Source organism: Bordetella pertussis 18323, from assembly GCF_000306945.1.
GTDB classification, from domain to species: Bacteria; Pseudomonadota; Gammaproteobacteria; order Burkholderiales; family Burkholderiaceae_B; genus Bordetella; species Bordetella pertussis.
On the sequence record NC_018518.1, the window covers coordinates 391,685 to 449,355 of the forward strand.

Below are 57,671 nucleotides of genomic sequence, written 5' to 3' on the forward strand. Positions count from 1 at the left end.
CCCAGCCGCGCCTGTGCCTGGGCATACTCGGCGCGCAGCGACGCGACCAGCTCGCGCGCCGGCAGCACGCTGGCAATGCCGCCTACGCCCTGGCCGGCGCCCCAGATGTCCTTCCAGGGCTTGGCCCGCGTCGTGCCGAAGTTGGACGAGGCCGCCTCGGCAGCCGGCAGGTCGGCCGGGTCCAGGCCGGCGGCCACGATGCTGGCTTTCAGGTAGTTGCCGGGAATGCCGGTGAAAAAAGGCGTGTACAGCACGTCGGACGCGCTCGCGTCGACGATGGCCTGCTTGTAGGCCTCGGAGGCATTGGCCTCGGCGGTCGCGATGAAGCGCGTACCCATATAGGCGAAGTCGGCCCCCGTGGCGAGCGCCGCCAGGATGCCCTGGCCCGAGGTGATTGCGCCGGACAGTACCAGCGGCCCATCGTAGAAGCGCCGTACTTCGGAGACCAGCGCGAACGGGCTGAGCGTGCCGGCGTGGCCGCCCGCGCCGGCGCACACCAGGATCAGGCCGTCGACGCCGGCCTCCAGGGCCTTCTCGGCGTGGCGCACGGTCGTGACGTCGTGGAAGACCTTGCCGCCCCAGGCATGCACGCCGGCAACCAGGTCGCCGGGCGCGCGCAGGCTGGTGATGATGTAGGGCACCCGGTGGCGGGCGCACACGTCCAGGTCGTGTTCGAGCCGGTCGTTCGACTGGTGGATGATCTGGTTGACCGCGTAGGGCGCCACGATGCCGTCCGGATGCGCGCGGCGGTGTTCGGCCAGGCCGGCCTCGACTTCGTCGAGCCAGTCGCCCAGCAGCGATTGGGGGCGCGCATTGAGCGCGGGAAACGACCCCATGACGCCGCTGACGCATTGCGCGATCGCCAGCTTGGGGTTGGAGACGATAAACATGGGCGAGCAGACCACGGGCAGGGTCATGCTGGCGTACAGCTCGGCAACCACGGGATGGGGCATGGCGGTGTCTCGTGCGTTCATGTGGGGCGATTCCAGTTGTTGAGCGCGGGGGTAATCTGTGCCTATAATTACTTACCAGTCGTCCGGTAATTAATTGATGAACCCATTTAACGGCAAGCGGCCAGCCCCTGTCAATGCAGGCGGGGGCGCGCCTTGCCCGCCAGGATAACGCCATGGCCGATGCTCCTGCCCCTGCTCCGAAGCGCGCGCGCGCCGGCCGCCCGCCCACGCTGGCCGCGCCGCGCGAGCGCATTCTCGAGGAGGCCGCGCGCCTGTTCGCCCGCAGCGGCTACGAAAACAGCTCAGTCGCCGACCTGGCCGCGGCCATCGGGGTGTCCAAGGCCGCCCTCTATCACTATTTCCCGACCAAGCAGGACATCTACGACGCCATCATCCTGGAAACGCTGGCCGGCCTGCTGCAGGCCGTGACCCGCGAGGTGGAGCGCCAGCACGAGGCCTGCGAACGGCTGCGCGCCTTCATGGTGGGGCATGCCCGCTATTTCGCGCGCCATCACGAGCAATTCGTGACCATGCTGATCGGCTATTCCGGCATGGCGCTGCCCGAGCGCGCCGACGCCGCGCAATTGCGCGACCGCTACGAACAACTGCTGCGCGACCTGCTGGAGCAGGGCATGGCCGCGGGGACGCTGCGCCGGCTGGACGTGGCGGCCACCGGCCGCGCGGTGCTGTCGATGCTGAACTGGATGGTGCGCTGGTACAAGCCTGGCCAGGGCGACAGCGCCGAGCAGATCGCCGACGGCTACTACGACTTGCTTTTCAACGGCCTGCGCATCTGACGCCGCGCGGGCCCATCCCACTTTATATTCCCTCGAGGTGCATCATGGCGCTGGACAATGAAACCCTGAACCTGTTGCTGGACGCGGTACGCCGCTTCGTCAACGACCGGCTGGTCCCGGCCGAGAACGAGCTGGCCGAAACCGGCCGCATTCCCGACGAGATCGTCCAGGAAATGCGCGACCTGGGCCTGTTCGGCCTGTCGATCGCCGCGGATTATGGCGGGCTGGGCCTGACCATGGAAGAGGAAGTGCGCGTGGTGTTCGAGCTGGGGCAGACCTCGCCGGCTTTCCGGTCGCTGGCCGGCACCAATATCGGCATCGGTTCGCAATCCATCGTGCTGGCCGGCACCGACGACCAGCGCCAGCGCTTTCTGCCCAAGCTGGCCAGCGGCGAGCTGATCGGCTCGTTCGCCCTGACCGAGCCGGACGCCGGCTCGGATGCCATGGCGCTGCGCACCAGCGCGGTCCGCAACGGCGACCACTATGTCCTGAACGGCACCAAGCGCTTCATCACCAATGCGCCGGTCGCCGGGCTGTTCTCGGTCATGGCGCGCACCGCGCCCGAGCGCCGCGCCGATTCGATCTCGTGCTTCCTGGTCGAGGCCGGCACGCCGGGCGTGACGCTGGGCAAGCCGGACAAGAAAATGGGCCAGGCCGGCGCCTTGACCTGCGACGTGGTGTTCGACAATTGCCGGGTGCCGGCCGAGGCGCTGCTGGGCGGCAAGGAGGGCACGGGCTTTCGCACCTCGATGCGCGTGCTGGACAAGGGGCGGCTGCATATCGCGGCGCTGTGCGTGGGCATCGCCGAGCGGCTGGTGCGCGATGCGGTGCGCTACGCGCTCGAGCGCAAGCAGTTCGGCCAGCCGATCGCGGAGTTCCAGCTGGTGCAGGCGATGATCGCCGACAGCCAGACCGAGCTGTACGCGGCGCGTTCGATGGTGCTGGACGCCGCGCGCAAGCGCGACCTGGGCCAGAACGTGACGATGGAGGCGGCCTGCAGCAAGCTGTACGCCACCGAGATGGTCGGGCGCGTGGCCGACCGGGCGGTGCAGATCCACGGCGGCGCGGGCTATATCTCCGAGTACGCGGTCGAGCGTTTCTACCGCGATGTCCGCCTGTTCCGCATTTTCGAGGGCACCAGCCAGATCCAGCAATTGGTCATCGCGCGCGAAACCCTCAAGGCGTACGCGTAGCGCAGCCGCGTTGTTGTGCGCGCCGCGCACAACAACGTGCCGAAAACAAAACTTGCCGCCTGGCGCCAGGGGCTAATATGCCTGCTTCTCCTGGCTCTTTCTTTCTACCGACATGTCGCAACGTCCTGCTCCCCTGACCGGCATTCGCGTGCTGGATCTCACCCGCGTGCTGGCGGGCCCCTGGTGTACCCAGAACCTGGCCGACCTGGGTGCGGAAGTCATCAAGATCGAACGGCCCGGCGCGGGCGACGACACGCGCGCCTGGGGGCCGCCCTATCTGAAGGATGCGGCCGGCAACGACACCACCGAGGCGGCCTACTACCTCTCGGCCAACCGCAACAAGCTGTCGGTGGCGCTGGACATCGCCACGCCGCGCGGGGCGGAGCTGGTGCGCGAGCTGGCGCAGCAATGCGACATCCTGGTCGAGAACTTCAAGGTCGGCGGCCTGCGCAAGTACGGGCTGGACTACGAAAGCGTCAAGGCCATCAACCCGCGCCTGATCTATTGCTCGATCACGGGCTTCGGCCAGACCGGCCCGTATGCCAGCCGCCCCGGCTACGATTTCATGATCCAGGGCATGGGCGGCCTGATGAGCATCACCGGCGAGCGCGACGACCTGCCCGGCGGCGGCCCGCAGAAGGCGGGCGTGGCGGTGACCGACCTGATGACCGGCATGTATTCCACGGTCGGCATCCTGGCCGCGCTGCACGAGCGCAACCGCAGCGGGCTGGGCCAGCATATCGACATGGCCCTGCTCGATTGCCAGGTGGCCATGCTGGCCAACCAGAATCTCAATTACATGACTTCCGGCAAGGCGCCGCGCCGGCAACGCACACCAGAACCTGGTGCCCTACCAGGTGTTCGCGGTCAGCGACGGCCACCTGATCGTGGCGGTGGGCAACGACAGCCAGTTCCGCAATTATTGCCGCGTGATCGACCTGCCCGAACTGGCCGACGATCCGCGCTTTGCCACCAATCCGCAGCGGGTGCAGAACCGCGACGAGCTGGTGCCGCTGCTGGCCGAGCGCATGGCCACCGGCGAGCGCGATGTCTGGCTGGCCGCGCTGGAAAGCGCCGGCGTGCCGGCCGGGCCCATCAATACGCTGGACCAGGTCTTCGAAGACCCGCAGGTGGTGGCCCGCCAGATCAGGCGCGAGCTGCCGCACCCGAGCGCCGGCACCGTGCCGACCGCCAGCAGTCCGCTGCGGTTCTCCGACAGCCCGGTCGAGTACCGCCGCGCGCCGCCGCTGCTGGGCGAGCACACCCGCCAGGTGCTCAGCGAGCGCCTCGGGCTGTCCGAGACCGAAATCCAGGCCCTGGCCGCGGGACAGGGCTGACCGATACCTGGGCGCCGTTCGCCGCCGCGCGCAGGCGTGGCGGGCGCGGCGTCCACCATACTTGAACCAGGCAGGAGCAAAGAATGAGCGAGATCCAGACTATCGGCATCGTGGGCGCCGGCGCCATGGGGCGTGGCATTGCCCAGATCGCCGCGCAGGCCGGCGTGCTGGTGCGGCTGTACGACACCAACGCCGCCGCGGTGGAAGCGGCGCGCGACGCGTTGCGTCAAACCTGGGACAAGCTGGCCCAGAAGGGTAAGCTGAGCGAGGCCGACGCCCAGGCTGCGCTGGCGCGCATCGCGCCGGCGGCGGCGCTGGCCGATCTGGCCGATTGCCAGCTGGTCATCGAGGCGGTGATCGAGCGGCTGGACGTCAAGCGCGACCTGTTCGCGGCGCTGGAAGAAATCGTGGCGGCCGACTGCGTGCTGGCCTCGAACACGTCGTCGTTGTCGATCACCGCCATTGCGGCGGCGTGCAAGCGCCCGCAGCGCGTGGTCGGCTATCACTTCTTCAACCCGGTGCCGCTGATGAAGGTGGTCGAGGTGATCGACGGCCTGCGCAGCGATCCCGCCGTGGGCGATGCGCTGGCCGAGCTGGCGCGGCGCATGGGCCATACGCCGGTGCGGGCCAAGGACATGCCCGGTTTCATCGTCAACCACGCCGGCCGGGGCATGAACACCGAAGGCCTGCGGGTGGCGCAGGAGGCCGTGGCGCCGTTCGACCAGATCGACGCCATCATGCGCGAACAGGCCGGTTTCCGCATGGGCCCGTTCGAACTGCTGGACCTGACCGCGCTGGATGTCTCGCATCCGGTGATGGAATCGATCTACCGGCAGTTCTTCGACGAGCCGCGCTTCCGGCCGTCGCCCATCACGACCGTGCGGCTAGCTGTGAAGATTCAATAGGTTGTATGCATGGTTCATCCGAACCGGATTTGAGAAACTGGAAATCGCCACCCCCCCAGTTCACTCAAGGAGCCCGGCCGGATGAACACCCATAAGCATGCCCGATTGACCTTCCTACGTCGACTCGAAATGGTCCAGCAATTGATCGCCCATCAAGTTTGTGTGTCTGAAGCGGCCCGCGCCTATGGGGTCACCGCGCCGACTGTGCGCAAATGGCTGGGCCGCTTCCTGGCTCAGGGCCAGGCGGGCTTGGCCGATGCGTCCTCGCGCCCGACGGTCTCGCCCCGAGCGATTGCGCCGGCCAAGGCGCTGGCTATCGTGGAGCTGCGCCGCAAGCGGCTGACCCAAGCGCGCATCGCCCAGGCGCTGGGCGTGTCAGCCAGCACCGTCAGCCGCGTCCTGGCCCGCGCCGGTCTGTCGCACCTGGCCGACCTGGAGCCGGCCGAGCCGGTGGTGCGCTACGAGCATCAGGCCCCCGGCGATCTGCTGCACATCGACATCAAGAAGCTGGGACGTATCCAGCGCCCTGGCCACCGGGTCACGGGCAACCGACGCGATACCGTTGAGGGGGCCGGCTGGGACTTCGTCTTCGTGGCCATCGATGACCACGCCCGCGTGGCCTTCACCGACATCCACCCCGACGAGCGCTTCCCCAGCGCCGTCCAGTTCCTCAAGGACGCAGTGGCCTACTACCAGCGCCTGGGCGTGACCATCCAGCGCTTGCTCACCGACAATGGCTCGGCCTTTCGCAGCCGCGCCTTCGCCGCGCTGTGCCATGAGCTGGGCATCAAGCACCGCTTTACCCGACCTTACCGCCCACAGACCAATGGCAAGGCCGAACGCTTCATCCAGTCGGCCTTGCGTGAGTGGGCTTACGCTCACACCTACCAGAACTCCCAACACCGAGCCGATGCCATGAAATCCTGGCTACACCACTACAACTGGCATCGACCCCACCAAGGCATCGGGCGCGCTGTACCCATCTCCAGACTCAACCTGGACGAATACAACCTATTGACAGTTCACACCTAGGCCGTAAACATTGGTGGCCACTTGTGCCGCAATGCGCCAGCAGGGAACTTGCTACGCGCATCGGTTTGGCAGATCATTGGAAGCCGGCCGACGGGCGCCGGCGCATAGGGCCGCCGCGCAAGGCTGTGCGAGCCGGGCGGCTCCAGGGAGGAATCCATGATTTCCCGCGTGAGCAAGTTTGCTGCTTGTACTCTTGTGTCCCTGTTTTGTTCCACGGCCGCCTGGGCCCAGGCCTCGGCCAGCAAGGAACTGACGCCACAGCAAAAACGCATGGCCGAATGCAACAAGTCGGCAACCGGCAAGACCGGCGACGAGCGCAAGGCCTACATGAGCAGTTGCCTCAAGGGCGAAGAGCCCGCCAACAAACTGACCCCGCAGCAGCAGCGCATGAAAGACTGCAACTCGCGCGCCTCCGAACAGGCCCTGACCGGCAAGAAGCGCAAGGCCTACATGAGCACCTGCCTTTCGGGGAAAAGCTGAAGCCTCATCCCCGCGTGCCTGTCCCCGCACGGGGACAGGCACGCGCCGACTTCAGACAGACGCTGACTGCGGTGCCTGTCCCCACCGGGACAGGCACCCGATGGTCACACTGTCGCCACGGGCGTCACCGGCGAGCCGATGGCATGGGGCAGGCGCAGCGGCGGCGCGGTCAGCATGAAGCGGTGGCGGCCGTTGGCGTGCAGCCATTCGGCCAGGTCCTTGAGGTACCACAGTTCGGCCAGCGGCAGGCCCAGCTTGAACAGGCAGTGGTGGTGCAGCGGCAGCATGGCGCGCGGGCCCTGGCGTTCGCGCGCGGGGTAGGCCTCGACCGCGTAGTTGTCGGCGCAGATGGCGGCGATGCCGCTGTCGGTGATCCACTGCAGCAGTTCGGCGTCGGTGCCGTCCAGCGCGGCGCCATATTGATGCAGCACGTCGGCGTCGGGCTTGCCGTTCATGCCGACCACGGCTTTGGCGTAGCCGGTGCGCAGCACCAGCATGTCGCCGGACTCGATCTCGATGCCGTCTGCCGCCAGCGCCTGCGTCAGTTCCTTGTAGCCCACCAGGGTGCGTCCGGCGCCGTAGTGGCGCGCCAGGTCCAGCAGCACGCCGCGGCCCTGCACGCTGTGCTGGGCCAGGTTCTCGATGCCCAGCTTGAGCGCGGACGAGGGGCCGCCGGTATTGCAGCCGCAACCGGCGTGGTCGGCGTCGGCCGGCCCGACGATGTCGATGCCGGCGCGGTAGCCGTTGTAATAGCACAGCTCGGCGCGGCCGTCGCCGTCGGCGTCGAACAGCGCGCCGACGTGGGCCAGCGAATCCCATTGCGTGGAGTACTGCATCGATAGCAGCACCTGGTCGTCGCTGAGCACATCGACCGCGTCGGGGTTGATATTGCGCAGCGGGAAGTTCACGTATGGCGTGTCCTGCAGGCGCGTGGGGCTGAGCTGCGGCGGATGGCGCCGCGGGTTGAGCACGTTGCCGCCGGGCAGGTCCAGCGGCAGCGACAGGCAGAAGCTGCGGCCGGCGCGGATTTCCTGCGCCGCCTTGAGCACTTCGGCCGGCGTGATCAGATTCAGGCGGCCCAGTTGGTCGTCCGGGCCGAAGTCGCCCCAGTTCGAACCGGGCGGCCGTTGTTTCCAGCGTTGCATGCCGTTCACTCCGTGAGGAAGCCGGTCAGCGCGCGCGTGAAGGCTTCCGGTTGCTCCCAGTTGGAAATATGCGAGGTGTCGAGCTCGACATAGCGCGCGCCGGGGATGGCGGCGGCCAGCGCCTTGCCGTCCTGCGGCGTGGCGGCCAGGTCGTGGGTGCTGCTGATGACCAGCGTGCGGGCGCGGATGGCGGCGACGCGTTCGCGCAGGTCGGCGTCACGCAGCGCCGCGCAATTGGCCATGTAGCCGGCGTCGGGGATGCGGCGCAGCATGTCGACCAGGACCTGGACCAGGCCGGGTTCGGCGGCGCGGTATTGCGGCGTCAGCCAGCGTTCGACCAGCCCGGGCGCCATGGTTTCCAGCCCGTCCTGGCGCACTGCGGCGATGCGCGCGCTCCAGCCCTCGGCGCTGCCGATGCGCGCGGCGGTATTGCACAGGACCAGGCGGTCGATCAGCTCGGGGCGTTCCAGCGCCAGCCACATGCCGGTGGGGCCGCCCATCGACAGGCCGCAGAAGTGCGCGCGTTCGATCCGCAGGTGTTCCAGCAGTTCGGCGACGTCGCCGCCCAGCTGCGCGAAGCTGTACTCGCCATCGGGTACGGACGATTTGCCGTGGCCGCGCGTGTCGTAGCGCAGGACGCGGAAGCGGCGGCTCAGTTCGGGGATCTGGCGCGCCCACATATCGGCGCAGGTACCCAGCGAGTTGGACAGTACCAGCACGGGGGCGTCGGCGGGGCCGTCGATGACGTAATACAGGCGCGCCTGGCTGAGGTCGGCGTAAGACATGGTGATTCCTGAAGCGGGGCCTGCCCGCCCTGGGCAGGCAGACAATTACAGATAGGAGGTGCCGTCGACGTAGGCTTTGCGCCAGCGGGTGATCGCGACCCGCTCGAACAGCCCGGCCAGGTGGAACGGGTCGGCCTGGATGAACTGCTCGGCGGCGGCGCGCGTGTCGACATCCACTACGTACAGGCCGCCGCCGAGGTCCTTGCCGTCGTCGTCCAGCTTGGCGCCGCAGGCCAGCAGCAGGTGCTTGTGCTGGTCGAGGAACTGCAGGTGCGCATTGCGGTGCTGCTGGCGCACGGCCAGGCTGCCGGGCTTGTCGAAGGTCTCGATGATGTAGGGCATGGCGGTTTCCTGAGGGAGTGGGCGATCAGATCGCGGACGGGTGGCGCGCCAGCGCGGTAACCTGGATGTCCATGTACGGGAACAGCGGCAGCGCCGACAGCATCTGGTGCAGCTCGTCGTTGTCGGCGGCGTCGAAGATGCTGACGTTGGCGTAGCGGCCGGCCACGCGCCACAGGTGGCGCCACTTGCCATCGCGCTGCATCTGCTGGGCCAGGGCTTTTTCGTCGGCCTTCAGTTTGTCGGCGCGCTCGGCGGGCATGTCGGGCGGCAGGTTGACTTGCATTTGAACCATGAACAGCATGGGGAACTCCTTCGATCGGTAAAAGCCCCGGCCGCCGGCCGGGGCGCAATGGGCGTTCAGTCGGCGAACTTCAGCGGCAGGCCGGTCAGCGCCAGCAACTGCTCGCGCGTGGTGTCGCCGAACAGGTCGGTCACGGTGATCTGGCCGGCCCGCAGGTCGAACACCGCCATGTCGGTATAGACGCGCGAGACGCAGCGCACGCCGGTCAGCGGGTAGGTGCAGGCCTGCACCAGCTTGCTCTGGCCGTCGCGGGTCTGCAGTTCCATCATGACGAAGACATCCTTGGCGCCGATGGCCAGGTCCATAGCGCCGCCCACGGCGGGGATGGCGTCGGGCGCGCCGGTGTGCCAGTTGGCCAGGTCGCCCTGCTGCGACACCTGGAACGCGCCCAGCACGCAGATGTCGAGGTGGCCGCCGCGCATCATGGCGAACGAATCGGCATGGTGGAAGAACGAGCAGCCGGGCAGTTCGGTGACCGGCTGCTTGCCGGCGTTGATGAGGTCGTAGTCTTCCTGGCCCTTGGCCGGCGCCGGGCCCATGCCCAGCATGCCGTTCTCGGTGTGCAGGATGACTTCGCGGTCGGCGGGCAGGTGGTTGGCCACCAGCGTGGGCAGGCCGATGCCCAGGTTGACATAGGCCCCTTCGGGGATGTCCTGCGCGACGCGGGCGGCGATTTCGTCGCGGGTCAGCTTGCTGCTCATTACTGCTCCTTGGCGCCGCGCGGGGCGTCGATTTGCACCACTCGTTTGACGAAAATGCCGGGCGTGACGACGGCCTCGGGGTCGAGCTGTCCCAGCTCGACCACCTGCCGCACCTGCGCCACGGCCACGCGCGCCGCGCTGGCCATGATGGGGCCGAAGTTGCGCGCCGTCTTGCGGTACACCAGGTTGCCCCAGCGGTCGCCGCGTTCGGCCTGGATCAGGGCGTAGTCGGCGTGCAGCGGGTACTCCAGCACGTACTGGCGGCCGTTGATCTCGCGGGTTTCCTTGCCGTCGGCCAGCGGCGTGCCGTAGCCGGTGGGCGTGAAGAAGGCGCCGATGCCGGCGCCCGCGGCGCGGATGCGCTCGGCCAGGTTGCCCTGCGGCACCAGTTCGAGCTCCAGCTTGCCGGCGCGGTACAGGCCGTCGAAGATCTGCGAATCGACCTGGCGCGGAAACGAGCAGATGATCTTGCGCACCCGCCCGGCGCCCAGCAGCGCGGCCAGGCCGGTGGTGCCGTTGCCGGCGTTGTTGTTGATGATGACCAGGTCCTTGGCGCCCTGCTCGAGCAGGGCGTCGATCAGTTCCATGGGCTGGCCGGCGGTGCCGAAGCCGCCAATCATGACGGTGGCGCCGTCCGGGACGTCGGCCAGGGCGTCGGCCGCGGTAGCAACGAGCTTGGAAATCATGGGTATCGTCGGTAGAGGTGGCGTGTGATAATTTGTTCTATATCAGAACAACCGTTCTTCTGAAGAACATCGTTTCATGGTGGTCAGGGGGTGTCAAGGCGCCTGGCCGCGGCGCGGCCGGCCGGCGAAATGGCCTCGCGCCTCTACAATGGCGCGCGTTCCGAGCGGCTGCATTTCCACCTTCTGCATACAGGTTCCATGGTCGAGCAAGTACCCCAGCAACCCGGCGTCAGCTATGTGCAATCGTTTGCGCGCGGCCTGTCCGTGATCCGTGCCTTCGGTCCGCAGCGCCCGCAGATGACCCTGTCGGAGGTGGCCGCCGCCACGGGGCTGACGCGCGCCGGGGCGCGCCGCATCCTGCTGACGCTGGCAAGCCTGGGCTACGTCGCCCAGGAAGACCGGCGCTTCACCCTGACGCCGCGCATCCTGGAGCTGGGCTATGCCTACCTGTCGGCTACGCCGCTGTGGGACCTGGCCCTGCCCTATATGGAAGAGGTGGCCGAGACCACGCGCGAATCGTGCTCAGTCTCGGTGCTCGATGGGGTGGACATCGTCTACATCCTGCGGCTGTCGACGCACAAGGTCATGACCATCAACCTGGCGGTGGGCAGCCGGCTGCCGGCCTGGGTCACCTCGATGGGCCGCGTGCTGCTGGCCGGGCTGCCCGAGGCCGAGCAGGATCGCCTGCTGGACGAAAGCCAGATCCAACCCTACACGCCGGCCACCGTGGTCGACCGCGCCGAACTCAAGCGGATCCTGGCGGGCGTGCGCGCCGACGGCTACGCCTGCGTGGTGCAGGAGCTGGAGCCCGGCCTGCAATCGGTGGCGGTGCCCATCGTCGACCGGGGCGGGCGCGTCATCGGCGCGATGAACGTCAGCGGCCATGCCAACCGGTACTCGCGCGAAGAGATGCTGCAGGCTTTCCTGCCGCCGTTGCGCAGCGCGGCCGAGCACATCAACCAGGCGCTGCGGCGCCGCTGAGGCGGCGCGCGCGCGATGCGCGAGCAGGCGGGCAGGAGCCATGGCCGCGTTCAGACGGGCGCCACGCCCAGCGTGGTGCCGCCGCACACATAGAGCACCTGGCCGGTCACGAAGCCGTTGTCCGGCGACAGGAAGAACATCGCGGCGCGCGCCACGTCCTCGGGCGTGCCCAGCCGCTTGACCACGATGCTGTCGATGATGCGCTGCGTGCGCGGCGCGCCTTCGGGGTTGCTGTTGCGAAACAGCTCGGTGGCGATGGGGCCCGGGCCGATGGCGTTGACCGTGATGCCGTCGCCTCCCAGCTCCATGGCCAGGGTGCGCGTCAGGCCGATCAGCCCGGCTTTGGTCGCCGAATAAACCACCCGTTCGGGCTTGCCCAGCGCCGCGCGCGAGGACATGTTGACGATGCGGCCGTAGCCCGCCGCGCGCATGGCCGGCAGCGCCGCCTGGACCAGGATCATGGCCGTGCGCAGATGCAGCGCAACGACGTAGTCGAGATCGGCCAGGGTCGCGGTGTCGGCGGTGCCCGGGCGCGTGGCGCCAGCGTTGTTGACCAGCCCGACAATGTCGTAGGCCTCGGTCACTTCCCTGGCGACGGCCAGCGTCTGCGCTTCATCGGTCAGGTCGGCCTGGTACGACGCCAGGCCTTGCGGCGCATCGGCGGGCAGGCGGTAATCGATGTTGACGACACGGTGGCCGGCATCGAGCAGGGCGCGGGCGATGGCCGCGCTGATGCCGGACGAGGCGCCGGTGACCAGGTAGGCGGTGGGTTTCATGGCTGGGCTCCGTAAGGAAGGCGCGGCGGCGTCAGTGGGTCAGGTAACCCCAGGCAAGCACCGCGGCAATGTGGATGACGCCGACCCACAGCATCATGATGACGGTATAGCCCATCACGTCGCGCAGTTTCAGCTTCGACAGCGCCAGGGCGGGCAGGATCCAGAACGGCTGCACCAGGTCGTTCCAGGCGTTGCCCAGCATCACGGCCATGGTGGTCTGGTTGAGCGCGCTGCCGATCTCCTTGGCGGCGTCGATCATGAACGGGCCCTGGATCACCCAGTGGCCGCCGGCCGAGGGCGCGAAGAAGTTGATGACGAACGAGCTGATCAGGCCCCAGAACGGCAGGCTGCCCGGCGAGGCGACGTCGACGAACACCTTGGAAATGGTGGCCACCAGCCCGGAGCCGGCCATGATGGCCATGATGGCCATGATGCCCGCATAGAAGGGGTACTGCAGGATGATGCCGGAGATGGTCTTGATGCCTTCGTTCAGCTTGGCCACATAGGCCGCGGGGGTGCCCAGCAGGATGATGCCCAGGAACAGGATGATGAAGTTGATCAGGTTCAGGTCCAGCGACTTGCCGTCCATGAAGTAGAACACCACATAGGCGATGCCCAGCAGGCCGATCAGCAGGCTGAGGATGCGGCTGTTGTTCAGGCGGCTGGCCAGCGTATCCTCGGCGGTCAGCTCGTCGGCGGTCTTGGCCGGCGCGCTGCTCTGGTCGATGGCCGGGTCCACTTCGACGACCTGTTCGCCCTGCTTGGGGTGCAGCCAGGCGTTGAGCAGCGGCAAGGTGACGATGATCACCAGGCTGGTGATCAGCATGGGCAGCGAGAAAATGGTTTCCGACAGCGGAATCACGCCCATCTGGTCGGCCGTCGGATGGCCGGGCGTGGTGACCAGCACCGGGATGCTGGCCGACAGGCCCAGGCCGTACATCGTGAAGCCGCTGTAGGCGGCGGCGATGATCAGCGGGTAGTGCACGCCCTTGACCTTCAGCGCCAGTTTCTTGGCGACCACGCCGCCGATCACCAGGCCGAACCCCCAGTTCAGGTAGCTGCCGACGCCGCCGACCAGGGTCGCGACAATGATGGCGGTGCGCGGCTGGTGCACGTGGCTGACGATGCGGTCGAGCAGGCGGTCGGTCAGCGGCGCGGTGGCCAGCACATAGCCCATGGCCAGGATGACGGCCATCTGGGTGGTGAAGGCCAGCAGGCTCCAGAATCCCTTGCCCCATTCACGGGTGATCTGGTCCAGCGGCTGGCCTTCGATGCCGAAAGCCATCAGCACGGTCAACAGGGTCAGCGCGATCGCGAAAACGAATGGATCGGGCAGATACTTGCGCATCAGCTCCGTGAAAAAGGACGTGAGTTTATTCATGGTGCTTCCTACATATTCTTGGTAAGGCGTTGCGTTTGCGTGGTATGGGGGGCCTGTCCCCGCGGGGACAGGCCCCGGAATGCGGGCGGCAAGGCTGGGGGGATGCAGCGGTCAAACCGGCTTTCTGTTCTCGAGCCAGGCGGCCAGTTCGGCCAGCGCGGCGCTCTTGTCGCGCAGCACGCGCTCGCGGCGCTCGGGCGGCCAGGCATAGAAGCCCTGGCCGCTCTTGGCGCCCAGTTCGCCTGCCTGCACCTTGTTCTCGAGCAGTTCGGACGGCGTGGTGCGGTTTTCGAGATCCTGGTAGAGATAGCTGGCGATCGCGTAGTGCACGTCGATGCCATTCATGTCGCGCTGCTCCAGCGGGCCGGACAGCGCCAGGCGGATGCCCAGGCTCCACTTGACGACTTCGTCGATGTCCTCGGCGCTCGCCACGCCTTTTTCCAGCAGGGAGATGGCTTCGCGCGCCAGGGCGTGCTGGATGCGGTTGGCGATGAAGCCGGGAATATCCTTGCGTACCAGCACCGGCCGCTTGCCGCCGGCGCGCAGCATGTCCATGACCCGCGCCACGGTCTGCTCGGACGTATCGTCGTTGCGCACCACCTCCACCAGCGGGATCACATCGGCCGGCGTGAAGAAGTGGGTGCCGACGAAGCGGTCGCGGCGCGTGACGGCCTGGGCGATGTCGTTGATCGACAGGCCGGAAGTGTTGGTGGCGAAGATGGCCTGCGGATCGCACAGGGTGTCGAGCCGGGCGAAGATGTCGCGCTTGAGCGCCAGTTTTTCCGGCACCGCCTCGATCACCAGCTGCGCCGAACAGGCCGCTTTCAGGCCGGCGTCCATGCGGATGCGCTGCATGGCCGGCGCGATGGCGTCCGGCGCGTACACGCCCAGTTGCCGTTCGATGACCTGGGCGGCGCGCGTCAGTGCGCCTTCCATCGGGTCGATCAGCACCACGTCGAAGCCCTTGGAGGCGAACAGGGCAGCGATGCCGCTGCCCATGGCGCCCGCGCCGACGACCGCCAGATTCTGGATGGGGTTATCCATTGCATGCTCACTCGGATGAAGCCGCGGCGTGTCTCGGGCTGCCCGGCGGCGTCCGGCAGGCCGGGCGTCTCTTCCGTAGGGTGCCTTCCTGTGTCGCAGCCAGAAAAATCTTTGTGTTTTACATACGAACATTTGTGCGCATATAGAATTTATTTCGGGATAGTACTAAGAATCCAGATGGCGGACAAATCAGGCCAAGGGAGCGTCCATCAGGTGGGCGCGCCATCACGTGATCGCGAGCCTGTACCGGTGCGGGCGGTCAAGCGTCGATGGCGTGCGGCAGCGTGCCTGTCCCCGCGGGGACAGGCACCCGGAGCGCTGGGGTGTTCATGGCGCATGACAGAGCGCCTGTCCCCGTGGGGACAGGCGCTCTTGCCGCTGGTGTCGCTCTCCATGCGGGGACAGGCCCTTCGGAGAGTTGGCGGGTGTCAGCCCCTGTGCCGAGGCGGGCGCAGGGTCAGTAGCGGTAAGTGAGGCTGGCGCTGAGCTGGTGATCGACCCAGTGCGTGGCAAGCTGGCCCGTGTAGCCCAGCCCCAGCGCGAGGCCTGGCGCGAACTCGGCGCGCAGGCCGAGCGCGCCCTGTACGCGTGTGCGCGGCACGGGCCAGTAGCCGCTGGCGCCCTGGTCCTGCGCCAGGCCGGCGAAACCGCCGGAGGCGGCGTAGCGCCGCGCGCGCAGGTCATGCCAGACGCCCAGTTGCAGCTGCGCCGTCATGGGCGTGGCTCCCAGCATGAAGGCATGGCGGCTTTGCAGTTGCGCCCACAGCGTGGGCACGGTGCGCGTCAAGGCGTGGGCGCGCAGCCCCAGTCCTTGCGCGCCGCTCTCGCTGAAACCTTGCTGGCGCAGATGCGTGAGTTGCAGGCCCGCCCGAGGCGCCAGCGTGTGTCCGGGGGCGAGCGTCCACTGGCGTCCCAGGCCGGCGTCGGCCTGCCAGACGTGGCCCCGGGCGGTGGCGCCGACGGTGTGGCCGGCATCGCCGAGCGAGATGTGGCGCGTGGCCTGGTTGCGGTAGCGGCTATAGCCCAGTGCGCCCTGCACGAACCAGCCGTCCTCCCAGGCGCGGCGCGCGCCCAGCAGTACGCCCGGCGTGGTCATGGCGGCGTTGTCGCGGGCCGGCGCGCCGGACGACTCGTCCCAGTGCGTGCGGCTGTGGGTCAGCGCCGCGGCCAGGCTCAGGCCGGCCGAGACTTCGCGCGCCAGGCCCAGCATGATGCCGTTGCCGCGCTGGCGGCCTTGCAGGCCATCGGGGCGCCAGCGCAACTGGCCGTGGCGATACTCGGCGATGGCCGCCACGCGCTCGCCGCCGGCCTGGGCCAGGTGGTTCTCGAGGCGGTCCATCCAGCGGTTCTGCTCCAGCGTGTTGACCGCGGCGGCGTTGGCGTAGGTGGCGCCGGCCAGCGAATACAGGTTGTCCTGCAGCACCTTGCGGCTTTGCACGCGCTGGATGCGTCCGATGGCGGCCGCCGGCGCCGCGGCGTCGCGCTGCGACTCGGGCAGGGCATCGAGTTCGCGCATCGCGGCGTCGAGCCGCTCGGCCACGGCCAGCACCGACGCGCGACGCCCGTCGTCCGCGCCCCGCTGCGCCGCGGCATGGACGCGCTCGGCGCGCCGCATGGTCAGGTAGACGGCCTGGGGCCGGTAGTCCAGCCGGGCGTTGAGCAGCAGGCCCGGACTGCGCGTCAGCGTGGCGAAGACGCCGGACACCGCGCCGGCCTTGATGACCGGGACGCTTTTCCCGTCGCCGCCGACGTAGCCGGGGCGGATGTCGTCCACATGCAGCCGGCCGGCCAGGCTGGCCCTGCCGGATACGTCGAGCAGCGAGCCGATGTCGGTGACCAGCAGGCCCTGCGCGGTCTGTGAGTAATCTCCCTTGACGTGCAGGCCGGCCTCCTTGTTGACCACCGTGCCCTGGTTGGTCACCGTGCCGACGGTGCCGATGCCGGTCAGCGTGCCGCCAGGCTCGACGGTGACGGCGGACGTGACGCTGCCAAAGACGTCGAGGGTGCCGCGCTTGATGGTGGTGCGGCCGGCATAGGTATTGGAGCCGGCCAGGACCAGCGCGCCGGGGCCGTCGACGACCAGCCCGCCGGCGCCGGAGATGTCGTTGCCGAACGTGGAGGTATCCGTAACCCGGGCGACGAAGTCGCCGAAGGCGAACTGCGCCGGGCCCTGCACGGCGCGGCCCACGTCGAGCACGCCCCAGCCGTACTGCGGGTCGACGCCGTACGGGCCCTTGTCCTGCGCCGTGGTCAGCAAGGTGGTGCGCAGGTTGTCGTTGTCCATCCAGCGAAAGCGATCCTGCACCAGTACGGCGGCGCCGGTGACCAGCGGCGCGGATAGCGACGTGCCCTGTTCGACGTGGATGCTGTCGGGGTTGTCCTTGTCGAGGCCGGGCAGGTAGGCGGTGCTGGGCGCGGCCAGGCACCATTGCTGCGCTTGCCCGCAGCGGTTGGCCCATGTTTCGAGCCTGCCGTTTTCGTCCACCGCGGTGACCACGATCAGGCCGCGTTGCAGGTGCGGCTCGACGCGAGGGGTGCGTCCGACCGAGCCGACCTCACTGTAGGCGCGACCCGATGGCCTGCCGTTGCCGGCGGCGAAAATGAGGAGCGCGCCGTCGCGCACCAGGCGATCGAGCCGTCCGATGTAGGTGTTCTGCTTGTTGGCGGCGCTATGGTATTCGTTGCGGTCCTCCTTGACGCGCTGCTCGCCTTCCGGACCTTCGGTGGCGAAACTGTTGTTGAAGATCTTGATGCCGTGCCCGAGCAGGTCGTTCCAGGCGTGGAATGCGGCTTCGTCGGAGACGTGGCCGGCCCGCGTGCCGATGTTGGCCGAATAGAGGTCGGCATTGGGCGCAACGCCGCCGCGATACGTGTCGGTGTCCTGTCCGGCCAGTACCAGGGCGACCGAGGTTCCGTGCCTGCCCTGGCGCTTGGGGTCGGGGTAGGTGCGGGTGCCGTCGGCCATGTAATCGCCACCGTATTTCTTCTCGACGTTCAGGAGCGGATGGTCGCTGCGCACGCCTTCGTCGACGACCGCGACTTTGACGCGGTAGCCCCGCAGCTTCAGGTCGTGCGCCATCTTCAGGTCGATGGTGTTGAGGGCTTTGTCCTGCTTGGCGAAGAACGGCCCGCCGGTGGGCGTGACGAAGTCGGTGCGTTGCGGCCGCCGGTATGTCGACAGCGGCGCGCGCACGCGGGGCAGGTCTGCGGCCGGCACTTCGGGCAGCTGAGGCGGCACGGCCGGCGGCGGCATCACGGGCGGGGGAGCCTCCGGTGGCGGCGCGGGAGGACGGGGCGCTCCAGGCGCGGGCGCCGGCGGTTGCGGAGCAGGCCTGGGCGCAGGATTGGGTGCCGGCTCGGGTGCAGGTTCGGGGCGTGGCGAAGGGGCGGGTTGCGGCGCCGATGGCGCACGGCCGCCCGGGCTGCCGCCACCGCCTCCGCCGCCACCTCCGCCGCCACCGCCTCCGCATGCCGCCAGCAGCGCGCACAGCACGAATCCGGTGCAATGGATCCAACGTGGCGATGAACGGACGGTGGCCTCACAAACCGCGGTGCGAGGAGTGCGTTGAGCAGGCATGGTGCGAAACGGGGATGATCAAAAACAAATCATCCTGGGACGCAGCGCCTCAAAATGTTGGGAGGCTTCCGGGCTTGTAGGAAGCTATCGTCCGGGCGTCGGCGGATACGTAATGCACGGTGCCGTAGCGCGCCGAGGGCGATTGAGATGGTTTAGGAAAATTCCCTATAAAAAATCGCAGTAGCTTCAACGCTTCAGGGCAGCATCTCAGAGTTTTTCTGGAGAAATATGCTGCTATGAAGCGTTGTTTCCTACGCTGAGCGCACGGCTCAACCCGAGTTGCGCAGGCCGGCGGCAATGCCGTTGATGGTCAGGTGGATGGCGCGCGGCACGCGGATGTCGGCGTCATCGCCGGCGCGCCGCTGCGCGGCGCGGTGCCGCTTGATCAGCTCGATCTGCAGGTAGTTCAGCGGGTCGATATAGGCGAAGCGTTCGCGCAGCGAGGCCATCAGGCCGGGGTTGTCGGCCAGCAGGTCGCGCCGGGTCAGCAGGCGCAGCATGGCCAGCGTGCGGCCGTGCTCGGCCGTGATGGCGCCGAACACCCGCTCGCGCAGGCCGCGCCGCGGCACCAGTTGGGCATAGCCGGCGGCGATGGCGAGATCGGACTTGGCCAGCACCATCTCCATGTTCGACAGCAGGGTGCGGAAAGCCGGCCAGTCGCTGGCCATCTCGCGCAGCTGCGCCAGCCGGGCGCGGCGCGAGCGCGGCGCGCCTTGGGCGCCGGTTTCCAGATAGGCTTCGATGGCCGAGCCCATGCCGTACCACCCGGTAAGCATGAGGCGGCATTGCGCCCACGAGAATCCCCACGGAATGGCGCGCAGGTCTTCGATGTGCTGGCCCTTCTTGCGCGAGGCCGGGCGCGAGCCGATGTTCAGCCCGGCGATTTCGCTGATGGGCGTGGCGGCGAAGAAATAATCGGCAAAGCCCGGCGTGTCGTAGACCAGGCCGCGATAGGTGCGTTGCGCCAGTTCCGACATGAACGACATGGCCGGCGCGTGCTGCTGCATGTGGGCGTCTTCGGCCGAGGTGGCGGCGGCCTGCGGCGCGAGCGAGGACTCCAGCGTGGCGGCCACCAGCAGCTCCAGGTGCCAACGGCCGACTTCGGCATCCTTGTACTTGCTCTGGATGACCTCGCCCTGTTCGGTCAGGCGCAGCTGCCCGGCCACGGTGCCCGGCGGCTGCGCCAGGATGGCGTCGTAGCTGGAGCCGCCGCCGCGGCCGACCGAGCCGCCGCGTCCGTGGAACATGCGCAGGCGCACCGAGCGGGCGCTGAATACGTCGACCAGCGCGCGTTCGGCCTGGTAGAGGGACCAGTTCGAGGTCAGGAAGCCGCCGTCCTTGTTGCTGTCGGAGTAGCCCAGCATGACTTCCTGGGTATCGCCCTGCGCCAGCCGTACGCGCTGGCGGACTTCGGGCAGGTCCAGCCAGGCCGCCATGATCTCGGGGCCGCGCTGCAGGTCGGGAATGGTTTCGAACAGCGGCACCACCATCAGGCCGTCGCCGGGCGCGATGGTTTCGCCAGGCGGCGCGATCAGCCCGGCCTCTTTCTGCAGGACCAGTACTTCCAGCAGGTCGCTGAGGGTTTCGGTGTGCGACACAATGCTCTGCAGCACGGCCTGTCTGCCATAGCGGGCGCGCCCGGCGGCGGCGGCGCGCAGCACCGCCAGTTCGCTCGCGGTCTCTTCGCTGTAGGCGATCCACGGCGAGGCCAGCGGCCGCGCATGCGCCAGCTCGCGGCCGGCCACGCGGGCCGCCTCGTCCAGCGCCAGGTAGTCCACCGCCTGGCCGTCGATGCCGTCGCCGGCGCGCGCGAACAGCTCGGCCAGCACGCGTTCGTGCACATCCGAGCTTTGGCGCAGGTCCACGGTAGCCAGGTGAAAGCCGAATACGGTCACTGCCTGCTGCAGGCCGCTCAGGCGCAGGCGGGCGATGGGCGCGCCGTGGCGCGCCGATAGCGACGCGGCGATGACCGCCAGGTCGGCCGCCAGCGCGTCGGGCGTGTCGTAGGGCGCGGCGGGCACGGTGGCGCGGCGCGCCAGCTTCTGGCCGGTCAGGTGGCGGGCGGTGGCCGCCAGCCTGGCGTAGATGCCGATCAGCGCGCGCCGGTAGGGTTCGTCGCGCCGGTGGGGCGAGTCGTCGCCGCCCGCGTCGGCCAGCGCCAGCAGCGCCGGGTCGGCCTCGATCAGCAGTGTGCTGGCCGACAGTTCGGCGCCCAGCGCGTGGACTTCCTGCAGATAGTGCTCGAACAGCACCGTGGCCTGCCGCAGCAGCGCGCGTTCCAGCGTGGCGGCGTCGACATTGGGATTGCCGTCGCGATCGCCGCCGATCCAGCTGCCCATGCGCAGGAACGGTTCGAGCGGTGGGGGCGGCGGCGTGAACGGCTTGACGGGCTCAGCCGGGCCAGGTCGCCGTAGACGCGCGGGATGACATTGAGGAAGGTGCTGCGGTAATAGGACAGCGCGTTCTCGATCTCGTCGGCCACGGTCAGCCGCGTGTAGCGCAGCATGCGCGTCTGCCACAGCGTGGCGACCTGGCCGATCAGGGCCAGGTCCAGTTCGGACAGTTCGTCGGCGGTCAGTTCGCGCTCGCGCTGCACCAGCAGGGAAGAGATTTCGCGATGCACGTCCAGCGTGCTCTTGCGCTGCACTTCGGTGGGGTGGGCGGTCAGCACCGGCATCACGCAGGCCTCGCTCAGCAGGCGGCGGATCCGGGCATTGTTCACGCCCTGCGCCTTGAGCGATTCGATGGCCTGGCGCAGGCTGCCGCGCTCCGGACCGGCGCCGGCCAGGGCGCGCTCGCGCTGGCGCCGGTTCTGGTCGCGGTCCTCGGCGATGTTGGACAGGTGCAGGAAGTAGCTGAACGCGCGCGCCACCGAGTTGGGGTCGTTGCCTCGCAATTGCTTGACGCGGGCCTGCAGCAGCTTGTCGTCGGCCGGGTCGCCGGCACGACGAAACCGGACGGCGGTGCGGCGCAGGGTTTCGATCGTGTCGTACACCCGCTTGCCCTCGCAAGCCTGGATGACTTCGCCCAGGCACCGGCCCAACAGCCGGATATCGTGACGTAGGGGTTCTGCTGAGTCGGACTGCTGGCGGATTGCGTTCATCTGAAAGGGATCCGTCGGGGCGCCGTGGCGCTGGGGAATGGGAAGGATGTGGGTAAGGCGGAACTGGCAATTCGAGACCGGGGCATTGTACGCAGCCATCCTTACAAGCGCGGGCTGCGGTACAGTCAGGCCGTGGCGGCCGCGCCGCGCTTTATTTGTTCCGGTGTCTTATGCAAAACCATCAACGACGCGCCCTGGTGCTGTTCTCGGGCGGACAGGATTCCACCACTTGCCTGGCCTGGGCGCTGGAGCGCTATGCCCACGTCGAGACGCTGGGTTTCGACTACGGCCAGCGGCATCGCGTCGAGCTGGATGCCCGCCAGGTCGTGCTGCGCGAACTGCGCGCCAACTTTCCCGACTGGGCCCAGCGCCTGGGCGACGATCATCTGCTCGACCTGGGCATCCTGGCGCAGGTGGGCGACACCGCCATGACCAGCGACCGCGAGATCGAGATGCAGGCCAACGGCCTGCCCAATACCTTCGTGCCTGGCCGCAACCTGCTGTTCCTGACGCTGGCCGCGGCGCTCGGTTATCGCCGCCAGCTCGACGTGCTGGTGGGCGGCATGTGCGAAACCGATTTTTCCGGGTACCCGGACTGCCGCGACGACACCATCAAGTCGCAGCAGGTAACGCTGGGCCTGGGGCTGGGTACGCGGGTCACCATCGAGACGCCGCTGATGTGGCTGGACAAGGCCCAGACCTGGGAGCTGGCCGACCGGCTGGGCGGGCAGGCGCTGGTCGACATGGTGATCGAGCACAGCCATACCTGCTACCTGGGCGAGCGCGGCCAGCGCCACGACTGGGGCTACGGCTGTGGCCATTGCCCGGCCTGCGCCTTGCGCAAGAACGGTTGGGAGCGCTGGGTGGCCGGCGCGGCGCACGCGGATTGAGGACGGCGCGCCGCCCCTGGTGATCGCGCGGGCAGGGGTCACGGGCGGCTGGGCGGGGTGGCGTCGCCCTCGCCCAGCGCCCGCTGCATCAGGACGGTGTCGCGCCATTGGCCGTGCTTGTAGCCCACCGAGCGGAAGGTGCCGATCGTATCGAAGCCATGGCGCGCATGCAGGGCCACCGAGGCGGTGTTGGCGCTGTCGCCCACCACCGCCAGCATCTGGCGCCAGCCGCCGGCGGCGCAGCGGTCGATCAGCGCCGCCAGCAGCTTGCCGCCGATGCCCTGGCCGGCGTGTCCGGCGCGGACATAAACCGAGTCTTCCACCGTATGGCGGTAGGCCGGGCGCGGCCGGTATGGCGTGGCGTAGGCGTAGCCGACGATCTCGCCGCCGCATTCGGCCGCCAGGTAGGGCAGGCCATGCGCCAGCACCGCCGCGCGGCGTTCGCGCAAGGCTTCCAGACCGGGCGGCTCCAGCTCGAACGACGCGGTGCCGTGCAGGACATGGTGGGCGTAGATCGCGGCGATGGCCGGCAGGTCGGCGTCGCGGCTGTCACGGATCAGGATTGCGGTGGGCGTGGAGGCGGTCATGGCGCATGGTCGAAAGAGGCCGCCCTAGTGTGCGCCGCCGCGATCGATAAGGGAAGATGGTCGGTTTCATGGTTCGTACAAGAAAAAATTTGGTGCTCGGGCGCCTGTCCCCGCTGGGACAGGCACGCCGCGTGCAGTTCGATGAGGCCGCTTCATGAACCAAGTCGAGATGACGGAGTTTCCCGTAGGCAAGCCCGAGGAGGCGCTTTATGGCGTCGCTTCGACTCCCGACGGCGCGCTGTGGTTTACGCTGGCAAAGGGCAATGCCATAGGGCGGCTGTCGCCGGACGGAGAAGTGTCGCGCTTCCCATTGCCGCACGCCGATGGCCAGCCCACCACGATCACCTGCGGCCCGGACGGCCGGCCCTGGTTCACGCTCTCGTCGGCCAATGCCGTCGGCCGCCTGTCGCCCGACGGCGCCTTGCGGATGTTCGAGCTGCCCCGCCCGGCTTCTCGTCCCTTTGGCATTGCCGCCGGCCACGATGGCTGCCTTTGGTTCGCGGAGATGGCGGGGGATCGTATCGGCCGCATCACGATCGACGGCGATATCGAGGAATATGATCTGCCCGTGAAGGGCGGATATCCGTCCTGCATGGCCGCCGGGCGCGACGGGCTGATGTGGTTCACCTTGAATCAGGCGGGCGCCATAGGCAGCATATCGGCGACGGCGGCGCCGCGGATTTTCCCGCTTGGCGCGGCCGACGCGGCGCCGGTAGGCATCGCATCCGATGCCCAGGGCGCGCTCTGGATCGCGCAGGCTGGCAATGGGGCCATTGCCCGGTTCGACGCGGGCGGGCGCATTACCGAATTCCCGTTGCACAGCCGTGCAGCCAGGCCGCATGCGCTTGCGGCCGATGCCGCCGGCAACCTCTGGTTCACCGAGTGGGGCGCCAACCGTATCGGCCGCATTTCGGAAGCGGGCGATACGGCGGGCTATGAGCTTGCGGCTCCCGGGTCGGAGCCGCACGGTATCGCCATCGACCCGCATGGGTGCGTTTGGGCGGCGCTCGAAACGGGCAGCTTGGTCCGCCTCCAGGCATCGCCGCGCGACTGAGCCTGGCGCCCGGCCTGCGTTGCGCTAGTTGTGAACTGTCAATAGGTTGTATTCGTCCAGGTTGAGTCTGGAGATGGGTACAGCGCGCCCGATGCCTTGGTGGGGTCGATGCCAGTTGTAGTGGTGTAGCCAGGATTTCATGGCATCGGCTCGGTGTTGGGAGTTCTGGTAGGTGTGAGCGTAAGCCCACTCACGCAAGGCCGACTGGATGAAGCGTTCGGCCTTGCCATTGGTCTGTGGGCGGTAAGGTCGGGTAAAGCGGTGCTTGATGCCCAGCTCATGGCACAGCGCGGCGAAGGCGCGGCTGCGAAAGGCCGAGCCATTGTCGGTGAGCAAGCGCTGGATGGTCACGCCCAGGCGCTGGTAGTAGGCCACTGCGTCCTTGAGGAACTGGACGGCGCTGGGGAAGCGCTCGTCGGGGTGGATGTCGGTGAAGGCCACGCGGGCGTGGTCATCGATGGCCACGAAGACGAAGTCCCAGCCGGCCCCCTCAACGGTATCGCGTCGGTTGCCCGTGACCCGGTGGCCAGGGCGCTGGATACGTCCCAGCTTCTTGATGTCGATGTGCAGCAGATCGCCGGGGGCCTGATGCTCGTAGCGCACCACCGGCTCGGCCGGCTCCAGGTCGGCCAGGTGCGACAGACCGGCGCGGGCCAGGACGCGGCTGACGGTGCTGGCTGACACGCCCAGCGCCTGGGCGATGCGCGCTTGGGTCAGCCGCTTGCGGCGCAGCTCCACGATAGCCAGCGCCTTGGCCGGCGCAATCGCTCGGGGCGAGACCGTCGGGCGCGAGGACGCATCGGCCAAGCCCGCCTGGCCCTGAGCCAGGAAGCGGCCCAGCCATTTGCGCACAGTCGGCGCGGTGACCCCATAGGCGCGGGCCGCTTCAGGCACACAAACTTGATGGGCGATCAATTGCTGGACCATTTCGAGTCGACGTAGGAAGGTCAATCGGGCATGCTTATGGGTGTTCATCCGGCCGGGCTCCTTGAGTGAACTGGGGGGGTGGCGATTTCCAGTTTCTCAAATCCGGTTCGGATGAACCATGCATACAACCTATTGAATCTTCACAGCTAGGCCAGCAGCGCCTCGCGCATCATGCGCGCCACCCCGCGGCTGCCCGGGTCGCGGCGGTTCTCCAGCGCGGCCAGTACGCCGGCGCGGTCTTCCGGGGATTTGTCCTGGTTCAGTTTCACCTTGCCTTCGAGCCGGGCGATGGGGATCTCCAGCGCGATGATGGCCGACAGGCGCGGCACGATCAGGTCTTCCGGCATGGCCTCGAACGTCCACTCGCCGCCCAGCGGCGTGTCGTAGGTCTGTACGGTGCGGGTCAGGATGGCGCGGATGCGCTGCGCGTCTTCGATGGCGGCGGCCTGGCCATGGGCGTGGATGGCGGCGTAGTTCCAGGTGGGGAAGGTCTGCCGGTTGCGGTACCAGCTGGGCGAGATGAAGGCGTGCGGACCCTGGAATACCACCATCGCCTGGGCGCCGGCCTGGATGTCGGCGGCCTGCGGATTGCGCCGCGCCAGGTGGCTGATCAGGGTGCCGTGGGGCCCGCGCAGCGGGTCGAGCAGGAAGGGCAGGTGCGTGGCTTGCAGGCCCTGGTCGCCATGGGTGACCAGAGTGGCGAAGCTCCAGTCGCGCATCCAGGCGTGCAGCTTGTGGCGGTCCCGTTCTTCATAGGCGGGCGGGGTGTACATCCAGAATCTCCTTGCCGGCGGGTCAGTAGCCGCGTCGCGGGTCGATCAGGTTCATGAGCGCCTCGCCGGCGTTCAGGCGGCGCAGGTTTTCCAGTATCTGGCCGGCCACGCGCTCGAACGGCGCGACCGAGGCCATGTGCGGGGTGATGACGAGGCTGGGGCAGCGCCACAGCGGGTGCTGCGGCGGCAGCGGCTCCTGCGCGTAGACGTCGACCAGGGCGCCGCGCAGGCGGCCGTCGGCCAGCGCTGCCTGCAGGTCGGCTTCCACCAGGTGGGCGCCGCGGCCGCAGTGGATCAGCGCCGCGCCGGGCGGCAGGCCGGCGAAGGTGGCCGCGCACAGCAGGCCGCGGGTGGATTCGGTCAGCGGCAGCAGGTTGACCAGGATGTCGCTGGCGGCCAGGAATGGCGCCAGCCCGTCGGGTCCATGATGGGTGGCGACGCCGTCGATGCGCTTGGCGGTGCGCGACCAGCCCGTCACCGGCAGGCCGGCGGCGCGCAGCAGCGGCAGCGCCGCCATGCCGATCGCGCCCAGGCCCATCAGGCCCACGCGCAGCGGCGGCTGGCCGTAGCGGTCAGGACGGCGCCATTGGCCGGCGGCCTGGCTTGCGCGCGCCTGGTCGAAGCCGCGCGAGAAGTACAGCGCGCCCCACAGGATGTACTGCGCCATGCCGAGGTTCAATTCGGCATCGACCACCCGGCACAGCGGCACGTCCGGCAGGCCGGGCGCGGCCAGCACGTTGTCCACCCCGGCCGACACGGTATGCAGCAGCCGCAGCGCCGGCATCGCCGCCAGCGCGCCGGGCGGCGGCGCCCAGCACACCGCCACTTCGGCGGCGGCGCAGCGCGGGTCGGGCCAGACCACGACGTCGATCGACGGGTCCAGGGCGCGCAGGGCGGGCGGCAGGCGCAGCAGGTCGGGCGCCTGGCTGGCGATGGCAATCAAGGTCATGGGCGGAATCAGCGGGCGTCGAGGTAGACCGTGTCGAAACTCTCTTTGACGCCGATGGCGCTGGTGACGAGGTTGTGGACATTGCCACGGTACAGCGTCGGGTAGTCGATTTCCAGCAGCCAGCCCAGCGCGGCGTCGTCCACCAGGATGCGCTGCAGCTCGCTGTACAGCTTCTGGCGTTCGGCCGGGTCCACGCTGCGCGCGGCCTGCTGCCACAGCGCGTCGGCCTTGGGGTTGTGGTAGCCCTGGTTGTTGCCGAACGGCGTGCCCTTGACGCGGTTGCTCGACAGGTACAGGCGCTGCACGCCCAGCACCGGGTCGCCGTACTGGTAGGGGTGGTTGAAGGAGATGTCGAAGTCCCACTGGCTCATGCGGCTGGCCCAGCCGCCGGCGTCGGTAGCCTGGATGTCCACCTTGAAGCCGAGCTGCTCCAGCGTCTGCCGCGTGTATTCGCCCACGCGCTCCCAGTTGGCGCCGTACGGGAACGCCAGCAGCCGCAAGGTGCGCTGCCCGACGTCCACGCCGGACTCCTTGATCAGCGCGCGCGCCTTCTTGATGTTGTAGTCGTAGACCGGCAGGTCCTTGTCATGGAACAGCGTGGCCGAGCTGAACGGCCCGGTGGGGACGCGCCCCATGCCGAAGAAGATGTTCTTGACGATGAAGTCGCGGTTCAGGGCATGCATGACGGCCCGGCGCACCAGCACATTGTCGAACGGCGCCTCGCGCTGGTTGAGCACCATCAGCCCCATGGGGCCGAACATCTCCCAGCCCTTGGTGGTGTATTGCACGCCGGGCAGGGCGCGCAGGCGCTTGATGTCGACGCTGTCGACGTCGTCGCCGTAGACCAGGTCCACGTTGGCCTGCTCGAAGGCCACCGCGCGCGAGGCCGAATCGGGAATGACCTGGAAGCGGATGCCGTCCAGGTAGGGCAGGCCGGGTTTCCAGTATTCGTCGTTGCGCACCAGCGCGATGTGCGAGCCGCGCACCCATTCCTTGAACTTGAACGGGCCGGTGCCCACCGGGTGCTGGTTGGCGGGGTTGTTGCGGTAATCGGTGCCCTCGTAGAGATGCTTGGGCATCATGGGCATGGTGCCGGTCTCGAACATCGAGATGAAGGGAGCGAAGGGTTCCTTCAGGCGGATTTCTACGGTGGCCGGGTCTACCGCGCGCACGCTTTCCACATAGGCGTTGAGGATCAGCTTGGTGCGTGGATGCACCTCGCGCACCAGCTTGTCGATGGAAAACACCACGTCGTCGGCGCTAAACGGCTTGCCGTCGTGCCATTTCACGTCGGGCTGCAGCTCGAAGGTATAGACCAGGCCGTCGGGCGAGATGCGCCAGGCGCGCGCCAGACTGGGTTGCGGCTTGAGGTCCGCGTCGTAGGTCAACAGGCCCTGGAAGATCTTGCCGCCGACGAACTGGGTGGGCGATTGCGAATTGATGGCGGTGATCAGGATGGGCGGCTCGGGATGCACGATGGCGCGCAGCGTGCCGCCGCGGGTCTGGGCTTGCGCGGGCGCGCCGGCCAGGGTGGCGATGGCGGCGCTGGCCAGCAGGAGGGCGCGCAGCGTGCCCCGGATGTGTCGGTAGTTCATGGTTGGTGTTCCCCCGTATGGATCGCCGCCGCCGCCGCATCCGGCCGCAGCACCGCGCGCAACCAGGCCGCGGTATCGTCGAAGGCGGCCACGCTGACCTGCGCCAGCGATACCGCCTCCAGAAAACTGTGCACCGTGCCCGGATAGACCTTCGCCTGCACGTCCACGCCGGCTTCGCGCAGGCGCGCGGCCATGTCCTGGTTGGTGTCGTGCAGCAGGTCGAGTTCGGTGATGGCCATGAAGGCCGGCGGCAGGCCGCGCAGGTCCGCGTGCACCGGGCTGATGCGCGGATCCCGCGGATCGTCGCCGGCGCGCAGGTAGTTCCAGTAGAACCACACCATCTGCTGGGTCGACAGCAGGTATTCGCCGCCGCCGTACTTGACGGTCGAGTCGCGAAACAGATTGGCGTCGTACACGCCGTAGTTCAGGACCATGCCGGCCAGCGGCGCGGCGCCGCGCTCGCGCAGCGTCAGGCAGGCGGCCACCGACAGGTTGGCGCCGGCCGAGTCGCCGCCGATGCACAGCCGGGCGCGATCCACCTCCAGTTCGGCGCCGTGGGCGTCCAGCCAGTCGATCACGCCGACGATCTCCTCGATGGCCCGCGGGTAGCGCGCCTCGGGCGCGCGGGTGTAGTCGACGCCGATCACGGTCAGGCCGGCGCGTTCGGCGTACTCCCGCATCAGGCGGTCGTGCGTATCCAGGCTGAACAGCACCCAGCCGCCGCCATGTACATACAGCAGCGCCGGACCCGGCCGGGCCGCGCGCGGCGTGTACACCCGCAGGCGTACCGGCCCGTGCGGCGTGGGCACGTGGATTTCCCGGGTGCGGGCCATTTGCGGTCCGCCTTCGGCCCACGGGCGGCGCACCGCCTCGGAAATGGCGTGGGCCTGCTCCACCGGCACCAGGTCGCGGCGCGGGTGGGCGGCGGAATCGGCCTGCATGCGTTCGACGAAACGCTGGATCTGCGGGTCCAGGGGATATGGCAGCGCGGCGGTGGTCAACGTGGCGTCCTGTCGGCAGTGAGCGATGCCGACATCCTAGGGCGGCGGCGGGCGCCATACTGGCGCGGTCGGGCCAAGTAGTGGCGCGCGCAGGCCGAACCGGGGGCGCGCGGCGGGCCGCTATAGTCGTTTACCCGCTATGGCCGCCGGGGCGGGCTGTCATATCATTTTCCGGTCCAGCCCTGTACGCCGTCCGACCATGCCCGCGATCGCGAAAGACCCGTCGCCCCGCCGCGCGCCCGCGTTTCCCGCGCCGCGCCAGTTGTCGTACCTGGATCTGCTGACGCGGCAGGTGCAAAGCGCGCCCGGCGAAATGGCGGCGCTGGCCACCGATTACCCGGCCGGCACGGTCAGCTCCCTGCACCGGCACGATCGCGGCCAGCTGCTGTACGCCATGAGCGGGGTCGTGACGGTGATCACCGACCTGGGCAGCTGGGTCGTCGCGCCCGGCCAGGCGCTGTGGATCGCGCCCGGCGTGCTGCACCAGACACGCGGCTTCGAAAGCGTGGCGATCCGGTCGCTGTACATCGACCCGGCGCATGCCGACGGCTTGCCGGCGGCATGCCAGACGATCCAGGTATCGCCGTTGCTGCAGGCGCTCATCCTGGAGGCGGTCAAGCTGCCGCCGCAGGACGCCGGCAGCGAGCGCGCCGGCCATATCCGGGCCTTGATCCTCGACGAGATGCGCCATGTGTGCGCGGCTCCGCTGTATGTGCCCATGCCGCGCGATGCGCGCCTGGCGCGCATCTGCCAGGCCCTGCTGCGCGACCCGGCCAACGCCGGCAGCCTGGACGCCTGGGCCGCCTACGGGGGGCTGAGCCGGCGCAACCTGACCAGGCTGTTCCGCGCCCAGACCGGCGCCAGCTTCAATGCCTGGCGGCAGAAGGTGCTGCTGATGGAGGCGCTGGCGCGGCTGTCGCGCGGCGAGCAGATCACCGCCGTGGCGCTGGACCTGGGCTACGGCAGCCCGGGCGCCTTCACCGCCATGTTCCGGCGCGCCCTGGGGGTGTCGCCGCGCGAATACTTCCGCTGGACCGAGGCGCCGCAACGGGCGGATTGACCCCGGAATCGCCTGCGGATTCTCCTTAGCGTCAGTCCTGGTCGAGCCAGGCGTAGGGGTGGAAAACGTCGATGGGAAGTTGGTTGCACTCGCTCACGCAGGCCCGCAGGGCGGCCATGTCGCGGAAATCCAGGCCGCTGGCAATGCCCTGGCGCTCCAGATTGAGCGCCAGCGCCACCAGGTCCACGTTGCCGGTGCGCTCGCCGTTGCCGAACAGGCACCCCTCGATCCGTTCGGCCCCGGCCAGCACCGCCAGCTCGGCCGCGGCCACGGCGGTGCCGCGGTCATTGTGCGGGTGCACGCTGAGCACGATGCAGTCGCGCCGCGCCAGGCTGCGATGCATCCATTCGATCTGGTCGGCATAGACGTTCGCGGTGCTCGACTCCACGGTCGCCGGCAGGTTGATGATCATCTTGCGCTGCGGCGTGGGGCCCCAGATGGCGCTGACGGCATCGCAGACTTCCCTGGCGAAATCCAGCTCGGCCAGGCTGAACGTCTCCGGCGAATATTCATAGATCCATTGCGTGCCCGGGTTCGCGTCGGCCAGCGCGCGGATCTGGCGCGTGCCAGCCAGCGCGATTTCCTTGATCTCGGCGCGGCTCATGCCGAACACGATGCGACGCCACTGCGGCGCGATGGGGTTGTACAGGTGCACGATGGCGCGCGGCGAACCGGCCAGGGCCTCGAAGGTGCGCGCCATCAGGTCGGGGCGCGACTGCGTCAGCGCCTCGATGGTGACGTCGTCGGGGATGCGCCGCTCGTCGATCAGCTTGCGCACGAAGTCGAAGTCGGTCTGCGAGGCCGACGGGAACGCGACTTCGATTTCCTTCAGGCCGACGGCCACCAGCTGTTCGAACAGGCGCAGCTTGCGGGCGCCGTCCATGGGTTCTATCAGGGCCTGGTTGCCATCGCGCAGGTCGGTGCTCATCCAGATCGGGGCGGCGGCCGGCCTGCGGGCGGGCCAGGCGCGCTCGGCATGGTCGGCGGCGAACGGGGCGAAGGGGCGGTATTTGGTTGCGGGGTGGGCGAGCATGATGTCTCCGGCCTGTCAGGGAAGCCTCATGGTAGGTACACTGGGAATGTCCGTCTAACGCCAACAAGACATGAATCCGCTTGAAAAGGACATTGCCGAATCCAAGCCGCAATTGGCGCCGCACGAGCACGCCCGCGCGCCGGTGACGGCGCTGGCCGTCGACTACCGCGACGGCGAGCACGTGCCGCGCCATCGCCACCGGCGCGCGCAGCTGCTGTACGCGATCGAGGGGGTGATGACGGTGCAGGCAGAGGCCGGTATCTGGGTGGCGCCGCCCACCCGGGGAATATGGCTGCCGGCGGGCATGGCGCACAGCATCCGCATGCATGGCCAGCCGCGCGTGCGCACCGTTTTCGTGGCGCCGCGGGCGGCCGGTCATTTGCCGGATCGTTGCTGCGTGCTGGCGGTGGGGCCGCTGCTGCGCGAGCTGATCGTGGCCGCCACCCGGGTGCCGCCGGACTGGCGGCCGGGCGGGCGCGATGCCCGGCTGATGGCGCTGCTGCTGGACGAAATCCGGCTGGAGCCGGCGCTGCCCCTGCACTTGCCGCAACCGGACGAGCCGCGCGTGGCGCGCGTATGCCGCGGCATCCTGCGCGAGCCCGGCGCGGCGCGCGGGCTGGCCGAGTGGGCCGCCGAACTGGGGGTGACGGCCAAGACCGTGCAGCGCCTGTTCGTGCGCCACACCGGCATGACGTTCGGCCGCTGGCGCCAGCAGGCTGGCCTGCTGTGGGCCATGCGGCGGCTGGCCGAGGGCGTGCGGGTGCTGGATGTGGCCCTGGAACTGGGCTATGACAGCCCCAGCGCCTTCGCGGCGATGTTCCGGCGCGCCGTCGGCGAGCCGCCCAGCGCCTTCGCGGCGCGGCGCGAGCCGCCGGCCTGAGGCGCCGGCGGGGCGTCGTGCCCGGATCCGGCGTATTATCTAGCGTTTCGCGCAACCCGAACCGTTCGAGAAAGACCATGCCGCACTATCGCTCCCGTACTTCCACCCATGGCCGCAACATGGCAGGCGCGCGCGCGCTATGGCGCGCCACCGGCATGAAGGATGGCGATTTCGGCAAGCCCATCATCGCCGTGGTGAACTCGTTCACCCAGTTCGTGCCGGGCCACGTGCACCTGCGCGACCTGGGCGCGCTGGTGGCCCGCGAGATCGAGGCCGCCGGCGGCGTGGCCAAGGAATTCAACACCATCGCGGTCGACGACGGCATCGCCATGGGTCACGGCGGGATGCTGTACTCGCTGCCCTCGCGCGAGCTGATCGCCGACTCGGTCGAGTACATGGTCAACGCGCACTGCGCCGACGCCATGGTGTGCATCTCGAACTGCGACAAGATCACCCCGGGCATGCTGATGGCCGCGATGCGCCTGAACATCCCGGTGGTGTTCGTCTCGGGCGGGCCGATGGAAGCGGGCAAGATCACCTCGCCCGTCGACGGCAAGGTCATCGCCAAGCTGGACCTGGTCGACGCCATGATCAAGGCGGCCGATCCCAACGTGTCCGACGCCGAGGCCGAAGAGGTCGAGCGCAGCGCGTGCCCGACCTGCGGCTCCTGTTCCGGCATGTTCACCGCCAACTCGATGAACTGCCTGACCGAGGCCATCGGCCTGGCGCTGCCGGGCAACGGCACCATCGTCGCCACGCACGCCTGGCGCAAGGGCCTGTTCGAGCAGGCCGGCCGCCTGGTGGTCGAGCTGTGCCGGCGCTACTACGAGCAGGACGACGCCTCGGTGCTGCCGCGCAGCATCGCCACCAAGAGCGCGTTCGAGAACGCCATGACGCTGGACGTGGCGATGGGCGGCTCGACCAATACGGTGCTGCACCTGCTGGCCGCCGCCCAGGAAGCCGGCGTGGACTTCACCATGTCCGACATCGATCGCATCTCGCGCCGCGTGCCCTGCCTGTGCAAGGCGGCGCCGGCCACCGACAAATACCACATCGAGGATGTGCACCGCGCCGGCGGCATCCTCGGCATCCTGGGCGAACTGGGGCGCGCCGACCTGCTCGACCTGTCGTGCGGCAACGTGCACAGCGGCACGCTGGGCGAGGCGATCAACCAGTGGGACATCAACGGCGGCGCCGGCGAAGCCGCCCAGAAATTCTTCCGCGCCGCGCCCGGCGGCATTCCGACCACGGTGGCCTTCAGCCAGGACGCGACCTTCCTGACGCTGGACATGGACCGCCAGACCGGCTGCATCCGCGACAAGGCCCACGCCTATTCGCAGGACGGCGGCCTGGCGGTGCTGTACGGCAACCTGGCCGAGAAGGGCTGCATCGTCAAGACGGCGGGCGTGGATGAGTCGCAATGGGTCTTCACCGGCCGCGCGCGCGTGTTCGAAAGCCAGGAAGACGCCGTCGAAGGCATCCTGGGCGATCGCGTGCAGGCCGGCGACGTGGTCATCATCCGCTACGAAGGCCCCAAGGGCGGTCCCGGCATGCAGGAGATGCTCTATCCCACGTCCTACCTGAAGTCCAAGGGGCTGGGCAAGACTTGCGCCTTGTTCACCGATGGCCGTTTCTCGGGCGGCTCGTCGGGCCTGGTGATCGGCCACGCCTCGCCGGAAGCGGCCGAGGGCGGCACCATCGGCCTGGTCGAAGAAGGTGACACCATCGAGATCGACATCCCCAACCGCCGCATCCACCTGGCCGTCGGCGACACCGTGCTGGCCGAGCGCCGCGCCGCCATGCAGGCGCGCGGCGAGCAGGCCTGGCAGCCGGTCGACCGCGAGCGCGTGGTGTCCCAGGCGCTGCGCGCCTACGCGGCGCTGGCCACTTCGGCCGACCGCGGCGCCGTGCGCGACCTGTCGCAACTGAAGCGCTGATCCCGGGGGCGCCTGTCCCCGCATGGGGGCTGGCGCTTGCCCGTGCGTGTGCCTGTCCCCGCTGGGACAGGCACCCTGCCGTGGGACAGGCACTCTTGCCGCTGCGCGGTCACATCTGTCCTGATTCACAGGCCCGCGCGGCCAGCGCCGGCGCGCGCTGATTCGCGTCGTTGCGCCGATCGCGGCTCCAGCTCAGCAGCGCCAGGGCCAGGCCGCCGCCGGTCACCGCCGCCGCCACCAGCGGCGTGGCGGCCAGGCCGGGGCCGTGGTCGATGGTCAGTCCGCCCAGCCAGGCGCCAGCGGCATTGCCCAGGTTGAAGGCCGCGATATTGAAGGCCGAGGCCAGGTTGGGTGCGCCGCCGGCCTGCTGCAGCACACGCATTTGCAGCGGCGGCACGGTGGCGAAGGCCGCCGCGCCCAGCAGCGCCACCGTGGCCACGGCCGCGATCGAGTGGTGCGCGGTCCATGCGAAAGCGGCCAGCACCGCCGCCAACACCGCCAGGCTGCCCACCAGCGTGGGCATCAGGCGCCGGTCGGCCAGCCTGCCGCCCAGCGTATTGCCGGCCACCAGCCCCACCCCGAACAGCAGCAGGATGGGCGATACGGCCGCGGCCGCGATGCCGCTGACGCCGGTGAGGATGGGCGCGATGTAGGTGAAGGTGGTGAATACGCCGCCAAAGCCCAGGACCGTCATGGCAAAGCCCAGCAGCACCTGAGGGCGGGCCAGCGCGCGCAGTTCTCCGGCCAGGTCGGCCTGGTGCTGGCCGCGGCTGGCCGGCACCCAGTACATGATGGCCGCCATCGCGGCGATCCCGACCGCGGTCACGGCCCAGAACGTGGCGCGCCAGCCCCATGCCTGGCCCAGCCAGGTGCCGAAGGGCACGCCCAGCACGTTGGCCAGCGTCAGTCCGGTGAACATCAGCGCGATGGCCGAGGCCTGCTTGTCGGGCCGCACCAGGCTGGTCGCGACGACCGAGCCCACGCCGAAGAACGCGCCGTGGGCCAGCGACGTCAGCACGCGGGCGGCCATCAGGGCGCCGTAGCCTGGCGCCAGCGCGCAGGCCAGGTTGCCCAGCGTGAAGATCAGCATCAGGCCGAGCAGCAGCGTCTTGCGCGGCAGCCGCGCGGTCAGGATGGCGACCGGCGGCGCGCCGACCACCACGCCGAGGGCGTAGCCGGTCACCAGCAGCCCGGCCTGCGGGATCGACACGCCCAGGTCGGCGCCGACCTCGGGCAGCAGCCCCATGATGACGAACTCGGTCGTGCCGATTCCAAAGGCGCCGGCGGCCAGCGCCCATAATGCGATAGGCATGTCGAATGCTCCAGTGACGGGGCGCGGGGCCCCTCGAGGCTGTGCATTCTGCGCCTGTATATTCATGAGAAAAAGCGGCATAAAATCACTAGACTTGTGATTGGAGAGCACGAATGCCGCTCAACTCGGATGCCCTGCGCCTGTTCCTGGCGGTGGTGGACGCCGGCTCCATGCGCGCCGCGGCCGAACTGCTGGGGCACACCGCCTCGGGCGTGAGCCGCGGGCTGGCGCGCCTGGAGGCCGAACTGGGCGTCACCCTGCTGACCCGCACCACGCGCCGCATGGAGCTCACCGAAGAAGGACGGCAGTTCCAGCAGAAGGCGCGCGCCATCCTGCTGGCGCTGGACGAGGCGCAGGAGTGCATGCGCATCCGCCACCAGCAGCCCGCCGGGCGCCTGCGGGTGGATGCGTCGGCGCCGGTGATGCTGCATTGCCTGGTGCCGCACGTCGAGGAATTCAGCCGCCGCTATCCGGAAATCCAGCTGGAGCTCACCAGCAACGACCGCATCGTCGATCTCATCGAACACCGCTCCGACGTGGCCCTGCGTGCCGGCGTGCTGTCCGACTCATCGCTGCACGCGCGGGCGTTCAAGCCCTCGACCTTGCTGGTGGTCGCCAGCCCCGCCTACCTGGCCCGCCACGGCAAGCCGCGCGATGTGGCCGCCTTGCGCCGGCACCGGCTGCTGGGCTTCACCCAGCCCGAGACCTTGAACCGCTGGCCGCTGCGCCATGACGGGGGCAGCACCTTCGTGGTCGAGCCGGATATCGGCGCCTCCAGCGGCGAGACGCTGCGCGGCCTGGCGTTGGCCGGCGCGGGCATTGCCTGCCTGTCGGATTTCATGCTGCGCGCGGACCTGGCCAGCGGCAGCCTGGTGCGCCTGCTGGAGTCGGCCGACAACGGCTATCGCCAGCCGCTGCACGCGGTGTACTACCGCAACACGCAGCTGGCGCGGCGCATCGCCTGTTTCCTCGACTTCTACGCCGAGCGCATGTAGCGCAAGCCGGCCTCCGTGCAGACCGGCGCCGGGCTACGCGAAGGTCTGCTCCATCAGGCGGCGGAACTGCACGGCCGGCGAGCGCTCGTCGTACTCGACGTCGCTCCAGCGGATCGGCTGCGATTGCCGCACCGGATGCTTCAGCCGCACGTTGTGCGCCAGGCCCAGCGGCAGGCAGCCATCGGCCACCGAGTCGCGCGCCGGCATCAGGCGGCCGTACACCGTGTATCCGCCTTCGCCGTCGAGTTCCTGGCCGGCCGCCATGTCGCGCTTGGCGGTGGCGACCACGTCGCCATGCCAGCCGGCCGGCGAGCCGGTCGGTTCGCGCCGCAGGCCGACGCTGGCCACGCTGATGCCCAGCTCCAGCCCGATCAGGTGATAGGGCTTGTACATGGCCGAATAATTGCCGCTGGGGTCGGTGACCAGCCCGTACTCCTTGAAGCAGCGGCGCACGTAGTCGCTGTCGCCGGCCAGCGTCACGTAGACGCCCCAGCGCAGGTCGCGGAATACCGGCCGGCCGTCGCGCTCCAGCGACGACACCACTTCCACCTGGCCCCGATGGTGCAGCATGCCGCCTTCCTCGCGCGGCCGCAGCACGCGCGCCAAGTCGTCCACGCCGCATGGCGGGAAATGCAGGCCGGTGGGCGAGGGCAGCAGTCCGGTGGCATTGGAGACGGCCGCCATTTCGATGGCGCTCTTGGTGCCGTCCAGGAAGCTGTTGAACATCTGCGCATTGAAATCGCCCGCCGCCACCATCTCGTCGGTGAAGCCGTAGTACGGCCACACCGTATCGGGCGTGGAGGTGTGGAACTCGGGCAGATACTTGGTGCCCTTGCCGGCGGCCACCACCTCGAAGCCGCTGGCGCGCGCCCAGTCCACCATTTCGCAGATCAGCGCCGGCTGGTCGCCATAGGCCAGCGAATAGACGATGCCCGCCTCGCGCGCGCGGCGTGCCAGCAGCGGGCCGGCCAGCGCGTCGGCTTCGACGTTGACCATGATGATGTGCTTGCCGTACTCGCAGCAGGTCAGCACGTGTTCGATGCCGGCGGCCGCCTGCCCGGTGGCGTCGATGACGATCTCGACTTCCGGGTCGACGATCACCGAGCGTACGTCGTCGCTGAAATACACCTTGCCGGTCTTGACGGCGTGGTGGATGGTGTCGGCGTTCAGGGCCGCGGCGGGCCAGCCCACCCGGGTCAGCGCGGCGCGCGCCCGGTCGGGCGCCAGGTCGGCCATCGCCACCAGCCGCATGCCGGGGGTGCGCTGCACCTGGCTGAGAAACATCGAGCCGAACTTGCCGGCCCCGATCAACGCCACCCGCAAGGGTTTCTGATCGGCCTCGCGTTGCTTGAGCAGACGATAAAGATTCACGACGCTACCTCCTCCTGGAACGGGTTCGGCAAGCGCAAGGCCGCGGCACGGCGGGCGCCTGTCTTTTTATTCTGTCATGCTGCGTAGACACACAGAATAGTCGTTTTCGGCCGGCGGGAGGAGGGCGGTTCAGGCGTCCGAGCGGTACAGTTCGCCCGCCAGCACATTGCGCCAATTGCGCCAGTCCAGGCGGGGCCGGTCGGTCTGGTCGCGGTTGTACGGCGCGTCGTAGATGATGTGGCGCCAGCGCGGCCGCGCCGCGCCCGTGATGACCGGCCGGTCGTCGATCAGCAGGTCGCCCTGCACCAGCGTCTTGTCGCGCGTCAGGATCAGCCGCTGCGTGGCGTCGCGGCCCAGGTGGCGTTCGACCCAGAGATACTTTTCGGCCACGCAATTCTCGAACTGCATCAGCGGCGACGAGCAGATGCGCACGTCCATGCCCAGCGCCAGCAGCTCGCGGAATGCCTCGACCGCGCCCGGCACGGGCGGCAGGTCGCGGATGAAGCCGGGCGCGGTGTAGATGGCCTCGGCCAGGCCCCGCAATTCGGGCGCATAGTCTTCGCGGATATGGAACGACTTGCGCTCCTCGAACGCCACCGGCTCGATATCGGGGTGGCGCTTGCGCCAGGCGTCGATGAAGGCGTGTTCGAAATCGGCCAGGACGCCGTCCTGGTCCAGCAGTATCAGCATGCTGTCCCTGCGCAGGTGATGTGATGGTGGGCGGATTGTGCCATGGCGCGCGGCCGCGCCTAGGCGGCCGTGCGCGCCAGTACCCGGTAGCTGTGAACTGTCAATAGGTTGTATTCGTCCAGGTTGAGTCTGGAGATGGGTACAGCGCGCCCGATGCCTTGGTGGGGTCGATGCCAGTTGTAGTGGTGTAGCCAGGATTTCATGGCATCGGCTCGGTGTTGGGAGTTCTGGTAGGTGTGAGCGTAAGCCCACTCACGCAAGGCCGACTGGATGAAGCGTTCGGCCTTGCCATTGGTCTGTGGGCGGTAAGGTCGGGTAAAGCGGTGCTTGATGCCCAGCTCATGGCACAGCGCGGCGAAGGCGCGGCTGCGAAAGGCCGAGCCATTGTCGGTGAGCAAGCGCTGGATGGTCACGCCCAGGCGCTGGTAGTAGGCCACTGCGTCCTTGAGGAACTGGACGGCGCTGGGGAAGCGCTCGTCGGGGTGGATGTCGGTGAAGGCCACGCGGGCGTGGTCATCGATGGCCACGAAGACGAAGTCCCAGCCGGCCCCCTCAACGGTATCGCGTCGGTTGCCCGTGACCCGGTGGCCAGGGCGCTGGATACGTCCCAGCTTCTTGATGTCGATGTGCAGCAGATCGCCGGGGGCCTGATGCTCGTAGCGCACCACCGGCTCGGCCGGCTCCAGGTCGGCCAGGTGCGACAGACCGGCGCGGGCCAGGACGCGGCTGACGGTGCTGGCTGACACGCCCAGCGCCTGGGCGATGCGCGCTTGGGTCAGCCGCTTGCGGCGCAGCTCCACGATAGCCAGCGCCTTGGCCGGCGCAATCGCTCGGGGCGAGACCGTCGGGCGCGAGGACGCATCGGCCAAGCCCGCCTGGCCCTGAGCCAGGAAGCGGCCCAGCCATTTGCGCACAGTCGGCGCGGTGACCCCATAGGCGCGGGCCGCTTCAGGCACACAAACTTGATGGGCGATCAATTGCTGGACCATTTCGAGTCGACGTAGGAAGGTCAATCGGGCATGCTTATGGGTGTTCATCCGGCCGGGCTCCTTGAGTGAACTGGGGGGGTGGCGATTTCCAGTTTCTCAAATCCGGTTCGGATGAACCATGCATACAACCTATTGAATCTTCACAGCTACCTGCCCAAGCTGGTCAGCGGCGAACACGTGGGCGCGCTGGCCATGAGCGAGCCGGGCGCGGGGTCCGATGTGGTCAGCATGCGCCTGCGCGCCGACAAGAAAGGCGACCGCTATGTGCTCAACGGCACCAAGATGTGGATCACCAACGGCCCCGACGCCGATACGCTGGTGGTCTATGCCAAGACCGATCCCGAGGCGCACCAGCGCGGCATTACCGCCTTCCTGGTCGAAAAGGGATTCAAGGGCTTCTCCGTGGCGCAGAAGCTGGACAAGCTGGGCATGCGCGGCAGCCACACGGGCGAGCTGGTATTCGAAGACTGCGAGGTGCCGGAAGAAAACGTCCTGGGCCAGGTCAATGGCGGCGTGCGCGTGCTGATGAGCGGGCTGGACTACGAACGCGCCGTGCTGTCGGGCGGGCCGCTGGGCATCATGCAGGGCGTGATGGACGTGGTGGTGCCCTATATCCACGACCGCAAGCAATTCGGCCAGGCCATCGGCGAGTTCCAGCTCATCCAGGGCAAGATCGCCGACATGCACAGCGTGCTGCAGGCCAGCCGCGCCTTCTGCTACGCGGTCGGCCGCAACCTCGACCAGCTCGGCGCCGGCCACGTGCGCCAGGTGCGCAAGGACTGCGCGGCCCTGATCCTGTACACGGCCGAGAAGGCCACCTGGATGGCCGGCGAGGGCGTGCAGATCCTGGGCGGCAACGGCTATATCAATGAATATCCGGTCGGACGCATGTGGCGCGACGCCAAGCTGTACGAGATCGGCGCCGGCACCAGCGAGATCCGCCGCATGCTGATCGGCCGGGAACTGTACGCGGAAACCGCATGACCGGCCGCCATGCCCGCAAGCAATAGCACGAGCCAGCCATGATCTACAGCGGCGATGTCCAACGCATCGAACCGGCGCCGGTCGCGGGACCCGCTCCGCTGGATGTCGCGCACCTGATCCTGGCCGGCTTCGATCGCCACTATGCGCTGTTTCGCTACAGCGCGCAGCGCGCCAAGTCGCTGTTCGAGTCGGGCGACTGGCATGGCATGCAACGCCTGTCGCGCGAACGCATCGAGTACTACGACATGCGCGTGCGCGAATGCGCCACGCAACTCGACAGCGCGCTGCGCGGCTCCGACGCGCGCACGGCCGATGGCTCGCGCGCCAACGGCAGCGCGGCGCTGAGCGAGGCGCAGACGGCGTTCTGGCTGGCGGTCAAGCAGGAGTTCGTGGGCCTGCTGGCCGACCATCGCCAGCCCGAATGCGCCGAGACGTTCTTCAATTCGGTATCGTGCCGCATCCTGCACCGCGACTACTTCCACAACGATTTTCTGTTCGTGCGGCCAGCCATCGCGACCGATTACCTGGACAGCCGCATCCCGTCGTACCGGGTCTACTATCCGGTGGCCGAAGGCCTGCACAAGAGCCTGATCCGCATGGTGGCGGACTTCGGCCTGGCCGTGCCGTACGCCGACCTGCCGCGCGACGCGCGCCTGCTGGCGCGCGCGGCGGTGCGCCAGTTGCGCGGCCAGCTGCCGCGCCACGCCGGCCCGCGGCTGGCCTCGGACTGCCAGATCCAGGTGCTGGGCTCGCTGTTCTTCCGCAATACCGGCGCCTACATCGTCGGCCGCCTCATCAACCAGGGCACGGTCTACCCGTTCGCCGTCGCCCTGCGCCGCAACCCGGCCGGGCAGGTATGCCTGGATGCGCTGCTGCTGGGCGCCGACGACCTCAGCACGCTGTTCAGCTTCACGCGGGCGTATTTCCTGGTGGACATGGAAACGCCGGCAGCCGTGGTCAATTTCCTGGCCAGCCTGCTGCCGCGCAAGCCCAAGGCCGAGCTCTACACCATGCTCGGCCTGCAGAAGCAGGGCAAGACCCTGTTCTACCGCGACTTCCTGCACCACCTGACGCATTCGCGCGACGCCTTCGACATCGCGCCGGGCATCCGCGGCATGGTGATGTGCGTGTTCACGTTGCCGTCCTATCCGTACGTCTTCAAGCTGATCAAGGACCGCATCGACAAGGACGGCATGGACCATGCCACGGTGCGGCGCAAGTACCAGATGGTCAAGCTGCACGATCGCGTCGGACGCATGGCCGACACCTGGGAATATTCCCAGGTCGCACTGCCGCGCAGCCGCTTCGCCCCCCGGTTGCTGGAAGAACTGCGCCGGCTGGTCCCCAGCCTGATCGAGGAAAACGGCGATACGGTGGTGATCCGCCACGTCTACATCGAGCGGCGCATGATGCCGCTGAACCTCTACCTGCGCCACGCCAGCGACCCGCTGCTCGAGGTCGCCGTGCGCGAGTACGGCGACGCCATCCGCCAGCTCGCCACGGCCAATATCTTCCCGGGCGACATGCTGTACAAGAACTTCGGCGTCACCCGCCTGGGCCGGGTCGTGTTCTACGACTACGACGAAATCCAGCGCATGACGGAGATGAACTTCCGCGCCATTCCGCCGGCGCCCAACGAAGAAGCCGAGCTTTCCAGCGAACCTTGGTACGCGGTGGGCCCCAATGATGTCTTTCCCGAGGAGTTCGGCCGCTTCCTGCTGGGCGATCCGCGCGTGCGCCAGGCCTTCCTGCGACATCACGCCGATCTGCTGGCGCCCCAGTGGTGGCAGGCCTGCCGCGCGCGCGTGGCGCAAGGCCGGATTGAAGAGTTTTTCCCTTACGATACCGACAGGCGGTTGCACCCCCAGGCCGCGCCACCTCCACGCGCGGCCGCATAGCGCCACATCCTGTCCCGATTTCTAGGAGCAAGTCATGTCCGATCCCATTGTTATCGTTTCCGTCGCCCGCACGCCCATGGGCGGCATGCTGGGCATGCCTGTCCGGCCTGGCCGCCCACGAGCTGGGCTCGGCCGCCATCAAGGCGGCCATCGAGCGCGCCGGCATCAAGCCCGAACAGGTCGATGAAGTCATCATGGGCAACGTGCTGCAGGCCGGCCAGGGCCAGGCGCCCGCCCGCCAGGCCGCGCTCGGCGCCGGCCTGCCGCTGGGCGTGGGCTGCACCACGATCCACAAGGTGTGCGGCTCGGGCCTGAAGGCCGCCATGTTCGGCCACGACCTGCTGACCGCGGACTCGGTCGACGTCGTGGTCGCCGGCGGCCAGGAAAGCATGAGCAACGCGCCCTACCTGCTGCTCAAGGGCCGCCAGGGCTACCGCTACGGCCACAACACGGTGTACGACCACATGGCCCTGGACGGCCTGGAAGACGCCTATGACCGCGGCAAGGCGATGGGCGTATTCGCCGAGGACTGCGCCACCAAGTACAGCTTCACGCGCGAGCAGCAGGACGCCTTCTCGCTCGAATCGCTGCGCCGCGCGCGCGCCGCCAGCGAAGATGGCAGCTTCAAGTGGGAGATCACGCCGGTAACCGTGGCCGGCCGCAAGGGCGATACGGTGATCGATACCGACGAGGCGCCTACCAAGGCCATGCCCGAGAAGATCCCGACGCTCAAGCCGGCTTTCAAGAAGGATGGCACCGTCACCGCCGCCAACTCGTCGTCGATCTCCGACGGCGCCGCGGCCATGGTGCTGATGCGCGCCTCCACCGCCGAGAAACTGGGCGTCAAGCCGCTGGCCCGCATCGTCGCCCATGCCCAGCATGCGCAGGAGCCGAACTGGTTCACCACCGCCCCGGTCGGCGCGCTGAAGAACCTGTTCAAGAAAACCGGCTGGCAAGCCAGCGACGTGGATCTGTACGAGATCAACGAAGCCTTCGCCGTGGTCACCATGGCGACCATGAAGGACTTCGACCTGCCGCACGACAAGGTCAACGTGCATGGCGGCGCGACCGCGCTGGGCCACCCCATCGGCGCTTCGGGTGCGCGCCTGATGGCCACGCTGGTCGGCGCGCTGCGCAAAACCGGCGGCAAGCGCGGCGTGGCCACGCTGTGCATCGGCGGCGGCGAAGCCGTCGCGATGGCCATCGAAATGCTGTAAACCGCCCCCAGGCCTGCCGGTTCGCCGGCAGGCCGGCGGGGCCGCGGCCTCGCCCACGGCAAGAATCCGCCGCCTCCATCAACGCCCCACGGGTATGCCCATGCCTATCATCGAATCCCGCATCGATACGCGGTCGCAGGACTACGCCGACAATGCGCGCGCCATGCAGGCGCAGCTCGACGACCTGAACCAGAAGCTGGCCCGGACGGCGCAAGGCGGCAGCGAAACCGCGCGCGCCAAGCACGTGGGACGCGGCAAATTGCTGCCGCGCGAACGCGTCGAACAACTGGTCGACCCGGGCAGCCCGTTCCTGGAGCTCTCGCCCATGGCCGCGCACGGCATGTATGGCGACGAAGCGCCAGGCGCCGGCATGATCACGGGCGTCGGCCGCATCGCCGGCACCGAATGCGTCATCGTGTGCAACGACGCCACCGTCAAGGGCGGCACGTACTACCCGATGACGGTCAAGAAGCATTTGCGCGCCCAGGAGATCGCCGCGCAGAACCGGCTGCCGTGCGTCTACCTGGTCGATTCGGGCGGCGCCAACCTGCCGCGCCAGGACGAAGTGTTCCCCGACCGCGATCACTTCGGCCGCATCTTCTACAACCAGGCGGTCATGTCGTCGCAGGGCATCGCGCAGATCGCGGTGGTGATGGGATCGTGCACCGCCGGCGGCGCGTACGTGCCCGCCATGTGCGACGAATCCATCATCGTGCGCGACCAGGGCACCATTTTCCTGGGCGGGCCGCCCCTGGTGAAAGCGGCCACGGGCGAGGAGGTCAGCGCCGAAGACCTCGGCGGCGGCGACGTGCACACGCGCCTGTCCGGCGTGGCCGACCACCTCGCTGCCAACGACATGCACGCGCTGCAGCTGGCGCGCAACGCCGTGGCCCGCCTGAACCGCGCCAAGCCGGCTGCGCTGGCTCTGGCGCCGGTGCGCGAACCGCGCTACGACGCCAGCGAACTCAACGGCATCATTCCGGCCGACACGCGCAAGCCCTACGACGTGCGCGAAGTCATCGCGCGCATCGTCGACGGCTCGGAATTCGACGAATTCAAGGCGCGCTACGGCACCACCCTGGTCACCGGCTTTGCCCATATCCATGGCATGCCGGTGGGCATCGTCGCCAACAACGGCATTCTGTTCTCGGAATCGGCGCAAAAGGGCGCGCACTTCATCGAGCTGTGCGCGCAGCGCAAGATCCCCCTGGTCTTCCTGCAGAACATCACCGGCTTCATGGTGGGCCGCAAGTACGAAAACGAAGGCATCGCGCGCCACGGCGCCAAGATGGTGACCGCCGTGGCCACCGCCGCCGTTCCCAAGTTCACGATACTCATCGGCGGCTCGTTCGGGGCCGGCAACTACGGCATGTGCGGGCGCGCCTATTCACCGCGCATGCTGTTCATGTGGCCCAACGCGCGCATCTCCGTGATGGGCGGCGAACAGGCCGCCAGCGTGCTGGCCACCGTCAAGCGCGACGGCATCGAGGCGCGCGGCGCGCAATGGAGCGGCGCCGAGGAAGACGCCTTCAAGCAGCCAATCCGCGAGCAGTACGAGCGCGAGGGCCATCCCTACTATGCCACCGCGCGGCTTTGGGACGACGGCATCATCGCGCCGGCCGATACCCGCCGCGTGCTGGGCCTGGCGCTGTCGGCGGCCCTGAATGCGCCGATCGAAGACACGCGCTTCGGCGTTTTCCGCATGTAATCCGCCACGGCGCCACGCCACGGCGCCGCGCCACCAAGGAGCCATCGTGTTCTCCACCCTGCTGATTGCCAACCGCGGCGAAATCGCCTGCCGCGTCGCCGCCACCGCCCGCCGCATGGGCCTTCGCACCGTCGCCGTCTATTCCGATGCCGACGCCAACGCGCGCCATGTGGCCGCCTGCGATGTCGCCGTGCATATCGGCGGCGCCGAGCCGCGCGCCAGCTACCTGCGCGCCGATGCCATCCTGCAGGCCGCGCGCGACACCGGCGCGCAAGCCATCCACCCCGGCTACGGCTTCCTGTCCGAAAACGAAGGCTTTGCCGAAGCCGTGGCGCAGGCCGGCATGGTGTTCGTCGGCCCGCCGGCCGGCGCGATCGCCGCCATGGGCAGCAAATCGGCCGCCAAGGCGCTGATGGAGCGCGCCGGCGTGCCGCTGGTGCCCGGCTACCATGGCGAAGACCAGGATCCGCAGTTCCTCCGGCAGCAGGCCGACGCCATCGGCTACCCGGTACTGATCAAGGCCAGCGCCGGCGGCGGCGGCAAAGGCATGCGCGTGGTCGAGGAGAGCGCCGCCTTCGCCGACGCGCTGGCCTCGTGCCAGCGTGAAGCCAGCGCCAGCTTCGGCGATGACCGCGTACTCATCGAGCGCTACCTGCAGAAGCCTCGCCACATCGAAATCCAGGTGTTCGCCGACAGCCACGGCAATTGCGTCTACCTGTTCGAACGCGACTGTTCCGTGCAGCGGCGCCACCAGAAAGTCATCGAGGAAGCGCCCGCGCCGGGCATGACGCCGGAACGCCGCCGCGCCATGGGCGAGGCGGCGGTAGCGGCGGCGCGCGCGGTGGGCTACGTAGGCGCGGGCACCGTCGAGTTCATCGCCGAACCCGACGGCCGCTTCTACTTCATGGAAATGAATACCCGGCTGCAGGTGGAGCACCCGGTCACCGAAATGATCACCGGCCATGACCTGGTCGAATGGCAATTGCGCGTGGCCGCCAGCCAGCCGCTGCCGGCCGCCCAGGACGAACTGCGCCTGGATGGCCATGCCATCGAGGCGCGCATCTACGCCGAGAACCCGGAGAAGGGCTTCCTGCCGTCGATCGGCACGCTGGCCTACCTGGGCCTGCCCGCGCACACGGCCTTCGCCAACGGCGAGGTGCGCGTCGACGGCGGCGTGCGCATGGGCGACACCATCACGCCCTATTACGACCCCATGATCGCCAAGCTGATCGTCCATGGCGCCGACCGCGAACAGGCGCGCGCGCGCATGATCCAGGCGCTGGCGCACACCCAGGCCGTCGGCGTGCAGACAAACGCCGCGTTCCTGGGCCGCCTGATGCGCGACGAGGCCTTCGCCACGGCCGACCTCGATACCGGCCTGATCGAACGCCGCCGCGCCACGCTGCTGCCCGAACCGCAACCGGCCGGCGCCGACGTGCTGGCCCTGGCCAGCGCCGCCGTGCTGGTGCGCCAGGGCCTGGCCCAGCCGCAAGGCGAGGCCGGCAAGACGGCCGACCCCTGGGACGCACGCGACGGCTGGCGCCTGGGCGGCCGCTACCGGCAGACCCTGTGCTGGGTCGACAACGGCGAACGGCGCGACATCGAGATCACGCGCGAGGGCGGGCAATGGCGCATCGGCGCCGCGCCCGCGGCCGGCCAGGCCTTCTCCTGGCGTGCCCAGCCCAGCGCCAACCCCCAGCTCAGCTATGGCCTGCGCATCACGCTGGATGGCCCGGAAAGCGCCGGCACTGTGGTCCTGCATGCCGGCAAGGCCTATGTGTTCCACGACGGCGCCACCCACATCCTGGACCTGTACGATGCCCTGGCGCATGCCCAGGACGATGCCGAGGGCCACGGCGGCGGCCTGACCGCGCCCATGCCCGGCAAGATCATCTCGATCGCCGTCGCCGTGGGCGACAAGGTCGAGAAGGGCCAGGCGCTGCTGGTGATGGAAGCCATGAAAATGGAGCACACCATCACGGCGCCGGCCGCCGGCGAAGTCGCCGGCCTGTTCTATGCCGTGGGCGACCAGGTCGGCGAAGGCGCCGCGCTGATCGAAGTGAAGTGAATGACGCCGGGCGCGGCCCGGCGTCGGGTCAGCCTTGCTCCGGCGTGACGTGGCCCACGTAGGCAAAGCGCGGCTGCGGGCCGGCGCCGGTGTCCACGGTCTCGTTCCAGATGCGCAGCAGGCGCGTGCTCATCGGCAGGCCGGCGCGCGCGTACAGCCGGGTGTACACCACCACCACCTCGTCCGTTTCGTCGGCGCGCGCCAGGCCCAGGGCCAGGTAATGATCGCCCTTGTAGTGGCGGTAGACGCCGGGACGGAAGTCCTGCATCGCCATGCCGGCCCCGTCCTTACTTGCGCACGGCGGCGATCACGCCGTCGAGCTGCTCGAGCATGCGGGCCATGTCGGCTTCGGTCACGTTCAGCGCCGGCATGAAGCGCAGCAGATTGCCGCGCGGCGCGTTCAGCAGCAGGCCCTCCGGCGCCAGCATGCGCGCGGCCTCGACGATGGCCGGGGCGTCGTCGCGGTCCAGCACCAGGGCGCGCAGCAGGCCCATGCCGCGCTCGCCGCGCAGGCTCCACTTGGCCGACAGCGCCAGCAGGCCTTCGGACAACTGGCGCGTGCGCGCCTGCGCCGCCTCCATGAAGCCCGGCGCGGTGATAGTGTCGAACACCGCCACGCCGACCGCCGCGCACAAGGGGTTGCCGTTGTAGGTGCCGCCCTGGTCGCCGTGCGCGAACACGCAGACCTCCTCGCGCGCCAGCAGGGCGGCCAGCGGAATGCCGCCGCCGATGCCCTTGGCCAGCGTCATGATGTCCGGGATCACGTCGAATTGCTGGTACGCGAACAGCGAGCCGGTGCGGCCCATGCCGGTCTGCACTTCGTCGACGATGAACAGGATGCCGTGCTCGTCGGCCAGCTTGCGCAGGCCCTGCATGAACTCGCGCGTGGCCGGGATCACGCCGGCTTCGCCCTGCACGGGCTCGAGCATCACGGCCACCGTCTGCGCGTCGATCAGGGCGCGCACCGAGTCGAGATCATTGATCTCGGCCTTGGGAAAGCCCTCCACCTGCGGCGCGAACATCGTGTCCCAGCCCGGCTTGCCCGAGGCCGACATGGTGGCCAGCGTGCGGCCATGGAAGCCGTGGTTCATGGTGATGATCTTGTAGGCGCCGTTACGGTTCACGCGCCCCCATTTGCGCGCCAGCTTGATGGCGCCTTCGTTGGCCTCCGCGCCGCTGTTGGCGAAGAACACCCGGTCGAAACACGATGCCGAGGTCAGGCGCTGCGCCAGCTCGATCGACGGCAGGTTGTAGAACGCCGGCGACGGGTTCATCAGCTTGTCGGCCTGCTCGGCCATCGCGCGCTTCATCTCGGGCGCGCAGTGGCCCAGCGTGTTGACGGCCCAGCCTTGCACGAAGTCGAGATATCGCTTGCCGGCATGGTCCTCCAGCCAGGAACCCTGACCTCGCACGAACACCAGGTCCGGGCGGGCGGTGATCTCCATGAGGGCGTTGACTTTGAACTGGCTGAATTCCATGGCGGTTCCTGCTGGTAAGAAAAAACAGGGAAGAAGGGAGGGCGAAACCCGAAATTTAGCACCGACCGGACAATGCTATCGTGACGGCAACCCCTTCCTCGGCTTCGGGACTGCCCAAAAGGCTCGCCCCGCATGCCGGCCGGCGGGCTCCGACCCTTGCGCCCGCCCCGTTCAACCGTCTTTCGAGCAGTCAACATGAATCGCGTTTTCGCCGGCCTGTGCGCCGGTCTTGCCCTGGCCGCCGCCAGCTTCGCCGCCCACGCCGACTATCCCGAGCGTCCGATCCGCATGCTCGTGCCGTTCCCGCCCGGCCAGGCCACCGACATCTTCGCCCGCGCGCTGGCCGAGAAACTGGGCGCCGACCTCAAACAGCCCATCGTGGTCGAGAACCGCGCCGGCGCCGGCAGCAATATCGGCATGGGCGAGGCCGCCCGCGCCACCCCGGATGGCTACACCCTGGTCGTTGCCGGCAGCGCCGCAGCGGTCAACCAGACGCTGTACAAGAACATCAACTACAGCCTCACCAAGGACTTCGCGCCGGTCTCGGGCGTGTTCTCCGTGCCGCTGGTGTTCCTGGCCACGCCCGCCTCGGGCATCGACAGCCTGCAGAAACTGGTGACGCAAGCCCGCGCGCATCCCGGCGAACTGGCCTACGCCAGCGCCGGCATCGGCGGCACCCAGCACCTGTCGGCCGAGATGTTCAAGGCCGCCGCGGACATCGACATCCGCCATATCCCGTACAAGGGCAGCGGCCCGGCGCAGGCCGATTTCCTGGGCCACCAGGTGCCGTTGATGGTGGATTCGGTCACCGCCGGCCTGCCGCACATCAAGACCGGCAAGGCCGTGCCGCTGGCGGTCACCACCGCCGGCCGGCTGGCGCAGCTGCCCGACGTGCCGACGGTGGCCGAATCGGGCTATCCGGGCTTCGAAGCCATCGGATGGGCCGCCGTGCTGGCCCCGGCGGGCACGCCGCCGGCCGTCACCGAGCTGCTCAGCCGCCATATCGGCCAGGCGCTGGGCAGCGCCGAACTCGCCAGGTTCCTGCGCGAGCGCGGCGCCGAACCCATGCCCACCACCCCGCAGGCGACCGGCCAGTTCATCGCCGCCGAAGTCCAGAAATGGGGCGACGCGGTACGCCGCTCGGGCGCGCAGGTCGACTGACCGGAAGCGGCGCGGCCTGTGCCTAACGGCTCAGGCCGCGTGCGGCGATCGGCCAGAGGTCGACCACCACATCGTCACGAAACACCACCAGGCTGTCGTGCAGATTGAAGGTCGGATCCACGTGCGACGGCACCAGCCGCACCATCTTGCCCAGCGCCGGCGCGGGCGCGCCGGGCTCCACCCGCGCCACGCCGTGCTCGTCGTTGGCGGCGAGATAAGTCAGGCCGGCACGGCCCGCCACCCGCGGCGGGCCGCATTCCGCGGTGCTGGACTTCAGCCCCGCATCGAGCACGACGCGGCCGGCAGCCGGCGTGCTCATCACCGTGCTCAATACATACAGGCTTGGTTCGAAGCGCAGCGTCTCGGCCCATTCGTTGTCGCCATAGTCGGCGTCCATGAACGGGTATGAGCCCGCCTGCAACTCCGTGAATACGCCGCTGGCGGCATCGAACTGCGCGCTGCCCGTGCCCGAGCCCGTGATGGTCGGACACGCGAGGCCGGCCGCACGCAGGGCGTCGGCATGCGCCGCCGCGGCGCGCGCCACCTCGGCACAGACCGCGGCGCGATCGGCCTGCGTACGCATGTGCTGCACCGAGCCGTGATACGCCTGCAGGCCGCCAAAGCGCAAGCCTGCCGCCGCGTCGGCGCGCCGCGCCAGCGCCAGCGCCAGCGCCAGCGCCAGCACCACCTGCGGGTCGGTCACCCCGCAGCGTCCCTGGCCTACGTCCACCTCGACCAGCACCGTCACCCGCGCCCCCGCGCGCTCCATGGCCTGCGCCAGTGCCTCCAGGTTGTCGGGATGGTCCACGCATACGCTGATGTCGGCCTGGCGCGCCAGCTCGCCCAGCAAGGCCAGCTTCACGGGGCCGACCACCTCGTTGCTGATGTGGATATCGCGCACGCCAGCCGCGACGAACGGCAGCGCCTCGCTCACCTTCTGGCAGCAGATGCCGCGCGCGCCCAGCGCAAGCTGGCGCAAGGCCACCTCCGGGCACTTGTGCGCCTTGGCGTGGGGCCGCAGCGCCACGCCATGGCGCTCGGCCCAATCCTGCATGACGCGCAGATTGCGCTCGAACGCCGCAAGATCCAGCGCCAGACTGGGCGTATCGACATCGCACAGGGCCTGCCCGGCGCGGGCGGCCGGCGGCAGTATTGGAGCCACGGAAGCATTCACAGCGAGTTTCCTTGTTCGTATTCGTTTCGACGGCTGCGCCGCGCACGGCAAGTCATAACCTGGGCAGGGGTAGCCATAACCCGAGGCCGGGTTTACCCCCAGGTAAACGATACCCCTCCGGACATTGGCTAACGCTTTTGTGCATGACAAAATCCCGAACCTATAAAGGGTTGTACCGCAAGGCTCGCCCTTTTTCACTGGAGAAGCCCTCATGTCTATGAAAAGCTGGATCAAAACCCTGACCCTCGCCTTGGCTGTCGCCGGCGCCGCTACCTCGGCCAACGCGCAACAGTTCTTCCGTATCGGCACCGGCGGCACCGCCGGCACGTACTATCCCGTCGGCGGCATGATCGCCAACTCGATCTCCCAGCCCGGCAAGCTGATCGCCACCGCCGTCGCGTCCAACGGCTCGGTCGCCAACATCAACGGCATCCTGGGCGGCTCGCTCGAAGCGGGCTTCACGCAATCCGACGTGGCCTATTGGGCTTACAGCGGCACCGGTACCTTCGACGGCAAGCCCAAGGCCCAGGACCTGCGCCTGATCGCCACGCTGTATCCCGAAAGCATTCACCTGGTGGCGCGCAAGGGCTCCGGCATCAAGACGGTGGCCGACCTGCGCGGCAAGCGCGTCTCGATGGACGAACCCGGCTCGGGCACGCTGGTCGACGTGCGCCTGATCCTCGGCGCCTTCGGCATGACCGACAAGGACATCAAGGCCGAATACCTCAAGCCCAACCAGGCCGGCGACAAGCTGAAGGATGGCGGCCTGGATGCGTTCTTCTTCGTGGGCGGCGCGCCGGCCGGCGCGATTTCCGAACTGGCCTCCAGCGGCGCCGGCATCGAGCTGGTGCCCATCGTCGGCCCGGAAATCGACAAGCTGCGCAGCCAGCAGGAGTTCTTCACGCTTGACACCATCGCCGCCAACACCTACCAGAACGTGGGCGAGGTCAAGACCATCTCGATCAACGCGCAACTGGTCACCTCGGCCAAGCTGCCCGAGCAGACCGTCTATGACATCGTCAAAGCGCTCTACAGCGACGCCACCCGCAAGACGCTGGACAATGGCCATGCCAAGGGCAAACTGATCACCAAGGAAAACGCCGTCAAGGGCGCCGGCATCCCCTTCCACGCGGGCGCCGAGAAGTACTACAAAGAAGTCGGCCTGCTGAAGTAATGGACTGGACGCGCCGTGCCTGCATCGCGCGTCCCGACTCCAATGCGCCAATCGCGCTGCCTTTCCGCCAGGGCTGCCTCAGGGCAGCCCTGGTCGCGCAATACCCTATAGAAGTTGCAGCTTATGCAAATAGATCACGATAAAACCCAGCAGCTAACGGAAAAGTACGATTCGGAAATCCGTTTCCGGCCGCTGGATAAAACAGCCACCTGGATCGTATCGATTCTGCTGGTCACGCTGTCCATCTTCCACTACTACACGGCCGGTTTCGGCCTGCTGCGCGAAGCCACGCACCGCGGCGTGCACCTGGCCTTCGTGCTCAGCCTCATCTTCCTGGTGTTCGGCTTCAGCAAGGCGCACTACCAGCGCGAGCCGAAATCGACGCTGCTGTGCCCGGGCGGCGTGCCGCTGTACGACTGGGCCATCGCCATCGTGCTGGCGCTCAGCGTCCTGTACATCCCGTACATCTTCGAAGACCTGGCGTTCCGCGTCGGCAATCCGCTGCCGATGGACGTGGCCATGGGCACCATCCTGATCGTCGGCCTGCTTGAAGGCACGCGCCGCGCCATGGGCTGGCCCCTGCCCATCATCGCCATGGTGTTCCTGGCCTATGCGGCCTTCGGCCCTTACTTCCCGGGCCTGCTGCAGCACGCCGGCAACAACTGGCCGCAGATCGTCAACCACATGTACCTCACCAGCCAGGGCATCTATGGCGTGGCGGTGGGCGTGGTGGCGACCTACGTGTTCCACTTCGTGCTGTTCGGCGTGCTGGCCACCCGCATCGGCCTGGGCCAGCTGTTCCTGGACGTGGCCTCCACCATTGCCGGCCGCTACGCGGGCGGCCCGGCCAAGGTCTCGGTGTTCGGCTCGGCCATGTTCGGCATGCTGTCGGGCTCGTCGGTGGCCAACGCGGTGACGGTCGGCTCGCTCACCATCCCTGCGATGATCCGCATCGGCTATCCGCGCCATTTCGCCGCCGGCGTGGAGGCGGCCTCCAGCACGGGCGGGCAGATCACGCCGCCCATCATGGGCGCGGCCGCCTTCCTGATGATCGAATTCCTGGGCATCCCGTACCAGCAGATCGCCATCGCGGGCATCTTCCCGGCCTTCCTGTACTTCTTCGGCATGTTCATGCAGGTGCATTTCGAGGCCAAGCGCGAGGGCCTGCGCGGCCTGACCGAGGAAGAAATGCCGACCCTCAAGGCTTCGTTCAAGAAGCGCTGGCCGACGCTGCTGCCCCTGATCATGCTGATCGGCGTGCTGGCCAGCGGTCGCACGCCGTACCTGGCAGCGTTTGCCGGCATCACGGGCTGCATCGTGGTGGGCCTGCTCAACCCCATGCAGCGGCTGCGCCTGCGCGACCTCTACGAAGCCTTCGAGACCGGCGCCAAGTACGCGCTGGCGGTGGGTGCGGCAGCGGGCACCGTGGGCCTGGTGATCGGCGTGGTCACGCTGACCGGCGTGGGCTTCAAGATCTCGTACATCGTGATCTCGGCCGCCCAGGCCATCGCGGGCGGCGTCGGCACGATCATCCCCGACGTGGTCGCCAACACGCAGACCCTGACGCTGATCGCCGCGCTGGTCATGACCGGCATCGTGTGCATCCTGATGGGCTGCGGCATTCCCACCACGGCCAACTACATCATCATGGTGGCCGTGGCCGCCCCCACGCTGGTGCAACTGGGCGTGCAACCGATCGCGGCGCACTTCTTCGTGTTCTATTTCGGCATCCTGGCCGACATCACGCCACCTGTGGCGCTGGCGGCCTACGCGGCGGCGGGCATGGCGGGCAGCGATCCGTTCAAGACCGGCAACACGGCATTCCGCCTGGGCATCACCAAGCTGATCGTGCCCTTCGTGTTCGTGTTCTCGCCATCGCTGCTGATCTCGGTGCAGGGCTTCACCTGGTACGACTTCTTCACCACCCTGGTGGGCTGCATGGTCGGCCTGGTGCTGCTGTCGGCCGCCTTCTCGCGCTACATGCTGGTCGAGATGAAAAGCTGGGAGCGCTGGGTGTGCGTGGTGGGCGCCTTGCTGACCATCCTGCCCGGCCTGACCAGCGGGCTGGTCGGCCTGGCCATCTGCATTCCGGTATTCCTGCGCCAGCTCGCGCAGCTCAAGCTGGAGAACGGCGCCAAGGCAGCCTGACCCCAGGCCGCGTCCCTCCGGGCGCCGACGCAATGCACAACCCACCGCAAGGTGGGTTGTGCATTCTGGACGCGGTCGCGCGCTTTCCTGCCACAAATGCGGACCGCGCAACGCCGCATCGAGCACTTGTGTACTGAGAACCATTATTATCCATGCCTAGAATCGAGCGGATTTCCACCTGCCTGCGATTCCTGTCATGTCGTCCCCGCGTCCCCCCGCACCTTGGCGCGCACCGCTCGCGCTTGCCGGCCTGTCGCTTGGTTGCGCTGCCGGCGCATACGGCGCGCCCGCGCCGGCACAAACCGTCGTCACCCTGCCCGCGCAAGAGGTCATCGGCGACAGCGTCGCGGCGGCCCGGTCCGTGCTGCGCCTGCCGGAGATCGAGCGCGCGCAGGCCGACAACTTCGCCTCCCTGGTCGATCAGCTGCCGGGCATCTCGATGGCCGGCTCTCCGCGCCCCGGCGGGCAAAGCCTGAACATCTGGGGCATGGGCGATACCGAGGACGTGAAAATCGTCCTCGATGGCGCGCCCAAGGGTTTCGAGAAGTACCGCCAGGGCTCGGTCTTCATCGAACCCGAACTGATCCGGCGCATCGAGGTCGACAAGGGGCCGCACAACCTGGTCGACGGCAATGGCGGGTTCGGCGGCACCGTCAAGATCGATACCAAGGATGCGGCCGACCTGTTGCCGCCGGGCGCGCGCTTCGGCGCGCTGGCCAAGTACGGCCGCCATTCGAACGACGGCCAGGACATCTACAGCGTGGCGCTGTACGGCCGCACCCGCGCCGACGGGGCCGACGGCCTGCTGTATGCCAACCGCCGCGACGGCGGCGATCTGCGCCGCCCCGACGGCACCCGCTTCGCATACTCGCGCAACAACCAGCGCTCGCTGCTCGCCAAGGTCAACCTCTATCCGGACGACGCCCAGACCATCACCCTGTCGGCCATGCGTTCGAATGCGGCGGGTTGGCAACCCTTCGCGGCCAAGCGCGACGATCTTCCCGCGCCTTCGCAGGCCGATATCGACCGCTACGGCCTGACCGAAGCATGGCGGCGCAAGCTGGTCCATCGCGACCAGCTCGACCAGAACTACAGCGCGAAATGGAACATCGCCCCATCCGCCCATCCCTGGGTGAACCTCACGCTGGCCTATGCCCGCTCGGACACCCGGCAGCGCGACCGGCGCTCGTCCCGGGCGTCGCAGTCGGCCTTTCTCGGCACGCTGGGCAACAAGAGTTGGGTCGACTACCGCGACGACCGGTTCGACCTCAGCAACGAAAGCCACGTGGCCCTGGGCACGGCCGAGCATGTCCTGCTGGCGGGCCTGCGCTGGCACCGGCATCGCCGCGACACGCTCATGTACTACCCGCCCGGCCGCGGCGAGCCCGATTACAACCACGGGTACTTCCAGCCGCACTACATGCCTTCGGGCACGCAGACCGTGCGCAGCCTGTACCTGCAGGACGCCGTCACCGTCGGCGGCCTTACCGTCACGCCCGGCGTGCGGTACGACCATGTCGCCAATACCGGCAGGCCAAACGACGCGCCCCGCTACAACAACCCCGCCCCCGTGGCCGGGCATGACTACCGCCGCGTCTCGTACGCGGGCTGGACCCCGCACCTGGGCGTGGTCTGGAAGGCGGCGCGAGGCGTGGCGCTGTTCGCCGACGCCGGCCGCACCTGGCGCGCACCCGTCATCGACGAACAGTACGAAGTGCAATATGCGAAGTCCAATGTGTCGGGCAGCAGCCGGGCGCTGCGGCCCGAGCGCATCGTGGGCCTGCGCGCCGGCGCCGTACTGGATTACAACGATATCGCGACGCGCGGCGACAGCGTGCAGATACGGACCACGCTGTTTCGCAATCGCGGCAAGCACGAGATCTTCCAGCGCCGTGGCGTGGCATGCCGCGGGCAGGCCGAGGGCGGCGCCGCCTCGGACTGCCCCAAGCCCTTGTCCAACTACCGCAACCTGCCCGGCTACACCATCGAAGGGCTGGAACTGGAGACCTACTACGACAGCCCGGCGATGTTCGCCAGCCTGTCGCTTTCGGCCATGCGCGGGCACCGCGACACCTCGCCGCGCGATCCATGGGGGCCGCGCACCTGGATCGCCGAGATCCCGCCGGTCTCGGCGCGCGCGATGCTGGGCGTGAAACTGCCGCGCCTGGACATGGTCCTGGGATGGCGCGGCGAATTCGTGCGCCGCCAGGACCGCTCGCCGACCGACGGCGACCCGCTGGCCGGCTACTGGGCCTTGCCCAAGACCGCCGGCTACGCGCTGCACGGCCTGTTCGCAAGCTGGCAACCCCGGCATGTCAAAGGCCTGGACGTGCGCCTGGCCGCCGACAACCTCTTCAACCGGCCCTATCATCCCTACCTGGGCGAAGCGGTATCGGGCACGGGCCGCAACATCAAGCTGAGCATCGCCCAGCGCTTCTAGGAATGCCTGCGCGCGGCTTGCGGCGTGCTCCTCGCGCAACATCAGTGAAAACGTGAAGACCGCGCGCAGCGCACTGCCCCCTTTTACAGAGCCGCGCGCAGTTGCGGCCAACTTGCAGCGGTCTGGCGCGTACGGCGCCGAAATGCACCGCAACTCGTCCTTAAGGTGTCGTGCGGGCGGCGAGTTGCCCAGGGTGACAATTCAGCGTAAAGTAAAATCACGTTTGCTGGTCTGCCGATTTGCGGGCCGACTGTGCAACGGGCACCTTGAAGCGCCATATGTTCGATATCCTGGTTTATCTGTTCGAGAATTACTACACGCCGCAAGCCTGTCCTGCCGCCGACGTGCTGGCAAAGCGGCTGGCCGCCGCCGGCTTCGAGCATGAAGACATCGACGACGCGCTGGGCTGGCTGTACGGACTGGCCGAAACCACCGAACGCTGCGTCGAGCTTGCCCACGCGCCGGCCACCGGCATCCGCATCTACACCGACGCCGAATACCAGCAGTTGGGTACCGAGTCGATCGGCTTCATCACCTTCCTCGAATCGGCCGGCGTACTGCCGGCGCCGCTGCGCGAAATCGTCATCGACCGCGCGCTGGCTTCGCCCGAAACGCCGATCTCCCTGTCCAAGATCAAGATCATCGCCCTGATGGTGCTC

At 68.4% G+C, this 57,671-nt stretch carries 44 protein-coding genes and 5 pseudogenes (2 of these 49 running past the window's edge); 23 read left to right on the forward strand and 26 right to left on the reverse strand.

The window, feature by feature from the left end; translation table 11 throughout:
* On the reverse strand, positions 1-974 hold the 5' portion of the coding sequence (locus BN118_RS01950; RefSeq protein ID WP_010931397.1) for an NAD(P)H-dependent flavin oxidoreductase. It extends 19 nt beyond the left edge of the window; 974 of the gene's 993 nt are visible here — the first part of the coding sequence; its start codon is at positions 972-974; the stop codon falls past the left edge of the window.
* 113 nt (positions 975-1,087) lie between these two features.
* Between BN118_RS01950 and BN118_RS01955 the strand changes: the two genes are divergently transcribed.
* From BN118_RS01955 to BN118_RS01980, 6 genes and pseudogenes are all read left to right on the forward strand, one after another.
* The gene (locus tag BN118_RS01955) at positions 1,088-1,750 is read left to right on the forward strand and encodes a TetR/AcrR family transcriptional regulator (protein ID WP_003817794.1); all 663 of its coding nucleotides are present in this window, start codon (positions 1,088-1,090) and stop codon (positions 1,748-1,750) included.
* 44 nt (positions 1,751-1,794) lie between these two features.
* Positions 1,795-2,943: an acyl-CoA dehydrogenase family protein gene (locus tag BN118_RS01960; RefSeq protein ID WP_014905461.1), complete on the forward strand. Its 1,149-nt coding sequence runs from the start codon at positions 1,795-1,797 to the stop codon at positions 2,941-2,943.
* A 112-nt stretch (positions 2,944-3,055) separates the two neighbouring features.
* Positions 3,056-4,280, forward strand: a pseudogene (locus BN118_RS01965) (CaiB/BaiF CoA transferase family protein).
* An 83-nt stretch (positions 4,281-4,363) separates the two neighbouring features.
* Positions 4,364-5,170, forward strand: a pseudogene (locus tag BN118_RS01970) (3-hydroxyacyl-CoA dehydrogenase NAD-binding domain-containing protein); the annotation flags it as partial.
* Between the two features lie 96 nt (positions 5,171-5,266).
* Positions 5,267-6,217, forward strand: a complete 951-nt coding sequence (locus BN118_RS01975; RefSeq protein WP_010930742.1) for an IS481-like element IS481 family transposase — start codon at positions 5,267-5,269, stop codon at positions 6,215-6,217.
* A 156-nt stretch (positions 6,218-6,373) separates the two neighbouring features.
* Positions 6,374-6,697: a PsiF family protein gene (locus BN118_RS01980; RefSeq protein WP_010929699.1), complete on the forward strand. Its 324-nt coding sequence runs from the start codon at positions 6,374-6,376 to the stop codon at positions 6,695-6,697.
* 104 nt (positions 6,698-6,801) lie between these two features.
* Here BN118_RS01980 and BN118_RS01985 read toward each other — a convergent pair whose 3' ends face one another.
* Genes BN118_RS01985 through BN118_RS02010 form a run of 6 tightly spaced genes read right to left on the reverse strand, consistent with a single transcriptional unit; the run spans position 6,802 to position 10,657 of the window.
* Entirely contained in the window at positions 6,802-7,842 is a 1,041-nt protein-coding gene (locus BN118_RS01985; protein ID WP_023853200.1) for a cyclase family protein, read from the reverse strand.
* Positions 7,843-7,847: 5 nt separating this feature from the next.
* Positions 7,848-8,627 carry a 3-oxoadipate enol-lactonase gene (pcaD, locus tag BN118_RS01990; RefSeq protein ID WP_010929697.1) on the reverse strand — a complete coding sequence of 260 codons (780 nt, stop codon included), beginning with the start codon at positions 8,625-8,627 and terminating at the stop codon, positions 7,848-7,850.
* 45 nt (positions 8,628-8,672) lie between these two features.
* On the reverse strand, positions 8,673-8,969 hold the full coding sequence (locus BN118_RS01995; protein WP_003807672.1) for a YciI family protein: 297 nt from the start codon (positions 8,967-8,969) through the stop codon (positions 8,673-8,675).
* A gap of 25 nt (positions 8,970-8,994) precedes the next feature.
* Positions 8,995-9,270: a muconolactone Delta-isomerase gene (gene catC, locus BN118_RS02000; protein WP_003807674.1), complete on the reverse strand. Its 276-nt coding sequence runs from the start codon at positions 9,268-9,270 to the stop codon at positions 8,995-8,997.
* 56 nt (positions 9,271-9,326) lie between these two features.
* Complete coding sequence (locus BN118_RS02005; protein ID WP_003819086.1) at positions 9,327-9,971, reverse strand: 3-oxoacid CoA-transferase subunit B; 645 nt, start codon at positions 9,969-9,971, stop codon at positions 9,327-9,329.
* Entirely contained in the window at positions 9,971-10,657 is a 687-nt protein-coding gene (locus tag BN118_RS02010; RefSeq protein ID WP_010929696.1) for a 3-oxoacid CoA-transferase subunit A, read from the reverse strand. Before BN118_RS02010 ends, BN118_RS02005 begins: the two co-directional genes overlap by 1 nt.
* 129 nt (positions 10,658-10,786) lie before the next feature.
* Here BN118_RS02010 and BN118_RS02015 point away from each other — a divergent pair, with 129 nt between their 5' ends.
* Positions 10,787-11,638, forward strand: a complete 852-nt coding sequence (locus BN118_RS02015) for an IclR family transcriptional regulator (RefSeq protein ID WP_010929695.1) — start codon at positions 10,787-10,789, stop codon at positions 11,636-11,638.
* Between the two features lie 50 nt (positions 11,639-11,688).
* On the opposite strand, the gene BN118_RS02020 is transcribed toward BN118_RS02015, so the two are convergent.
* The 5 genes and pseudogenes from BN118_RS02020 to ppc all read right to left on the reverse strand — a co-directional run bounded on the left by BN118_RS02020 (position 11,689) and on the right by ppc (position 21,618).
* Complete coding sequence (locus BN118_RS02020) at positions 11,689-12,414, reverse strand: SDR family NAD(P)-dependent oxidoreductase (protein WP_010929694.1); 726 nt, start codon at positions 12,412-12,414, stop codon at positions 11,689-11,691.
* Between the two features lie 31 nt (positions 12,415-12,445).
* The gene (locus tag BN118_RS02025; protein WP_010929693.1) at positions 12,446-13,795 is read right to left on the reverse strand and encodes a short-chain fatty acid transporter; all 1,350 of its coding nucleotides are present in this window, start codon (positions 13,793-13,795) and stop codon (positions 12,446-12,448) included.
* A 111-nt stretch (positions 13,796-13,906) separates the two neighbouring features.
* Positions 13,907-14,839 (reverse strand): 3-hydroxyacyl-CoA dehydrogenase family protein, encoded by a 933-nt coding sequence (locus BN118_RS02030; RefSeq protein WP_014905462.1) that lies wholly within the window; start codon positions 14,837-14,839, stop codon positions 13,907-13,909.
* Between the two features lie 457 nt (positions 14,840-15,296).
* A complete protein-coding gene (sphB1, locus tag BN118_RS02035; protein ID WP_041166123.1) occupies positions 15,297-18,092 on the reverse strand; it encodes a serine protease autotransporter SphB1 in 2,796 nt (931 codons plus the stop codon).
* Positions 18,093-18,685: 593 nt separating this feature from the next.
* Positions 18,686-21,618 (reverse strand): annotated as a pseudogene (gene ppc / locus BN118_RS02040) (phosphoenolpyruvate carboxylase).
* 71 nt (positions 21,619-21,689) lie between these two features.
* On the opposite strand from ppc, the gene queC reads away from it, so the two are divergent.
* Complete coding sequence (gene queC / locus BN118_RS02045; RefSeq protein ID WP_010929689.1) at positions 21,690-22,409, forward strand: 7-cyano-7-deazaguanine synthase QueC; 720 nt, start codon at positions 21,690-21,692, stop codon at positions 22,407-22,409.
* Positions 22,410-22,447: 38 nt separating this feature from the next.
* Here queC and BN118_RS02050 read toward each other — a convergent pair whose 3' ends face one another.
* On the reverse strand, positions 22,448-22,996 hold the full coding sequence (locus tag BN118_RS02050) for a GNAT family N-acetyltransferase (RefSeq protein WP_010929688.1): 549 nt from the start codon (positions 22,994-22,996) through the stop codon (positions 22,448-22,450).
* 154 nt (positions 22,997-23,150) lie between these two features.
* Here BN118_RS02050 and BN118_RS02055 point away from each other — a divergent pair, with 154 nt between their 5' ends.
* The gene (locus BN118_RS02055; protein WP_010929687.1) at positions 23,151-24,050 is read left to right on the forward strand and encodes a virginiamycin B lyase; all 900 of its coding nucleotides are present in this window, start codon (positions 23,151-23,153) and stop codon (positions 24,048-24,050) included.
* 24 nt (positions 24,051-24,074) lie between these two features.
* Here the strand turns inward: BN118_RS02055 and BN118_RS02060 are convergent, their stop codons facing one another.
* From BN118_RS02060 to BN118_RS02080, 5 genes are all read right to left on the reverse strand, one after another.
* A complete protein-coding gene (locus BN118_RS02060) occupies positions 24,075-25,025 on the reverse strand; it encodes an IS481-like element IS481 family transposase (RefSeq protein WP_005012808.1) in 951 nt (316 codons plus the stop codon).
* A 98-nt stretch (positions 25,026-25,123) separates the two neighbouring features.
* Positions 25,124-25,750 carry an FMN-binding negative transcriptional regulator gene (locus tag BN118_RS02065; protein WP_003807705.1) on the reverse strand — a complete coding sequence of 209 codons (627 nt, stop codon included), beginning with the start codon at positions 25,748-25,750 and terminating at the stop codon, positions 25,124-25,126.
* 22 nt (positions 25,751-25,772) lie between these two features.
* Positions 25,773-26,699: a 2-hydroxyacid dehydrogenase gene (locus tag BN118_RS02070; protein WP_014905464.1), complete on the reverse strand. Its 927-nt coding sequence runs from the start codon at positions 26,697-26,699 to the stop codon at positions 25,773-25,775.
* Between the two features lie 8 nt (positions 26,700-26,707).
* On the reverse strand, positions 26,708-28,294 hold the full coding sequence (locus BN118_RS02075) for an ABC transporter substrate-binding protein (RefSeq protein WP_003819100.1): 1,587 nt from the start codon (positions 28,292-28,294) through the stop codon (positions 26,708-26,710).
* Complete coding sequence (locus BN118_RS02080) at positions 28,291-29,295, reverse strand: alpha/beta hydrolase fold domain-containing protein (protein WP_010929723.1); 1,005 nt, start codon at positions 29,293-29,295, stop codon at positions 28,291-28,293. The genes BN118_RS02075 and BN118_RS02080 overlap by 4 nt, the downstream gene beginning before the upstream one ends.
* A gap of 199 nt (positions 29,296-29,494) precedes the next feature.
* Here BN118_RS02080 and BN118_RS02085 point away from each other — a divergent pair, with 199 nt between their 5' ends.
* Positions 29,495-30,355: an AraC family transcriptional regulator gene (locus BN118_RS02085; protein ID WP_003807710.1), complete on the forward strand. Its 861-nt coding sequence runs from the start codon at positions 29,495-29,497 to the stop codon at positions 30,353-30,355.
* 31 nt (positions 30,356-30,386) lie between these two features.
* On the opposite strand, the gene BN118_RS02090 is transcribed toward BN118_RS02085, so the two are convergent.
* Positions 30,387-31,388 (reverse strand): 2-isopropylmalate synthase, encoded by a 1,002-nt coding sequence (locus tag BN118_RS02090; RefSeq protein ID WP_010929724.1) that lies wholly within the window; start codon positions 31,386-31,388, stop codon positions 30,387-30,389.
* Positions 31,389-31,458: 70 nt separating this feature from the next.
* Here BN118_RS02090 and BN118_RS02095 point away from each other — a divergent pair, with 70 nt between their 5' ends.
* Together BN118_RS02095 and ilvD are read left to right on the forward strand one after the other, a co-directional pair.
* Positions 31,459-32,268: an AraC family transcriptional regulator gene (locus tag BN118_RS02095; protein WP_003819104.1), complete on the forward strand. Its 810-nt coding sequence runs from the start codon at positions 31,459-31,461 to the stop codon at positions 32,266-32,268.
* Positions 32,269-32,345: 77 nt separating this feature from the next.
* Positions 32,346-34,205 (forward strand): dihydroxy-acid dehydratase, encoded by a 1,860-nt coding sequence (ilvD, locus tag BN118_RS02100; RefSeq protein WP_003819105.1) that lies wholly within the window; start codon positions 32,346-32,348, stop codon positions 34,203-34,205.
* A 109-nt stretch (positions 34,206-34,314) separates the two neighbouring features.
* Here ilvD and BN118_RS02105 read toward each other — a convergent pair whose 3' ends face one another.
* Positions 34,315-35,517, reverse strand: coding sequence for an MFS transporter (locus BN118_RS02105; RefSeq protein ID WP_010929725.1), 1,203 nt, complete (start codon positions 35,515-35,517; stop codon positions 34,315-34,317).
* A gap of 113 nt (positions 35,518-35,630) precedes the next feature.
* Here BN118_RS02105 and BN118_RS02110 point away from each other — a divergent pair, with 113 nt between their 5' ends.
* On the forward strand, positions 35,631-36,512 hold the full coding sequence (locus BN118_RS02110) for a LysR family transcriptional regulator (protein ID WP_004566082.1): 882 nt from the start codon (positions 35,631-35,633) through the stop codon (positions 36,510-36,512).
* 33 nt (positions 36,513-36,545) lie between these two features.
* On the opposite strand, the gene BN118_RS02115 is transcribed toward BN118_RS02110, so the two are convergent.
* From BN118_RS02115 to BN118_RS02125, 3 genes are all read right to left on the reverse strand, one after another.
* Positions 36,546-37,883 (reverse strand): NAD(P)H-dependent oxidoreductase, encoded by a 1,338-nt coding sequence (locus tag BN118_RS02115; protein ID WP_014905465.1) that lies wholly within the window; start codon positions 37,881-37,883, stop codon positions 36,546-36,548.
* A 129-nt stretch (positions 37,884-38,012) separates the two neighbouring features.
* On the reverse strand, positions 38,013-38,573 hold the full coding sequence (locus tag BN118_RS02120) for a 5'-3'-deoxyribonucleotidase (RefSeq protein WP_004566083.1): 561 nt from the start codon (positions 38,571-38,573) through the stop codon (positions 38,013-38,015).
* A 59-nt stretch (positions 38,574-38,632) separates the two neighbouring features.
* Positions 38,633-39,610, reverse strand: a complete 978-nt coding sequence (locus BN118_RS02125) for an IS481-like element IS481 family transposase (protein ID WP_014905466.1) — start codon at positions 39,608-39,610, stop codon at positions 38,633-38,635.
* A gap of 99 nt (positions 39,611-39,709) precedes the next feature.
* Here BN118_RS02125 and BN118_RS02130 point away from each other — a divergent pair.
* The 5 genes and pseudogenes from BN118_RS02130 to BN118_RS02150 all read left to right on the forward strand — a co-directional run.
* A pseudogene (locus tag BN118_RS02130) lies at positions 39,710-40,546 on the forward strand (acyl-CoA dehydrogenase family protein); the annotation flags it as partial.
* A gap of 38 nt (positions 40,547-40,584) precedes the next feature.
* Positions 40,585-42,444, forward strand: a complete 1,860-nt coding sequence (gene aceK, locus BN118_RS02135; RefSeq protein ID WP_014905467.1) for a bifunctional isocitrate dehydrogenase kinase/phosphatase — start codon at positions 40,585-40,587, stop codon at positions 42,442-42,444.
* 34 nt (positions 42,445-42,478) lie between these two features.
* A pseudogene (locus BN118_RS02140) lies at positions 42,479-43,661 on the forward strand (acetyl-CoA C-acetyltransferase).
* Between the two features lie 100 nt (positions 43,662-43,761).
* Entirely contained in the window at positions 43,762-45,369 is a 1,608-nt protein-coding gene (locus tag BN118_RS02145) for a carboxyl transferase domain-containing protein (RefSeq protein ID WP_003815953.1), read from the forward strand.
* 46 nt (positions 45,370-45,415) lie between these two features.
* Positions 45,416-47,437: an acetyl/propionyl/methylcrotonyl-CoA carboxylase subunit alpha gene (locus BN118_RS02150; protein WP_014905468.1), complete on the forward strand. Its 2,022-nt coding sequence runs from the start codon at positions 45,416-45,418 to the stop codon at positions 47,435-47,437.
* 28 nt (positions 47,438-47,465) lie between these two features.
* On the opposite strand, the gene BN118_RS02155 is transcribed toward BN118_RS02150, so the two are convergent.
* Both BN118_RS02155 and BN118_RS02160 read right to left on the reverse strand, forming a co-directional pair.
* Positions 47,466-47,711 (reverse strand): DUF1653 domain-containing protein, encoded by a 246-nt coding sequence (locus tag BN118_RS02155; protein WP_003815955.1) that lies wholly within the window; start codon positions 47,709-47,711, stop codon positions 47,466-47,468.
* A gap of 13 nt (positions 47,712-47,724) precedes the next feature.
* Complete coding sequence (locus BN118_RS02160; protein WP_004565905.1) at positions 47,725-48,915, reverse strand: acetylornithine transaminase; 1,191 nt, start codon at positions 48,913-48,915, stop codon at positions 47,725-47,727.
* A 195-nt stretch (positions 48,916-49,110) separates the two neighbouring features.
* Between BN118_RS02160 and BN118_RS02165 the strand changes: the two genes are divergently transcribed.
* Positions 49,111-50,076, forward strand: coding sequence for a Bug family tripartite tricarboxylate transporter substrate binding protein (locus tag BN118_RS02165; protein ID WP_010929811.1), 966 nt, complete (start codon positions 49,111-49,113; stop codon positions 50,074-50,076).
* A 22-nt stretch (positions 50,077-50,098) separates the two neighbouring features.
* On the opposite strand, the gene BN118_RS02170 is transcribed toward BN118_RS02165, so the two are convergent.
* Positions 50,099-51,250 (reverse strand): DSD1 family PLP-dependent enzyme, encoded by a 1,152-nt coding sequence (locus BN118_RS02170; RefSeq protein ID WP_014905469.1) that lies wholly within the window; start codon positions 51,248-51,250, stop codon positions 50,099-50,101.
* Between the two features lie 211 nt (positions 51,251-51,461).
* On the opposite strand from BN118_RS02170, the gene BN118_RS02175 reads away from it, so the two are divergent.
* The 4 genes from BN118_RS02175 to BN118_RS02190 all read left to right on the forward strand — a co-directional run.
* A complete protein-coding gene (locus tag BN118_RS02175; protein ID WP_014905470.1) occupies positions 51,462-52,424 on the forward strand; it encodes a TAXI family TRAP transporter solute-binding subunit in 963 nt (320 codons plus the stop codon).
* 123 nt (positions 52,425-52,547) lie between these two features.
* The gene (locus tag BN118_RS02180) at positions 52,548-54,572 is read left to right on the forward strand and encodes a TRAP transporter permease (protein WP_010929814.1); all 2,025 of its coding nucleotides are present in this window, start codon (positions 52,548-52,550) and stop codon (positions 54,570-54,572) included.
* A 196-nt stretch (positions 54,573-54,768) separates the two neighbouring features.
* Complete coding sequence (locus BN118_RS02185; RefSeq protein ID WP_014905471.1) at positions 54,769-57,012, forward strand: TonB-dependent hemoglobin/transferrin/lactoferrin family receptor; 2,244 nt, start codon at positions 54,769-54,771, stop codon at positions 57,010-57,012.
* A 278-nt stretch (positions 57,013-57,290) separates the two neighbouring features.
* On the forward strand, positions 57,291-57,671 hold the 5' portion of the coding sequence (locus BN118_RS02190) for a Smg family protein (protein ID WP_003815964.1). Its footprint extends 78 nt past the window's final position; 381 of the gene's 459 nt are visible here — the first part of the coding sequence; the start codon lies at positions 57,291-57,293; its stop codon lies beyond the right edge, outside the window.

Bases quoted from the DNA above. Each gene is read 5' to 3' on its own strand.
- BN118_RS01955 (WP_003817794.1), top strand. From the start codon at position 1,088: ATGCAGGCGGGGGCGCGCCTTGCCCGCCAGGATAACGCCATGGCCGAT.
- BN118_RS01960 (WP_014905461.1), top strand. From the start codon at position 1,795: ATGGCGCTGGACAATGAAACCCTGAACCTGTTGCTGGACGCGGTACGC.
- BN118_RS01975 (WP_010930742.1), top strand. From the start codon at position 5,267: ATGAACACCCATAAGCATGCCCGATTGACCTTCCTACGTCGACTCGAA.
- BN118_RS01980 (WP_010929699.1), top strand. From the start codon at position 6,374: ATGATTTCCCGCGTGAGCAAGTTTGCTGCTTGTACTCTTGTGTCCCTG.
- BN118_RS01985 (WP_023853200.1), bottom strand. From the start codon at position 7,842: ATGCAACGCTGGAAACAACGGCCGCCCGGTTCGAACTGGGGCGACTTC.
- pcaD (WP_010929697.1), bottom strand. From the start codon at position 8,627: ATGTCTTACGCCGACCTCAGCCAGGCGCGCCTGTATTACGTCATCGAC.
- BN118_RS01995 (WP_003807672.1), bottom strand. From the start codon at position 8,969: ATGCCCTACATCATCGAGACCTTCGACAAGCCCGGCAGCCTGGCCGTG.
- catC (WP_003807674.1), bottom strand. From the start codon at position 9,270: ATGCTGTTCATGGTTCAAATGCAAGTCAACCTGCCGCCCGACATGCCC.
- BN118_RS02005 (WP_003819086.1), bottom strand. From the start codon at position 9,971: ATGAGCAGCAAGCTGACCCGCGACGAAATCGCCGCCCGCGTCGCGCAG.
- BN118_RS02010 (WP_010929696.1), bottom strand. From the start codon at position 10,657: ATGATTTCCAAGCTCGTTGCTACCGCGGCCGACGCCCTGGCCGACGTC.
- BN118_RS02015 (WP_010929695.1), top strand. From the start codon at position 10,787: ATGGCCTCGCGCCTCTACAATGGCGCGCGTTCCGAGCGGCTGCATTTC.
- BN118_RS02020 (WP_010929694.1), bottom strand. From the start codon at position 12,414: ATGAAACCCACCGCCTACCTGGTCACCGGCGCCTCGTCCGGCATCAGC.
- BN118_RS02025 (WP_010929693.1), bottom strand. From the start codon at position 13,795: ATGAATAAACTCACGTCCTTTTTCACGGAGCTGATGCGCAAGTATCTG.
- BN118_RS02030 (WP_014905462.1), bottom strand. From the start codon at position 14,839: ATGGATAACCCCATCCAGAATCTGGCGGTCGTCGGCGCGGGCGCCATG.
- sphB1 (WP_041166123.1), bottom strand. From the start codon at position 18,092: ATGCCGCCGCCGGCCGTGCCGCCTCAGCTGCCCGAAGTGCCGGCCGCA.
- queC (WP_010929689.1), top strand. From the start codon at position 21,690: ATGCAAAACCATCAACGACGCGCCCTGGTGCTGTTCTCGGGCGGACAG.
- BN118_RS02050 (WP_010929688.1), bottom strand. From the start codon at position 22,996: ATGACCGCCTCCACGCCCACCGCAATCCTGATCCGTGACAGCCGCGAC.
- BN118_RS02055 (WP_010929687.1), top strand. From the start codon at position 23,151: ATGAACCAAGTCGAGATGACGGAGTTTCCCGTAGGCAAGCCCGAGGAG.
- BN118_RS02060 (WP_005012808.1), bottom strand. From the start codon at position 25,025: ATGAACACCCATAAGCATGCCCGATTGACCTTCCTACGTCGACTCGAA.
- BN118_RS02065 (WP_003807705.1), bottom strand. From the start codon at position 25,750: ATGTACACCCCGCCCGCCTATGAAGAACGGGACCGCCACAAGCTGCAC.
- BN118_RS02070 (WP_014905464.1), bottom strand. From the start codon at position 26,699: ATGACCTTGATTGCCATCGCCAGCCAGGCGCCCGACCTGCTGCGCCTG.
- BN118_RS02075 (WP_003819100.1), bottom strand. From the start codon at position 28,294: ATGAACTACCGACACATCCGGGGCACGCTGCGCGCCCTCCTGCTGGCC.
- BN118_RS02085 (WP_003807710.1), top strand. From the start codon at position 29,495: ATGCCCGCGATCGCGAAAGACCCGTCGCCCCGCCGCGCGCCCGCGTTT.
- BN118_RS02090 (WP_010929724.1), bottom strand. From the start codon at position 31,388: ATGCTCGCCCACCCCGCAACCAAATACCGCCCCTTCGCCCCGTTCGCC.
- BN118_RS02095 (WP_003819104.1), top strand. From the start codon at position 31,459: ATGAATCCGCTTGAAAAGGACATTGCCGAATCCAAGCCGCAATTGGCG.
- ilvD (WP_003819105.1), top strand. From the start codon at position 32,346: ATGCCGCACTATCGCTCCCGTACTTCCACCCATGGCCGCAACATGGCA.
- BN118_RS02105 (WP_010929725.1), bottom strand. From the start codon at position 35,517: ATGCCTATCGCATTATGGGCGCTGGCCGCCGGCGCCTTTGGAATCGGC.
- BN118_RS02110 (WP_004566082.1), top strand. From the start codon at position 35,631: ATGCCGCTCAACTCGGATGCCCTGCGCCTGTTCCTGGCGGTGGTGGAC.
- BN118_RS02120 (WP_004566083.1), bottom strand. From the start codon at position 38,573: ATGCTGATACTGCTGGACCAGGACGGCGTCCTGGCCGATTTCGAACAC.
- BN118_RS02125 (WP_014905466.1), bottom strand. From the start codon at position 39,610: ATGAACACCCATAAGCATGCCCGATTGACCTTCCTACGTCGACTCGAA.
- aceK (WP_014905467.1), top strand. From the start codon at position 40,585: ATGATCTACAGCGGCGATGTCCAACGCATCGAACCGGCGCCGGTCGCG.
- BN118_RS02145 (WP_003815953.1), top strand. From the start codon at position 43,762: ATGCCTATCATCGAATCCCGCATCGATACGCGGTCGCAGGACTACGCC.
- BN118_RS02155 (WP_003815955.1), bottom strand. From the start codon at position 47,711: ATGGCGATGCAGGACTTCCGTCCCGGCGTCTACCGCCACTACAAGGGC.
- BN118_RS02160 (WP_004565905.1), bottom strand. From the start codon at position 48,915: ATGGAATTCAGCCAGTTCAAAGTCAACGCCCTCATGGAGATCACCGCC.
- BN118_RS02165 (WP_010929811.1), top strand. From the start codon at position 49,111: ATGAATCGCGTTTTCGCCGGCCTGTGCGCCGGTCTTGCCCTGGCCGCC.
- BN118_RS02175 (WP_014905470.1), top strand. From the start codon at position 51,462: ATGTCTATGAAAAGCTGGATCAAAACCCTGACCCTCGCCTTGGCTGTC.
- BN118_RS02180 (WP_010929814.1), top strand. From the start codon at position 52,548: ATGCAAATAGATCACGATAAAACCCAGCAGCTAACGGAAAAGTACGAT.
- BN118_RS02185 (WP_014905471.1), top strand. From the start codon at position 54,769: ATGTCGTCCCCGCGTCCCCCCGCACCTTGGCGCGCACCGCTCGCGCTT.